The organism is Streptomyces sp. NPDC027189, from assembly GCF_055566975.1.
Map to the genome: position 1 here is coordinate 228,551 of NZ_JBVHRI010000012.1, position 56,654 is coordinate 285,204.

The window sequence follows — 56,654 nt, forward strand, 5'->3', positions numbered from 1 at the left end:
GCGGTGGCCGTTGGAGATGAAGGAGTCCACCGGCCGCAACTCATCGGAGGACACGGCGAGTCGGAGGTCGGGGAACCGGTCGAAGAGCGCCGGGAGCGCGATACGGGCCTCCAGGCGGCCCAGCGGGGCACCCAGGCAGTGGTGTACGCCGTAGCCGAACGCGAGGTGCTCCTTGTCGGCACGGGTGACATCGAAGCGGTCGGCGTCCTTGCCGTGCCGCTCGACGTCGCGACCGGCGGCGGCGTACGCGGCGAGGATCGCCTCGCCCTTGCCGATCACGGTGTCGCCCGGGGCGCCGAGTCCGGCGAGAGGCAGGTCCTCCACGGCGTACCGCAGGGGCAGGCTCGCGACCGGCGCGTCCACCCGCAGGGTCTCCTCGATCACGTCGTCCCAGGTGGCGCGGCCCGCACGGACGTGCGCGAGCTGCTCCGGGTGGGTGAGCAGGGCGTGCACGGCGTTGTCGATGAGGTTGACCGTGGTCTCGTGCCCGGCGCTGATCATCAGCACCAGGGTGTCGAGGAGCTCCTGCTCGCTGAGCTGTGAGCTGCCCTGCTCGTCGCGGGCCGCGATCAGTCCGGTGGTCAGGTCGTCGCCGGGTGACTCCCGCTTGGCGGCGACGAGTTCGGCCAGCACGACGTACAACCGCTCGTAGGCGGCGGTCATCTCGCCCGGGTCGGCGGAGGTGTCGAAGATGCGGTCCACCAACTGCCGCAGCTCGGGCCCCCGCTCCTCGGGCAGGCCGAACAGCTCACTGATCACCTGGATCGGCAGCGGGTAGCAGAGTTCCTCGCGCAGATCGACGACCCGGGACCCGCGCCCGGCCTCCGCGATCCGGTCGAGGAGCCGCTCGGTGATCTCCTCTATACGGGGCTGGAGCGCGGCCGTCCGGCGTGCGGTGAACGCCTTGGAGACCAGGATGCGCAGGCGTTTGTGGTCGCCTCCGTACGCGGTGAACATGTTCTGCACGGCGACCCAGGTGAACAGCGGCCAGTCCGGTGTGATCTCCCCGTTCGCGAGCCGGGGCCAGTGCTGCCGGGCGTCCTTGGACACCCGGGGATCGGTCAGCAGCCGTTTGAGCAGCTCCGGACTGCTGACCGCCCAGGCCTCCACGCCACCGGGGAGCGTCACCAGGGTCGCCGGCCCCCTGGCGCGGATGCGGGCGGCTTCTCCGTGAATGTCGCGGCCGGTCGCGTCTATCACTAAGGGGCTTGGGTTTCCCATCGGGAGCCTCCCGGGCGCTCGAACGGCAATATGGCACGTCACGCTACGCGGCAGTACGGTTCCCCGGCGAGACCGCCTGACGCCAAGTTCGTACACGGGCAACTTCCCTGCGCATAGCCGCAAGTGGCCCTAGGCCTCGGTCGCCGACCGCTGCCGCTCGTGGCCGCGGCGCAGCAGTCGCCGGCGTGGTTCCTGGTCCGGGAGCCAGCCGAAGGTGAGGCAGCTGCCGGTTGCTCCGAGGAGCAGGCCGATGAGGAAGCCACCCAGGTTGGAGGTGAGCCAGGTGCCGATGGAGAGGAGGATGCCGAGCAGGGAGTAGAAGAGGCGCTGGGTGGGGTTGAAGAGGATGAGCAGGCCGCAGAGCAGCATCAGGGTGGGGAGAAGATAGCCGGCCAGGCCCTGCATGCCGATGTGCATGACGACCTTCAGGGACGCCTTCTCGGTGAGGAGGATCTCCGCCCCGGCCAGGGTGAGCAGCAGACCGCCCCAGAAGGGGCGGTGTGCGCGCCACTGCCGGAAACCGGACCTCGGGTTCCGGGCGGAGGACATCAGCAACCCGTGTCGCTGAAGCGGAGTTTGAGACCGGGAAGCTTGAACACCGCTGCCGTGGTCGCGTAGTTGGTCTGCCGCAGGTTCGCGATGCGTACGGTGTCGGCCTGCTGGCTGAACACGCCCTTGGGGCCTTGGACTCCGGCCTTGTCGAGCGTGCTGGCGTCGTTGCCGATCTCGATGTTGTCGAAGGACGCGTCGCCTGACAGCTCGGTCGAGTCGGTGGTCAGATGGCTCGCCTGCACCTTGTCCGAGCCACTGCCCGCGGTGATGAGCAGGTTCGTGCCGCCCAGGTCGACGCTCTGGCACAGCTTGGTGAGCGTCGCGTTCTTGATCGCGGAGGTGACGACCAGGACCTGGCCGCCGGTGTCGCCGGCGTTCGGGCTGCCCTCCGCCATGTTGTCGAGGCCGCCGAACTGCTCGAAGCCCGTGCCGTTGAGCTCCGTCGCCGTGACCGTGAACGGCATGCCGGAGATGGCGAACTGGACGCCCAGGGCGCCCTGGGCGGTGAGGATCATCAGCCCCGCGGCGATCGCGGTGGCGGGCAGCGCCATCACGGCGGCACGGCGCAGGCGGACCCGTCCGCGTCTGTCCGGCGTGTCGGCGGCGGAACCGCTTTCCGGGCTCTCGGGGGTCTCGGAGGTGGAACCGTTGAACGCCGTGGCGTCCGAGGACGAGGCCATGTCTGCTCCCTGGGCATGGTCGATGCGGGTAGGGGTCCACTGGCACGTTGTCCTGGCGCGGACAGCGGCTGCCGCGCACGCCTCCTCGCCGCTCCCGGAGGACGCAAGGGCTTTCTCATTACGCGGCAGTAGCCGCCGAGGAAGTTACCCGGGGTTACATTCACGGGTCAAGTGACATGTGGGAAAAGGGTGTTGGTTGTGCGGTGCCTGTGAATACGGCATGGCGAGATGGCCGCGTTGACCTTCAACTTCCTTGCTCCGCCTTGACGTTGACCATTCACCAGGTCTACAACTCTCCCTTGATTCCCACGGATCCGTGGCGCCGGATCCGTGGTAATGCGCGCAAGTCACCTCCCGGACCCCGACCTGTACGGGGCAGTCGTGACATGTCCGATCGCGCAGTGCGCCCACTTGTCCACCCCCCACCCCCGTGGCACCGGCGCGGTCGCCTTCCCCCCTGGGCCGTGTCCGGTCGCCCGGCTGTCGCTGCCGGTCCGTGGCGTACGGAGAAGGCGCCACGGCCCGGCGGCGGTTCACCCCCGCACGCCCCGCGCCCCCGCGCGGCCAGGCACCCCACACCCCTTCGGAGAAGAGGCACCCCCCATGCGTACTCGATCCCTCCTTGCCCTCGTCGGCGTCGCCGCGGCCCTCTCGGTGCCCGCGGCCGGCCCCGCCTCCGCGGCCGACACACCGGTGCTCACCACCGGCGCCGCGGGCGGAACCGCCGTCGCCACCGGTGACGTTCTCAGCGCCTCGCTGGCGAGCGGCACCGCGGCCACGCTCTACTCCAGCAGCACCGGCACGAGCGGTGTCTCCTGTTCCTCGTCGACCTTCACCGCCACCGTCGCCGACAACCCGGCGGCCCCCGGTGCGGCCACCGAGTCGCTCACCGGGCACACCTTCGACAGCAGCACGTGCACCAGCAATGTGACCGGCGTGCTCGGCGTCACCGGCATCACGGTCGACAACCTGCCGTACACCACCACCGTGGGCTCCGACGGCACCGTCACCGTCACTCCGGCTGCCGGCTCCACCATTCAGACCACGGTCAAGCTGCGCACTCTGCTGGGCAGCATCACCTGTGTCTACCAGGCGCCCAGTCTGTCCGGCACGACGAGCAACACGGACAACAGCATCGCCTTCGCCAACCAGCAGTTCACGAAGACCTCCGGCTCGTCCCTGTGCTTCAGCAACGGCTACTTCACCGCCAAGTACGCGCCTGTCACGGACACCAGCCAGTCCGGGAGCCCGGCGGTCTTCGTCAACTGACCGCTCAGCGGCGGCGCCGGATGGTGACAGCAACCCCCGCGGTGAGGAGGAGCGCCGCGGTCCCCCCGGCCACGAGGGGGAGCGCGCCGCTGCCGCCCGACGTGCTGTCGGCGGCGGGCGCCAGATGATCCGGCGCGGTCTCCTGAGCCGGTGACGTGGTCACCCGTGACGGAGACTCGGTCGTCGGCGCCGGAGACGCGGTCGTCCGCGCCGGCGTGGGCGTCGGCTTCGCCGGTGCCGTCGTCCTCCGGGTGTTCTGAGCAGCGGGTGTCGAGGCCTCGCGCCCGCCGGCCAGCACGACGTCCGAGCACGAGTAGTACGTATCCGTCGTGCTCGAGTTCTGCCAGATCGTGTACAGCATCTGGCGGCCGGTCCGGTCGGACGGCAGCTTGGCCTTGATGCGGTAGGCGCCGTTCAACAGGGCCGGGTCGGTGGCGGTGGCGAACGGCTGCGCCGGCAGGTCGGACCACTTCAGGGGCCGGGTCGGGTCGTAACCCGGCTTGGACAGATACAGCTTGAAGGTCCCCGTGTGCGGGATCGTCGAGCTGTACCTGAGGGTGAAGCTCCCGCCGGGAGTCAGCCGGGTCGAGGGCCAGTCCGCTCGGGCGAGGTCGAGGCCCTTGTAGGCGGGCAGGCCCCCGCTGCACAGCTGCCCGTCGGGGATCAGCTGGCGGTCCCTGCCATTGACGCCGGCCACCCTGAGGTTGTCCCAGGCCGTGAAGGGTGCGCCGTTCGCGGCGATCGCCGCCTTGCAGGCCGCGGTCCGGATCAGGCTTCCGCCCTCGGGCGAGCAGGCCGCGACCCGGCTGACCGGATCCGTCGGCGCGCCGTGCGCCTGGGCGGGCCCCGCGGCCCACGTCGCGAGGAGCAGCGGAGCCGCCACGGCGACAGCGGCCGCGGTGGCGGTGCGGTAGGCGGTCATCCGGTGGGTCTCCTCGGTACGTCGGCGAAGCGGATCGGGAATCCGGCGGCGTGGCTGAGAGCCGTCGCGGCGGATGCCACCGCGCGCGGCCTGGACGCGCTCCTCGCTCGGGGCACCGTGAAGTACGGGGCCGCGGGGCCGAACGTTCAGCGCCGCGATACGAGCGAAACGTCCTTTTCTTCGCCAACTGCCTGCGCGCGAGGGTCGGTTACCGGCCAGATCGAGGGTTTCCCCTGTATCCCTCTTACCTGCCCTTTGCCTATCGTTCGAGCTCAGGCGACCCACAGGAAACCCCTTGCCGGGTCGCACGCGCATGGCCGGCCACCGCGCCGCTTTCTGGTTTTGCACCCCCCGCCGCTTCGACGACGAAGCGAATCGACCGCTGCTCCGCAATGCACCGCGCTGCCCGGAGCCGGCCCCGAAAGGCAAGCCCTTGCGTCCCTCCCCCTCGCCCTCCCCGTCCCGCGGCGGCAGACGGAAGCTGCTGTCCGTCGCCGCGATATCCGCTGCGCTGCTGGCCGGAATGACCACCACGGTGGCCGCGCAGTCGTCCACCGCGACCGTGCCGGCCACCCCCGCCGCGCAGGCGGCCGCCGCCCCGGCCGACCGCCTGATCGTCGGCTACAAGTCCGGCGCTCCCGAGGCCAAGTCCAACAAGGCCGCCGACGCCGACGCCCGGGTCAAGGGCGAGAAGGCCGGGGAGGACCTCGACTTCCAGCGCCGCCTCGGCACCGGCGCTGCCCTGGTCGACCTCGGCACCGAGCTCAAGAAGGCGGATGTCGCCGACGTCATCGCGCAGTACCAGGCCGACCCGCAGGTCGCCTACGTCGTACCGGACCGCCTCAACAAGCCGCAGGCGGACCCGAACGACACCGAGTACACCAAGCAGTGGGACCTGTTCGAGTCCACGGCGGGCATGCGCGTCCCGGGAGCCTGGTCCACGTCCACCGGCAGCGGGGTGACCGTCGCCGTCATCGACACCGGTTACGTGGCGCACTCCGACGTCGCCGCGAACATCGTCGGCGGCTACGACTTCATCTCCGACACCGCGGTCTCGGTCGACGGCGACGGACGCGACAGCAACCCGGCCGACCCGGGCGACTGGTACGCGACCGACGAGTGCGGCACCGGCACCGGCTCCAGCAGTTCCTCCTGGCACGGCACCCACGTCGCGGGCACCATCGCCGCCGTCACGAACAACAACAAGGGTGTCGCGGGCATCGCGTACAACGCGAAGATCTCGCCGCTGCGCGTCCTCGGCAAGTGCGGCGGTTACGACTCCGACATCATCGACGCCATCACCTGGGCCTCGGGCGGCAGCGTCTCCGGCGTCCCGGCCAACACCAACGTCGCCAAGGTCATCAACATGAGCCTCGGCGGCTCGGGTGCCTGCACCTCCGCCACCCAGAGCGCCATCAACGCGGCCGTGAACCGCGGTACGACGGTCGTGGTGGCCGCGGGCAACGACAACGACAACGCCTCCAAGTACTCCCCGGCGAGCTGCAGCAACGTCATCACCGTCGCCGCCACCGGCCGTACCGGCTCCCGGGCCTCGTACTCCAACTACGGCTCGATCGTCGACATCTCGGCCCCCGGCGGCGAGATGAGTACCGGTACCGCCAACGGCATCCTGTCCACGCTCAACTCCGGTACGAAGACGCCATCTTCGGAGTCGTACGCGTACTACCAGGGCACCAGCATGGCCACCCCGCACATCGTCGGCCTCGTGGCACTGATGAAGTCGGCGAACCCGTCGCTGACCCCGGCGCAGATCGAGTCGGCCATCAAGACCAACGCCCGTGCCCTGCCGGGCACTTGCTCGGGCGGCTGCGGCGCGGGACTCGCGGACGCGACCAAGACCGTCCAGGCGGTGGCGTCGAGCGGCGGCACCACCTTCTCCAACACCACCGCCCTGTCGATCCCGGACGCCGGCTCCGCCGTCGAGTCGTCGATCGCCGTCAGCGGCCGCAGCGGCAATGCGCCCTCCGCCCTCCAGGTCGGCGTCGACATCACCCACACCTACCGCGGTGACCTCGTCATCGACCTGGTCGCGCCTGACGGTTCGACGTACCGCCTGAAGTCCTCCAGCACCTCGGACTCCGCGGACAACGTCAGCGCCACCTACACGGTCAACGCCTCCGGCGAGACCGCCAACGGCACCTGGAAACTGCGCGTCCAGGACGTGGCCGCGCAGGACACCGGCACGCTCAACAGCTGGAAGCTGACCTTCTAGCCGACCGGTTGAGCTTTACGGGGGGAGGGGCCGTCCGACGCGCACACGTGTCGGCCGGCCCCTTCTGCTCGGCCGGTACGGTGAGCGGCATGCCCGAGCACGCCGAATCCTCCGATTCCTCCAACTCCGCAGCTCCCGTCGACGCACCCGTGATCCTCAGCAACGCGGTGGGCTCGTTCCCCTGGAGCGTTTTCGCCGAGCGGCACCCGGCGCTCATCGGGAAGGTGCGGGACGCCTTCCCGTACGGCCCCGAACAGCACCGCGCGCTCGAGGCCCTGCTCAAGAGCAGTACCGAGGGCGTCATCGAGCCGCTCGGCGCGCAGGCGGCGGACCGGGAACAGTGGGATGCGTGGGGGCAGGAGTACTTCGGGCGATCCTGGTTCGACGTGCCCTTCCTGTGGGCCGAGAGCTACTGGTACCGCCAACTCCTCGAAGCCGTCGAGTACTTCGTGCCGGGCCCCTGGAAGGGCATCGACCCCTTCCGCCCCTTCAAGCTCGCCGAACTCGACACCCCGGAGGCCGACGAGGAGCTCGCCGCGCTGGACGAACTCGCGGAGCGGCCGGTCGAGGACCAGGAGCAGGCGCTGCTGCACGGCTCGCTGTGGGGCAACCGCGCGGACCTCGGCTTCCGCCTGGCCGCCAAGGAGGGCGAACCGGCGGTCGATTCCCAACTGGTCGCAGCCGACAGCGAGTCGCTGCGGGCGTTGTTCGCCGGCGGCACGCTCTGCCTGGTCGCGGACAACGCCGGCCGGGAACTCATCCCCGACCTGCTCCTCATCGACCATCTCCTCCTCCACCACCGCGTCGGACGGGCCGTCCTGCACATCAAGCCCTACCCGTACTACGTCTCCGACGCCACGACCGCCGACGTGCTCGACGCGCTGCGCCGCCTCACCGCCGCCAAGAGCGCCGCGGCCGACTCCGGCCGCCGCCTCTGGTCGGCCATGACCGAGGGCCGCCTCGTGGTGCGGGCCCACCCGTTCTCCTGTGCCCCGCTGCCGTACGCAGACATGCCCGACGACCTCCGCCAGGAGTTCGCCGCGGCCGACGTGACGATCATGAAGGGCGACCTGAACTACCGCCGCCTCATCGGCGACCGGCTATGGCCCGCCACCACACCCTTCGCCGTCCCCACCGCGTACTTCCCCGGCCCGGTGGCCGCCCTGCGCACCCTCAAGTCCGACGTGATCGTCGGCCTCGACGCTCGTACCGAGTCCGCACTCGTGGCCGCCGAGGATCAGCGCTGGCGCACGAGCGGCACGCACGCGCTGATCCAAGTGAGGGCATGACGCCTCAAGTCACCTGGAGGGGAAGAGACTTGAGGCCGTTGATGAAGTTCGACACGAGGCGTCGGGGAGGCCCGGCGGCTCGTAGCCCGGGCAGGACTCGCAGCGTCTCCTCGTAGAGCACGCGCAGCTGCAGCCGGGCGAAGTGGGCGCCGAGGCAGACGTGCGGGCCGTCGCCGAAGGAGACGTGCGGGTTCGGTGTCCGGGCGAGATCGAGCCGGTGCGGATCGGTGAACACGCGCTCGTCGTGGTTGGCCGAGGCGTGGAAGACGACGACCTTGTCGCCCGCTCGGATGCGCTGCCCGGCCAGTTCGGTGTCGACGGCAGCGGTGCGACGGAAGGTGAGCACGGGAGGATGCCGGCGCAGCAACTCCTCGACGGCGGTGTCGAGAGGGAAGCGCCCCGCTCGCAGTCCGTCGTACGCGTCCGGGTGTTCCGCCAGCGCCAGCAGGCCCCCGGGAGCCGCACTGCGTACGGTGTCGTTGCCCGCGACCGTGAGCAGGAAGAAGAACATCTCCAGCTCGGCGGGGGCGAGTTCGGGGTCGTGCGCGAGGGTGGTCATCACATCGTCGCCGGGATGGCTCCTCTTGTGGGCGGCCAATTGGCGCGCGTACCCGAACATGTCCCGCAGCATCGCCGGGGAGCGCGGATTGACGGGTCGGCCCCGCGCGTCGAGCACGGGCTCGCCGGCCTCGTCGGGGTCCTGGTAGCCGATGACCCGCTGCGTCCAGTGCAGCAGCAGCTCCCGGTCGCGCTCCGGCACGCCGAGCAGGTCCGCGAGGTTGAGCAGGGCGTAGTCGTCGGTGACCGCGGCGACGAGGTCGCAGGTCCCGTCGCCCGACCGGGCCTCTTCCACCGCCCGCCCGAGCAGCGTGCGGGCCCGTTCGCGCGTCACCGACTCGAAGCGGTCGACGCGGCGCGGAGTGAACGCACGGCTGACCAGGCGCCTCAACCGGCCGTGTGCCGACGGATCCTGATTGAGCATCATGCCGCGGATGAACGGCAGGTCGTCCGGGTCCGGATCGCGGATCTGGGTCGCTCCGAGGTAGGACGAATACACCGCCGAGTCCTTGAGGACCCGGACGACGTCCGCGTGCCGGGTCACCGCCCAGAACCCCGGTCCCGCCGGCCAGCCGAGCACCTCGGGCTCCTGCTGCCAGGCCACGGGGTGATGGTCGCGGAGGGTGCGGTACGCGGCATGCGGGACCCCATCGGCGTACCGCCGTGGATCGAAGACGTCCGGCACGGGCGGCGCGGTCTCTCGCGCGACGCTCACCCGTGGTCGCCCTCGCCCGCACGCCCGGCCGTGGGTGCGCCGGAGTCGTCCGAATGCCGGGTCGTGGGCGCGCCCGTGTCGTCGTCGCGTCGAGTCGTGGGCGCGCCCGTGTCGTCGTGGCGTCGAGCCATGTGCGCGCCCGTGTCGTCCGCGCGCAGGAAGTCCTCGACCACGCGGATCAGCTCCAGAGGGGTCTCGTCCATCGCGTAGTGGCCCGCTCCGAGCAGCTCACGCACCTCTCCGCAGGGGTACCAGCACAGCCAGGTCTGCCGCATCAGGGCCGCGGAGAGCGCGGGATCGAGCGCGCCCGTCACGGCCAGCGCGGGCACCCTCGACCCCTCGACCTCGGTGTGGAAGTCCTCCCCGGCCCAGGAGTCCAGCCAGGCTCGGAACGCCTTCGCCTCGCTGACGGCGAGCGAGCGGGTCACCATCCGGTCCAGCCAGATGGCCGGGCGGCGGCCGCCCGTCGTGAAGTCGATGATGGCGCGCCGGTTCTCCGGCTTGTGCGCGGCGTCGGCGAAGAGTTCCCACTGGTCCGCGGGCATCGGCAGCCCCGACGCGGGTACCGGAGAGACGCCGATCAGGCGGCGCAGCCGGTCCGGGGCGAGGGTCGGCAGACGCTGGGCGACGGCGCCGCCCATCGAGTGACCGATCACCGAGAACCGCTCCCAGCCGAGTCGGTCCGCCAACTCGACGAGATCGGCCGCTGCCTCGGCGGTCGTGTACGCGCCGACCGCGTCCTTCGCCTCCCCGTAGCCCCGCAGGTCGACCAGCGCGTACTGGAACGCTGTGCGGTCCAGGTCAGGCAGCACCGCCGCGTACGCGGACCGGTCGGCGAACCAGCCGTGCACGGCGAACACCTTGTGGGCGCCGTCGCCGTGCACTTCATGGGGGAGCACGAAGGAGGTCATGCGACCACGGTGACCCGGCGGATGCGGGTCGGCAAGGGCGCGTGAGGCACGTCCGTGAGGCCACGTCCGTGAGGCCACGTCCGTGAGGCCACGTCCGTGAGGCCACGTCCGTGAGGCCACGTCCGTGAGGACACATTCGTGAGGACACATCCGTGAGGCGCTTGCGGAATCGTCCGCGACAGGTTCTTGGCGTGTCCGCAGGATCGCGGAACCTTGCCCCCGACACTGGTGTCGGGCCCGACCGTCCGCGACATCCGCGAGCCGCTGGGCGGCGGATGCCTGGACGAGTCGTTGGGCCAACTCCCGCTGTGCGAGGGTGTGTTGCGGACTGCTGCCGACCGGCGCCGACGCGCATGCGTTGGGCGCGCGGACTCGGCCGACGGGGGAGAACCTGTGTCGGATGTGGGCGAGAGGAGCTGAGGGCATGCGGATCGGAGTGGGCCCGCACCGGCTGTGGCCCGGGCGGGAGAGCGAGCTGGACGGGGTCCTGGAGACCGCCCGGACCGCCGAGCGGCTGGGCTTCGACCACCTCATCGCGGGGAGCCACGTGCTCGCCGGTGACCTGGGGGTGACCCCGGACCCGCTGGTGCTGCTGTCGGCGATCGCGGGCGCCACGGAGCGGATCCGGGTGATGACCAGCGTCCTGATCCTGCCGCTCTACAACCCCGTCGTGGTCGCCCACCAGGCCGCCACGCTCGACCGCCTCTCGCGAGGCCGCTTCACCCTCGGTGTCGGCACCGGCTGGGACACGGCGGAGTTCGCCGCCGTGGGGGCGCCGTTCGACGGACGCGGCAAGCGGATGGACGAGCAGCTCGCCGCCATGCGGGAGTTGTGGGAGGACCGGGCCGACGGGATGCGGCTCGGGGTGCGGCCACGCACCGCCGGGGGGCCCGAGGTGTGGATCGGCGGTCAGAGCGACGCGGCGCTGCGCAGGGCGTTGCGGTACGGCGACGGATGGCACGGCTCGGCTGTCGACGCGGCCGGCCTCGCCGCCGTACGCGAACGGCTCGCCACGCTCGGCAAGGACTCCGGCCGGGATCCGGGCACCCTGGCGCTGACGTCGGGTGCGTTGCTGCTGCCGCCGGGTTTTCCGCCGGCGGTCGACCTGCCGTGGCGGCCGCTCGGCGGCGAACGGGCCACCGCCGACAGCGTCCTCCACGAGCTCGCGCTCCTGGAGGAGGCCGGTCTCTCCTCCTGCTCGCTCTGGCTTCCGGTGACCACCGAGGCGCTGCCGGATGCGCTGGCGTGGGTGGCGGAGGAGGTGCTGGCGAGGGCCTGAGGGCGTGGCGGAGGGTTTTTCGCCCCCTCCGCCCCTACCCGTCCCGTACCTGGGGGCTGCGCCCCCAGACCCCCGCCAAAAGACGCGCGCGTAGACGCGGGCGTCACAAGGGTGGGCGGGAACTCACAGGTGCGGCCGCACGACCGGCCAAAGGCCGGTGACCTGGCGGCCGTTGCCTGTACACCCGGCCTTCACGCATCGAAGACGGGTGGATTCACGCGATGGTGTGATCATGTCCCGGCAGGTGGATGTCGCCGAGGGGCCATGGGTAGTGCCCGGCCATGACGCAGCCGTTCGAACTCCCGCACTTCTACATGCCGTATCCCGCGCGGCTGAACCCGCATCTCGACGAGGCGCGGGCCCATTCCGTCGAGTGGGCCCGCGGAATGGGCATGCTGGAGGGCTCCGGCATCTGGGAGCAGTCCGACCTCGACGCGCACGACTACGGCCTGCTGTGCTCGTACACGCACCCCGACTGCGACGGGCCCGCACTCTCCCTGATCACCGACTGGTACGTGTGGGTGTTCTTCTTCGACGACCACTTCCTGGAGACCTTCAAGCGCAGCCAGGACCGCGACGGCGGCAAGGCCTACCTGGACCGGCTGCCCCTCTTCATGCCGCTGGACCTCTCGACGCCCGTACCGGAGCCGCAGAATCCGGTCGAGGCGGGCCTCGCCGACCTGTGGGCGCGCACGGTGCCCTCGATGTCGGTGGAATGGCGCAAGCGCTTCGCCGTGTCCACGGAGCATCTGCTCAACGAGTCGATGTGGGAGCTCTCCAACATCAACGAAGGACGGATCGCCAACCCCGTCGAGTACATCGAGATGCGCCGCAAGGTGGGCGGCGCCCCCTGGTCGGCCGGGCTCGTCGAGTACGCGACCGCCGAAGTGCCCGTCTCCGTCGCCGGATCCCGGCCCCTGCGCGTGCTGATGGAGACCTTCTCCGACGGAGTGCATCTGCGCAACGACCTCTTCTCGTACCAGCGGGAGGTCGAGGACGAGGGCGAGCTCAGCAACGGCATCCTCGTCCTGGAGACCTTCTTCGGCTGCACCACCCAGGAGGCCGCCGAGACCGTCAACGACATCCTCACCTCACGGCTCCACCAGTTCGAGCACACCGCCTTCACCGAAGTGCCCGCGCTGGCCGGAGAGAAGGGGCTCACCCCGGACGAGGTCGCGGCGGTCGGGGCGTACACGAAGGGCCTGCAGGACTGGCAGTCGGGCGGCCACGAGTGGCATCTGCGGTCGAGCCGTTACATGAACGAGGGGGCGCTGGAAGCGGAGCGGCCGTTCGGCGTCGGCGGGTTCGGCACATCCGCCGTGGACGTCGGCGCCCTGCTCTCCGCGGCCGGAGCCGAGCGGCTGCGCTCGTACACCCATGTCCCCTTCCAGAAGGTCGGACCGTCCCGACTTCCCGACTTCTACATGCCGTTCGAGGTGAAGCTGAGCCCGCATCTGCCGGGCGCCCGGGACCGCCTCACCGGGTGGATGCACGCCATGGGCATGCTCCAGGAGGGCGTCTGGGACGAGGACAAACTCGCCGCCTACGACCTCCCGCTGTGCGCGGCCGGCCTCCAGCCGGACGCGACGGCGGAGGCCCTCGACCTCGGCTCCCAGTGGCTGGCCTGGGGCACCTACGGCGACGACTACTACCCGCTCGTCTTCGGCAACCGCCGCGACCTGGCCGCCGCCAAGCTGACCACCGCACGCCTGTCGGCCTGCATGCCCGTCGACGGCGAGGCGACTCCCGTCCCGGTCAACGGCATGGAGCACGGACTCCTCGACCTCTGGCAGCGCACGACAGCCGACATGACCCCGGACGAGCGGCGCACACTACGGGCCGCGGTGGATGTGATGACGGAGAGCTGGCTGTGGGAGCTGTCCAACCAGATCCAGCACCGCATCCCCGACCCCATCGACTACCTGGAGATGCGCCGCGCCACCTTCGGCGCCGACCTCACCATGGGCCTGTGCCGCCTGGGCCACGGCCCGAAGGTTCCGCCCGAGGTCTACCGCAGCGGCCCCGTCCGGTCGCTGGAGAACGCGGCCGTCGACTACGGGATGCTCATGAACGACGTCTTCTCGTACCAGAAGGAGATCGAGTACGAGGGCGAGGTCCACAACGGCATCCTCGTCGTGCAGAACTTCTTCGGCTGCGACTACCCGACCGCGCTCGGCGTCATCCACGACCTGATGACCCAGCGCATGCGGCAGTTCGAGCACGTCGCCGCCCATGAACTGCCCCTTCTGTACGAGGACTTCAAGCTCTCGGATGAGGTGCGCGGGATCATGCAGGGCTATGTCGTGGAGCTGCAGAACTGGATGGCCGGGATCCTGAAGTGGCACCAGGACTGCCATCGCTACGGCGCGGCGGACCTGGCCCGACGCGCCCACGGCTTCGTACCGGGCCAGGTGCCCGCACTGCCGTTCACCTGGCCGGGGGCTCCGGTATCGGCTGCTGTGCGACCGGGCTCTCCAGCCGCTGTCTGACACTGGCCCGGGCCGCCTCGGAGAGTTCCGCGAGGAGCGCCGCGGCGGCCCCGGTGACCTCGTGGACCTCCGCCGCGAGAGAGGCGTCGGCCGTGGCGGCACGGGCCAGATCCTGGTGTTCCTCGACCGTGTGCGCGCCGAGCCGAGTGCCCCTCCAGTTCGGCAATGAGTCGTCCCAGGGCTTGGCCAGTGCGTCGCGCAGAAGCCTCAGCGCGACTGCGGCCGCCTCGAGTTCGCCTGCCTCCCGCTCCATCCGGGCGAGGGTCAGCAGCGCGGTGACCCGGCCCTCGCACGTGTCCCTCAAGGGCACGTACAGACGGTAGGCGCGCAGCGCCTGGAAGGTGTCGCCGAGCTCCGTGAACTCGTCTGCCAGCGAGAGGAGTTGGAACTCGTCCGACCTGGACGGCATCCTGCTGAACGCGCGCAGGTCGATGTCGTCCAGTCGGCGGATCAGAGCCGCGCGGGCCTGCTCGGCCATGTCCTGCTCCCGGGCGAGGCCGGTCCAGGTGGCCAGCGGCTCGTCCTCGGGGTCGGTGCCGAAGAGGGACTCGTCGAGGCCCTCCGCCCACTCCCGCAGCTCCTCCCCGCCAGCGCCGGGCTCGGGCATGCCACCGAGTCCGCACCAGGTGTCGTACGTCGTCTCGCGAACCTCGTGGAGCAGCGGCAGGTCCTCCGGCCGACCGCGCAGTCCCACCAGAACGGCGGCGAGGCGCAGTTCGTCGCTCATGGAGGACTCCGCCTCGTGCTTCAACAGGTGCCGCAGCAGGGCGAGGTCGGTGTCGCGGCGGTCGAACTGGGCGGCGCGCAGGGCGAGTACGCGCCGCACCGGGTCCTGGGCCACCTCGTCCCACGCCGTGCCGTCCCGCAGCAGCGCCAGATCGGCGCGGCCCCGGGCGAGGACCGTCTCCCACAACGGGGGACGGGCATGCCGGTCCAGGAGCTTGTAGGCGCCGCCCTCTTCGGCGTTGAGGAGGAGGAAGTCGGGCTCCGTGCGCAGCAGCGCCGCGTGCAGCAGGCCGATGAGCTCCACGGGTGAACGCTCGGGCAGGCCCAGTGCCGCCCGGAGTTCGGTGCGCTCGGTGTCGATCCCGTGGTACTCCCGGATCTCCTCCTCCGTCTCGGCGATCTCCGCGAGGATCTTCTCCTCGCCGTCGCTCGGCGCGAGGTGCAGACAGTCGTGCCAGCCGGGCAGTCCGACCAGGATCTCCAGCGCGGCGTCGACACTGTCCCCGATGATCCCGGCCGAACCCTCGGAATCGGCGTACAGCACGGAACCGTCCGCGCACACGAAATACGTACCGCCTGTGTCGTCCCCCGCTATCGGCCGCAGCGGGCCGTCCGAGGCCAGCCTGACGCTCTCGACATGGTCCGCGCGGGCCAGGTCGAAGTTGAAGGGAAACGCGGCCAGTTCGGCCAGTCGAGGGTTCTCCCGGAGCAGCCGGAGGGCGTGATCGGTCATGTCACAGAACGTAACAGCCGCCACTGACAACGCCCTCGATCACGTCACGGCCGCCGCGTGCGCCTGTGGTCAAACGGGCTGCCCTTCGCTCGCGACGGCCGCGTGGGCCACGGCGGCTCGCGCGAGCGCCCGCACGATCGGGTGCGGGCGCGAGCCGTCCCCGGACAGCTCCGGCTGGAAGAGGGTGGCCAGGTAGAAGGGATGGCCGGGGAGTTCGGCGATGCGGACGTGGCCGTCCTCGTCGTGTCCGCTGAAGCGCAACCCGTGCGCGCGCAGGGTGTCGAGGTGGCGGGAGGGCCCGTACGCGCAGAAGTAGCGCTCGACCGTCCGCTCGGAACCGATCACCGACTGGGCGAGCGAGCCGGGCTCGACCGTGACGGTGGCCTCGTGGCCCACGAGCGAGCAGGCGAGGGGCTCGATGAGGAAGTCGTCGGCGTCGGGGTCGTTCTCGGCGTGCGCGACCTGGGCGAGACCGCACACATTGCGGGCGTACTCGAGCAGGGCGTGCTGGAAACCGCCGCAGGTGCCGAGGAACGGGACGCCGTCCTCGCGGGCGGTGCGGATGGCCGTGAGCACTCCCGCCTCACTGCGGTAGGGGCTGCCGGGCAGCACCCACACGGCGTCGAAGCCGCGTACCGCCTCCTCGTCCTCGGCGTCCTCGGACGGGACCCAGTAGGCGTCCAGGACGATCCGGTCGCGGGCGGCGAGGGCGTCGAGGAGGAGCGGGACGCGGGTGTGCGAGACGACGTTCGGGGAGCGGTCGCCGACCAGGGCGATCCGGGCGGTCCGTGCGGTGTTCGTGGTCATGCCCTTCATCCTGGGCGGGCCCGTTGGTTCACGTCCAACGATGATTTCTGCACCCTCGATAAGCAATGCTGATGGCGTGCGCGATCCTGGAGCGCATGGACCCGCATCTCCTGCGTACGTACGTCACCGTGGCCCGGCTCGCGTCCTTCTCGGAGGCCGCGCGCGAGCTCGGCTACACCCAGTCCGCGGTGTCCCAGCACATCGCCGCGCTGGAGCAGGACCTCGGCGCACCCCTGCTCACCCGCCGTCCGGTCGCGCCCACCGCCGCGGGCGAGCGGCTGCTCGAACACGCCGGACCACTGCTGCTGCGCCTGGACGCGGCCCGCGCCGACGTCGCCCGGATGGCTGCCGCGCCCGAGCACGGACTGACCCTCGCCGCCGCGCCGACGGCACTGGGACCGCGTACCCTCGCGGCGCTCCCTGCCGTCGGCGTGACCCTGCGCGTGCTGGCCCGCGACGACATCCCCGGGGCGGTCGCCACCGGCACCGCGGACCTCGGCCTCGTCGACGGACTCGCCGCGCCCAGCGACCCCCTCCGGCTGCCCGACGTGGCGCCGCTGACCACGCACGGGGTGGGCGAGGAGCCGGTCTGCGTACTGCTTCCGACATCCCATCCGCTCGCCCGGCGCGCGGGCCTGCGCCTCGGCGACCTCGTCGAGGCGCGCTGGCTGGACGCCCCCGGCGCGGGACTGCCGCTGGACCACCTCCGTGCCGCGAACGGCAGCGGCGGCTTCCGTCCCGCCCTGCGCTACGAGGGCACCGACATCCGTACCCTCACCGCCCTGGCCGCCGCGGGACACGGCCTGACCCTGCTGCCGCGCACGGCGGCCACCGGCGTGCCCGGAGCGGTGGCCGTCCCGCTAGTGGCGCCCCGTCTGGTGCACCGCAGGGAACTGGTGCAGGGCGGATCGCTGCGGGGAGCCGCGGCGACCATGGCGGACAAACTTCTCGAACGCGCTTGACAGTCTCACTCGTTCGTGAATCGTCGCGCGCCGGGGCGCAGGGTAGAGCAAGAGCCGGAGGCGGTCCGTAGAGCATCTGCCGGAGGCGATCCATGGAACAGACCGCGTTGCGTCCCAAGCCGATGCCCGGTCAGAAGCCGGGCGGCGGCCGTGCGTCCGGCAGCCCCCGGCGCCCGCACGCCGCGCGGCGGCGTGGCAAGCGGTTGACGAGTCTGCTCTTCGGCCTGTTCGTCGGGACGGTGCTGGTCCTGTCGGGCGTCGGACTCGGCACCGTCGGCGCCACCGTGATCGGCATGAGCAAGCTGGCGGATCTTCAGAAGCAGGCCGGGGCGCAGGGGGCGGCGGGGCAACCGGGGCGGACCTCCGGGGCGCCGCAGGCCGGCGGCTCCAAGTCGGCGGCCGGCACGGGGAGTCCGTCCCTTTCGAAGGAACCCGAGAAGTGGCCCGTGAAGGCCACCCTCGGCGTCGAGGCCGTCGACGCCCCCAAGGACGCGGGCGCGCTCGTCGTCGGAGTCCACATCCCCGGCCCGGGCCACACGGCGGGCCTGGTCCGCGGCGACGTCCTGCTGACCGTCGGTGAGAGCCGGATCGAGTCGGCCGCCGACCTCGCGCGCGCGGTCGCGGCCGCGCACCCTGGGACCACCGTGACCCTCACCGTGCGCCACGCGAACGGTAGCCACCAGCAATTGTCCACGATGCCGGGTGTCGTGACATGACGTCAGGCGTCTCAGGCCGACGGGCGATGGCCGTCGCGACCGAACGCCATGTCCAACGCCCCCTCATGCGACCCTGAAGTGGCTCGTCAACCGCCCCTCGTCGTCCAGCACATGAAACGCGAACCCAGGAGGCGCGTCCCGGTCCGCGGCCCCCTCGCCCTCCCAGGGCAGCCGCAGCGTCCAGGTCACACCGGGGCCGACGACGAGCGGTCGCCCGGTGAAGACGGTGGCCGCGGGCGTGTGCGCGTGACCGGTGATGAGCCCCACGACCTCGGGCCTGCGCTCCAACAGTGCGGCCAGGGAGCGCGGTTGGCGCAGCTGGTACGCGTCCGGCAGCGGATGGTGCAGCCCGACCGGCGGGTGGTGGAAGGCGAGCAGCGCCGGAAGGTCGCCGTCCAGCTCGTCGAGCGTCGCCTCGACCCAGGCGTACGTCTCCTCGTCGAACTCGCCCTCGTCCCGGCCCGGAATGCTGGAGTCGCACATCAGCACGGCCGCGTCGTCGAAGAGGTGGACGCTGTTGACCGGGCCGTCGGCCGCGGGCAGTCCGAGCAGCGCCTTTCGGTAGGGCGCGCGGCTGTCGTGGTTGCCCGGGCAGGTCAGCACGGGGAAGGGGGCTTCGGCGTCGCGCAGTCCGAGCAGGCGGGCCGCCTCCTCGTACTCCGCCTCCGTGCCGTGGTCCGCGATGTCCCCGGTCACAAGGAGTGCGTCCACTGTTCCGGACAGCCCCCAAAGCCGGTCGCGCACCCGCTCGGCCCGCTCCGTGGCCCGCGCGGTCCCGTCCAGATGAAGGTCGCTGATGTGCGCCAGCACGAGCATGCTCATCCCCTCGTTGACCTAATGGAATAGGGGCATCTAAGCATTAATCCTAATGGCAGGGCAACGATTACCCGTTACAAGGGTGACCCGGATGGGACGCACCGCACGAAACCGGAAAAGGACTGGCCGCACGAGGGGCGGCAGGTCACGATGACCGCATGCTGAGCACTCTTCTCGCCTTCCTCGGCGCCTGCACTCTGATCGCCGCATCGCCCGGCCCGAGCACCGTGCTGATCATCAAGCGGTCGCTGCGCAGCAGGCGATCCGGCTTCCTGACCGTGCTCGGCAACGAGACCGGCGTCTTCATCTGGGGCGTCGTCGCCGCGTTCGGTCTCACCGCACTGCTCGCCGCCTCCGAGATGGCGTACGACGTCATGCGGATCGTCGGAGCCGTCGTGCTCGTCACCTTCGGTGTCCAGACCCTGTGGCAGGCGCGCCGCTCCAAGGGAGCCGTGGACGGCGGCTGGGAGGACGCGGAGAAGAGCGGCTGGGCCTCCTACCGGGGCGGGCTGCTGCTCAACCTCGCCAACCCGAAGGCGGCCATCTTCGCGATGTCCTTCCTGCCGCAGTTCGTGCCCGAGGGCGCCCCGCATCTGCCCACGATGGTCGGTCTCGCGGCGCTCTGGGCGGTCTACGAGGTCGGTTACTACGGCCTGTACGTGTGGTTCGTCGGCCGGATGAAGGCCGTACTGTCCCGGACCGGCGTACGCCGGCGTCTGGAGCAGGTCTCCGGAGGCGTGCTGCTGCTCCTGGGCGCCCGCCTCGCCCTGGAAAGCTGACACGCGGCAGCGGTAACCGGCTCGCGCGCGCCTCACCGGAAGGGCAGGATGCTGCCCGTAGCCCCCTGGGGAGAACTCCGGACAGACGGAGGCATGAATGACCGGCACGCCCGCGCCCTTCACCGCCGGCGACTACCAGGCCCGTATGCGGCGCGCGGCCGAGGCCGCCGCGGACGCAGGGCTCGACGGCGTCCTGGTGGCGCCGGGGCCCGATCTGGTGTGGCTGACGGGGTATCGGCCGGTGGAGACCGAGCGGCTCACCCTGCTGGTGCTGAGGGCCGGAGAGGACCCGGTCCTGGTCGTGCCCACTCTGGAGGCGCCCGACGCGGCCAAGGCGACCGGCGCGCCCGCGCTGACTCTCCGCGACTGGACCGACGGCAAGGACCCGTACGAGGCGACGGCGTCCCTCCTCGCCCCCAAGGGACGCTTCGGCGTCAGCGACAACGCCTGGGCCCTGCATCTGCTCGGCCTCCAGAAGCGGCTGCCGGAGACGCGCCACGTCGCCCTCACCGAGGCCCTGCCGATGCTGCGGGCCGTCAAGGACGCGGCGGAACTGGAGCGGTTGGCGGCCGCGGGAGCGGCCGCGGACGCAACGTTCGAGGAGATCCGGAAGGTTCCCTTCGCCGGCCGCAGGGAAGCCGACGTGGCCGCCGACGTCGCCGAGCTGCTGAGGCGGTTCGGCCACTCCCAGGTTGACTTCACCATCGTCGCCTCGGGGCCGAACGGCGCCAACCCGCACCACGAGGCCGAGGACCGGATCATCCAGCGCGGCGACATGGTCGTCCTGGACTTCGGCGGCCTCAAGGACGGCTACGGCTCCGACACCTCCCGCACGGTCCACGTCGGCGAACCGGACGACGAGGAGCGCAAGGTGCACGACATCGTGCGCGCGGCCCAGGAGGCGGGCTTCCGCGCGGTGCGGCCCGGAGCCGCCTGTCAGGACGTCGACCGGGCGGCCCGCGCGGTCATCACCGAGGCCGGGTACGGCGAGTACTTCATCCACCGCACCGGGCACGGCATCGGCGTCACCACCCACGAACCGCCGTACATGATCGAGGGCGAACAGCAGCCCCTCGTACCCGGAATGTGCTTCTCCGTGGAGCCCGGCATCTATCTGCCCGGCCGCTTCGGGGTGCGCATCGAGGACATCGTGACGGTGACCGAGGACGGCGGACGCCGCCTCAACACCACCTCCCGCGAGCTGGTGATCGTCGGCTGACCGACCGTCGGGAGCATTCCCCCAGGCCTCAACGTCCCAACGTCCCAACGTCCCAAGGCCCCAAGGCCCCTAGGCCCCAACGCCCCCTAGCGACAACGGCGCGACCATGACCCAGGCACCGACACCGACCGCGGACACCGTCCGCCGACTGGTCCGTTCGCTGCTCGCCGACAGCGTTGCGGCGGGCACGGGACCGGACGTCCGGCCTGTCGCCGAGGGCGGCGAGCACTCCACCTGGTGGGTCGGCACGCGCCATGTGCTGCGGCTCGCCCGGGACCGCGACGCCTCCGAACGCCAGCGTCGCGAACTGCGGCTGCGCGACCTGGTGCGCCCGCACATCGGAGTCCCGGTCCCGGTGAGCGTCGCGCATGGCGAATGGGCGAGCGGTCTGAGCTGCACCCTGGACACCAGGCTGCCCGGCGCGTCCGGCGAGGAGCAGGCCGTCTCGGCCGTCGGTGAGGCAGACCTGGCGGGACTGCTCACGGGGCTGCGCGAAGTGCCCGTACGCCAGGCCGAGGCGCTCGGCGTCCCGCGCACCGCGCCGCGCTCCCTGGACGCGCTGCGGACGGCCGCTTCGCACGCGGCCGAGGAACTCGCCGCCGACGAGTTCGACCCCGCCCGCCTGGCCCAGCTCACCGCGCCCGCCGCCGTCCAACTCGCCGCGCAGCCCGCCGCCGCGATCCTCGTGCACCACGACCTCAAGGGCGAACACCTCGTGGTCAGCGCCGACGGCCGGGTGCGCGGCGTCCTCGACTGGACCGACGCGGTGATCGGCGACCCCGCCGAGGACATCGCCGGGCTCGCGATCGCCGTCGGCGCCCCTGCGGCCGTACGCGCCGCCACGCTCGCCGGCTACGGCGCCCGCCCCTGCCTGCGCGGCCTGTGGCTGTCCCGCTGCGACACCGTGATCCGTCTCGCCGACCGCCTCCAGCGCCGTGACGACAGTCCCGTCCCGCTGCTGGAGACACAACTGCGCCGCGCCTGGGAGGCGATCCTGCTGGAACGGGTCACTGATCTGCGGGACGGGCCGGACGAGACACCGTAGGCGAGGGGGCCGGGCCGGGGCATCGCGGGACGCGTCTTGCCGCGCCTCGCCTCGTCACGTCGCGTCTCGTCGCCTCGTCTTGCCTCGTCACCCCTTGTCTTGTCATGCCGTGTCTTGTTGGGGCGGGGTAAACGCTTGCGCAAGCGTTTACCCAAGCCGTTGCGCAAGCCTTTACGCAATCGTTTGCGCACACGCTTGCGTAATCGTTTGCGCAAACGATTGCGTCGCGCGACGGCACCGAGCGCCGCACCCCTGTGTCGACGCAGACAGCGAGTGCGTCACGCCGTGGCATCGCCAACGGCGAGCGCTGAGCACCGCACGCCATGGCACCGCCGACGACCAGCGCCTCACGCCTGTGTCAGCACCACGCACGACTCGCCCGGCACGCTCAACACCCCGTCCGCGTCCGGCGCCTCGACGGGCTCCCAGGCGGCCAGCACGCGCGCGTGGCGGATGCCGAGAGGGATCGCCGCGGTCCCCTTGGAGAGATTGATGGCCACCCGGACGTCACCGCGCCGCAGAGCCAGCCAGCGGGCCTGCGCGTCGTGGGCGACTCTGACCGCCGCGAGATCGGGGTCCGAGAGGTCGGCCTGGCGGCGGCGCAGGGCGATCAGGTCGCGGTACCAGGCCAGTACGCGCGCGTGGGGTGCCTTTTCGGGTTCCGACCAGTCGAGGCAGGAGCGGTTCCGGGTCGCCGGGTCCTGTGGGTCGGGGACGTCCTCCTCGGCCCAGCCGTGTGCCGCGAACTCCCGGCGCCTGCCCCGCCGTACGGCCTCGGCGAGCTCGGGATCGGTGTGGTCGGTGAAGAACTGCCAGGGCGTGCCCGCGGCCCACTCCTCGCCCATGAAGAGCATCGGCGTGAAGGGCGCGGTGAGCGTCAGCGCGGTGGCGCAGGCCAGCAGCCCGGGGGAGAGGGAGGCCGAGAGCCGGTCGCCCTGGGCGCGGTTGCCGATCTGGTCGTGGGTCTGGGCGTAGCCGAGCAGGCGGTGTGCCGAGACGCGGGTGCGGTCCAGCGGGCGGCCGTGTGAGCGCCCGCGGAAGCTGGAGTACGTGCCATCGTGGAAGTAGCCCGACGTAAGCGCTTTCGCGAGCGCCGCGAACGGGGCGCGCGCGAAGTCCGCGTAGTAGCCCTGCGCCTCGCCGGTCAGCGCGGTGTGCAGCGCGTGATGGAAGTCGTCGTTCCATTGGGCGTGCAGCCCGAGACCGCCCACCTCGCGTGGAGTGACGAGCCGAGGGTCGTTCAGGTCGGACTCGGCGATCAGGAAGAGCGGTCGGCCGAGGTCGTCGGCGAGCGCGTCCACGGCCGTCGACAGCTCCTCCAGGAAGTGCACCGCGCGCGTGTCGCGCAGCGCGTGCACCGCGTCGAGGCGCAGCCCGTCGAGCCGGTAGTCGCGCAGCCACGCCAGCGCGCTGCCGACGAGGTACGCGCGCACCTCGTCCGAACCGGGCGCGTCCAGGTTCACGGCGGAGCCCCAGGGTGTCTGGTGGGTGTCCGTGAAGTACGGCCCGAACGCGGGCAGGTGGTTGCCGGAGGGGCCGAAGTGGTTGTGCACGACGTCGAGGACGACGCCCAGGCCTAGTTCGTGGGCCTGGTCGACAAAGCGCTTCAGTGCCTCGGGACCGCCGTAAGGTTCATGCACGGCCCACAGTGAGACACCCTCGTACCCCCAGCCGTGCCGCCCCGGGAAGGGGCACAGCGGCATCAACTCGACGTGGGTGACGCCCAGTTCCGTAAGGTGGCCGAGTCGCTCGGCGGCCGCGTCCAGTGTGCCCTCGGGCGTGTACGTCCCCACGTGCAGCTCATACAGGACCGCACCCGGCAGTGGACGCCCTGCCCACTCGGTGCGCCAGTCGTACCGCCCCTGGTCGACCACCGCGCTCAGCCCGTCGGGGCCGTCCGGCTGCCGCCGTGAGCGGGGATCGGGCAGCACGGGACCGTCGTCCACCGCGAACCCGTACCGGGTCCCGTCCTGTGCGTCCGCGTCACCCGTCCACCACCCGGCACGCTCCTGATTGCGCTCCAACGCGTGCGTGGCGCCCGCGCAATGGAGCGTCACCCGGTCGGCCTGCGGTGCCCACACCTCGAACCGCACAGACGGTTCCCCCTTGTCAGCTCACCGTGACATAGCCTGTCCATGGTGCTTCACGTGAGATCAATTCGCTTTCGAATCCACCCTTTTGCCGCGTGTTTGCCGCCCTCTTTTCACGCGGAACGCTCCGTCCGGCCGCAGCGGCCGTTTCCGTGTTTTCTGGACACCCCGCTCTCGCTGCCCGACAATCACCAGCGTGACGTCGTCTTTCGAGTTCCACACGTACCCCGCGCGGCTGTCCGACGTGGAGCGCGACCGGGCGCTCAAGGCGCTCCGTGACGGCGTCGCCCTCGGTCGCCTCTCGCACGACACGTTCATCCGACGTATGGAGTTGGCGCTCGCCGCCCGCAGGTCCGACGAACTCGCCGTGCTCACCGCCGACCTGCCCACCGAGGGCCGCTGGTCGAAGTTGGTGTTCGGCACCGTGGAGGCGGTCTCCGGTTTCACCGTACGACTGCGCAGGGCTTGGCAGGCCGAGCGGCTCCCGAAGCTGCTGCTGCCTCACCCGGACAGCCTGTACCCGCTGCGCATCGGCCGCGACCCGGCGAGCGGACTGCGGCTCAACCACGAGACGGTGTCCCGGGTGCATGCCGAGCTGAGCCGGCAGGGCGGGCTGTGGGTGCTGCGCGACTTGGGCTCGACGAACGGCACGACCGTCAACGGACGGCGCGTCATCGGCGCCGCCGTAGTCAAGGACGGCGACCAGATCGGCTTCGGGCGGATGATGTTCCGCCTCGCGTCGGAGTGAACCGTGGGGCGCGGCTGAACCGTGGCGTTGAGATTGAACCGAAGCGTCGCGGCTGAACCGTGGCGTCGCGGGCTCGCGTCGGAGCGGTCCGACGTTCCGCCCTGCGGGGGAGCGAGTCTGACGTTCCGCCTTGCGTCGGGCGGTCCCGGTCCCGCCGACCTCTGGCCTGGGATTCACCCACTGATTTCCTCAACATCCCTTACGTTCCGTGGTGTTGACGTACCCCCGGAGCCGTGACTGACTGTGCGTACACCATGCACATCAGGTGAACCGACGGCACCACATAAGTGGAGGTGTGCCCTGCCGCCACTGCTCCGCTACCCGACTGTGGACGAGCTGGGCGCCCGTGCGGCCGCGCTCGTCGCCCGTCGGCCGAAGGACGCCCGGCTGCGCCGCGTGGGCACCTCACGGGCGGGGACGCCGATGTGGCTGTTGTCCGTCGGACACGGCACTCGCCAGGCCCTCGTCGTCGCGGGACCGCACGCCAACGAACCCGTCGGCGGTGCCACGGTCCTGCGCCTCGCCGAGCGGGCGCTCGCCGACCCCCGGTTGACCGAGGGGGCGGACGCCACCTGGAACCTGCTGCTGTGCCTCGATCCTGACGGCGCCCGCCGCAACGAGGACTGGCTGTCGGGCCCGTACAGCCTCGGCCACTACTTCCGGCACTTCTTCCGGCCCGGCTTCCTGGAACAGCCCGAATGGCTGCCCGAGGGCGCGGACGGGGCCACCCTCCCCGAGACCCGCGCCCTCCTCGACCTCCAGGACGAACTGCGGCCCTTTCTGCAGTGCTCCCTGCACGGCGTCGACGTCGGCGGCGCCTTCGTCGAGCTGACCCGCGAACTGCCCGGCCTCGCCCAGCGCGTCGCGCACACCGCCGCTCGCCTCGGTATCCCGCGCGAACTCGGCCCGTACGACACCCTGTACTGGCCGGCGCTGGGGCCCGCCGTCTACCGCATCCCGCCACCGCACAGGGGCGGCCTGGCCGCCGCCATCACGGAGGCGGCGGTCGAGTCCACCTGGTTCCACCCGCACCCGTACGGCACGGTGACGGCGGTCGTCGAGGCCCCCATGTGGGGCGTCGCGGCCGTGGAGGACCCCACGCCGCCGGCCGACGCCGACGCGATGCTGCGCACCGTCAGCCGCACACTGCGCCGCGACACAGGACTCCTGGAGGGCATCCTCGCGCGCGTGCGGCCCAGCCTCGGCGCCTCCCCGGACGTGGCCTGCCTTCTCGCGCCCGTCGACGACTATTTACTGGTCGGCCCCGGACTCGCCGACTCGTGGGACCCCGACGTGTACGACGCGGGGACGCGCCCCCTGCCGCCGCTCGACACCGCTCATCTGACGGCGTTGCGCCTCGCGGGACGCCGGGTCGCGCTGCGCACGGCCGGGCTGCTTCACCAGCTCGTGTCCGCCTCCGGGCACGACCCGTGCGGGGTGCTGCCGGAGCTCGACCGGCTCGTCGACGAGTGGTGCGCCGACTATCGCGAGGGCTGCGGGGCGCGCTGGATCCCGGTCGCCCGCCAGGTCGAGTACCAGTCGCGCGTGGTGCTCGCCTCGTTCGAACTCGCCGGGCGGCACGCGCCCGTGCGCTCCCGTTCGAGTGAGTCCGGGTGGGGTTCGGAGCCCGCGGTGCCGATGCACCTGGAATGACGAAATCCACTCCGGCGAAGACGGTTCAAGCGAAAGCCCTTCAGGCGCGAACCGTTCAAGCGGTACGTGTCGGTCTGCTCGCTGCGGCCGTCCTCCTCACGGCGGGCGCCGCCCCGGTCCAGGCGGCACCACAGGAGTCCCCCCCGGCAACTGGCTCTACCTCACCGTCACGCCCGGCGACGCCCGCTCCAGCGACACGCCTGGCACCCTGTTGTTCTGCGACCCGCCCCTGGGACACCCGCACGCGGCACAGGCCTGCGAGGAACTCCGCGCCGCCGGGGGCGACATCTCCCGGATCCCGCCCCGGGCCGACGTTCTGTGCCCCTTGATCTACGCCCCGGTGACCGCGTCGGCGCAGGGCGTATGGGACGGCCGCCGGGTCGCCTACACGCATACCTTCGCGAACTCCTGCGTGATGGTGGCCGAGACGGGAGCGGTGTTCGAGCCGGTGGACTGATCGGACCGGGTCGGCGGCGGACCGGCACGCGCGCGTACGCCTCGAAAACGCTCACGCCGCGTTCTCGCGCGCGTGGCGGGCCGCCGCCACCACCGTACGGGCCTGGTGTTCGACCTGGTGCTCCAGCGGCACCCAGCGGGCGCGGAACCGTTCGGCGAACGCGTCGCTCCACGCGGCGACGAGGGCTTCGAGGCGCTGCGCCTCGCGGTCGTCGGCCTCCTGGAGGACGCGCAGCAGCATCGCGGCGGCCCGCAGCGGGAGCCGGCGGCCGAACGCGTCGACACTGCCGACGTACGCCATCGTCGTGTCCGGAGGTGGCGTCTGGATCCAGTCGCCGGCGAGGCCCGGCACCAGCTCCAGCGCCCACTTCGCGGCCCGCAGAAGCGGCCCGTCGGGTCCTGGCAGCCGCGGCAGGGCCTCCGTGAGCACCGCCTCCACCTGGAGCGCGTCGTGCACCAGCCGGCGCGCCAGTCGCCGCATCGCCGCCGCGGGGGCGGGGTGCGGCGCCGGATCGTCCACCAGGTCGCTGGCCCACATCGGCACCTCGACGACGGCGGTCAGCCCGCCGTACCGGTGGGCGTGGTACCAGGTGCTGTGCCGGGCGTCGTCGGGCATGCTCGGGTACGCCGCGTCCGAGCCGGGCGCCGGCATCACATGCACCCCGGGCCCCGAGGCGGGCCAGCCGGCGGCGTCCGAGGCGGCCGTCTCCACCGGGATGTGCAGCTCCGCCGCGGACTTGGCGAACGGCTCGGCCAGCCCCGGGATGTCCTTGGTCAACTGCACCCAGCTGCCGCCCAGATCGGTCCCGTGCAGCGTCACCTGGAGGTAGGGCCGCAGCTCGTCGATGACCCGGGTGAGGGCGCGGGTCTCGGGCGGCAGCCGGTCGGGCGGCAGCACGGAGGGTGACCACTCCGGCTGCTCGGGGCCGGCCGGACGGAAGAAACCCAGGTGGTAGTCGAGCAGCGTGCGCGGCGCGGGCGTCACATGGAGGCTCGCGCCGTCCGGGTCCGCGCAGAGCAGGAAGTGCCAGGAGGTCTCGGCCCGCAACCCCCGCTCGTGCATTGCGCGTTCGGCCAGGGCCAGCAGGGTCGAACCGCCCGTCGGTTCGTTCGCGTGGGCGCCCGCCACGACGAGGACCGCGCGCTGCGCGTGGCCGACGGACAGCAGGTGAAGAGGTCTGCCCGCGCGCGAGACACCCACTTGTCTGAGGACGCACAGGCCGGGTCGGTGAGCCGCCAACGCCCGGGCGGACGAGACGATTTCGGTCACACTGGGGTAGCGCAACTCCGGCAGGAGACTCACCCCCGACTTGTCCGCCCTGCGTCGCTTTCCGCAGTAGTCCACGGACTGAGTGAACTGTCAAGGAGTTGACGGGGCGGCTCCCGGGGGCGCCAGGTGGCATTTACCGCTGGCAGGGGGGTGTGCACCGCCAGAGGAAGGACTCACCGTCGGCGAGGGCTGCCTGGCGCGCTCCGTCGGACCTGCCCGAAGGCGCGCCCCGACCGTCTCCTCGCGGCGCCACCGACGGGTGGTGAAGGGCCTGCGCGGATGCGGCCGGATCACCCGTTCGGGCGTACGAGGGCTGCGGTCCGATCGCATCGGTGGTCGGCTGAGTACTGCCGCGCGTAGGTCCGGCGCGCACATCCGAGGTGGGAGGCCGCCGGTGCTGTGTCCTCACGGCCTTCCCGGCGAAGACGCGCCCGCGGCCACGCCGACGGGAGCACTGCCCGCGCGGCTGCTGCCGGCGCTTCCGGGGACCGGGGTGATGAACCCGTTCGCGCCGTCGGGCCCGTCCGCGCCGCAGACGCCGTTGGCGCCACCGAGCCGGCCCGAGCCCGTGCGCCCGTGCCCGGAGAGCGGCTCGGCGCCGCCGAGCCTGCTCGCCCCCGGCACCGAGCGCGACCCGTACCCGCTGTACCGGACCCTCCGTGAGCGGCACCCCCTCGTGTACGACGAACCGTTCGGCGCCTGGCTGGTCAGCCGGTACGCCGATGTCCGCGCCGCGCTCGCGGATCCACGGCTCGTCGCTCCGCCGCCCGGGCGCACCCTCGCCCATCTGGAGGGCGGCATGCACAGCGCGCACCGGGCCCTCGTCTCACCGGCGTTCCGAGGGGCCGCGCTGGCCGCCCTGACCGCCGGTGTCGAACGCACGGCGTACGTCCTCGCCCGCCGTCTCGCCGCGCGCCAGGAGGCCGATCTCGTCGCCGAGTTCTGCCACTGGCTGCCCACCGCGGCGGCCGTCGCCGCGCTCGGGCTGCCGTACGAGGACACCGCGCGCGTCCATGCTTGGTGCCGTACGGGCCTCGACCACCTGGGCGGTCACCACCCCGAACTGGACGCTTTCCTGCGCCCGTACATCGCCCGCCGCCGTGCCCACCCGGGCGCCGATCTGCTGTCCGCGCTGTGCACGGCCCGGGCCGCCGACGGTCGCCTGCTGCCGGACGAGGCCGTGTCGGGGCTGGCCGGGACGCTCCTCGGCGCGGGCGGCGAGGCGACCGCCCACGCGCTCGCGTCGTTCCTCGCCAATCTCCTCGACCACCCGGGCCAGTTGGGGATGATCCGCGCCCGTCCCGCGCTCACGGCCGGTGCCTGGGCAGAGTCGCTGCGCCGTGATCCGCCGCTGCACGTCGTCTCGCGCCGGGCCGTCGAGCCCGTCGGCGCGATCCCGGCGGGCGCCACCGTGGCGTGTCTGCTGGGTGCCGCGGGACGCGACCCGGCACGGTTCGCCGACCCGGACCGCTACGACGCCTTCCGCGCCGACCCGGGTGAGCTCGCGTACGGCTCCGGACGGCACTTCTGCCCGGGCGCGCTGCTCGCCCGGCTCACGGCGGAACACGGCCTGCACGCCCTGCTGACCGCCCTGCCGGACCTGCGCTGGTTCCCGGGCTTCCGGCCGGCTCCGGTGGGCCTGATCAGCCGCTCTCCCCGGACCCTGCTGGTGCGCCCGCGCTGACCCGCTCCAGCAGCACCACGGGCAGCCGCTCGAAAAGCTCCTCCACGCGCGCGTGCCCCGTGAACTCCCTTCCCGGGGAGATCACATCGGCCCAGCGCCCCTCGGGGAGCGCGAGCCGGGTGTCGCGCCAGCCGCCGGCCTCGGCCAGCCGCAGCGACATCCGCGTGACGGCCGTGATCACCTCTCCGGAGCGTACGAACGCCACGCAGTGCCCGGCGCCCGGGCCCTCCGCCACCAGCGGCGCGTACGTCGCCGAGTCGCCGAAGACGGCCGGGCGCCGCCCGCGCAGCCGCAGCGCGGCCGTCGTCAGCGCGGCCTTCTCCGAGGGCCGCTCCTGCGGCGCGAACGGCTGCCGGTTGTCCGGGTCGACCAGCGCCAGGTACTCGCCCTCGGTGCCCTGGTAGACGTCCGGGACCCCGGGCATCGTCAGATGGACCAGAGCGGCCCCGAGGACGTTCGCCCGCACATGCGGCGCCAGGGCGGCCCGGAAGTCGGCCACGAGCCGCCCAGGCACCCCGCAGGGCCCCTCCGACACGAACGCCGCGACCGTGTCCTCGTACGCGGGATCCTGCTCCGTCCAGGAGGTGTGCAGTCCGGCCTCCCGGACGTGCTTCAACAGGGCTCCCTGGACACGTTCTTCGGAGGCCGGGCCCAGTCCGAACATCGTCTGCCATGCGGCCCAGGCCAGCTGCGGGTCGGGCACACCCGTGCCGTCCCGGGTCACCTCCGCCAGGACGTCGGCCCACCGTTCGGGGCACTGGGTGAGCACCGAGAGCGCCGCGCGGACGTCGGCGCTGCGTTTCGTGTCGTGTGTCGACAAGGCGGTGCCGGTGGCCGGCCAGTCACGCTGCACGCGCGCGCAGTAGGCGTGGAAGTCCTCCGGGGACACGGCCGGAGCGCCCGGGGCGCCGCCCACCTCGTTCGCGGACAGAAGGGGCACAAAGCGGTAGAACGCCGTGTCCTCCACGGACTTGGCCCGCAGCGCGGACGAGGTCTGCGCGAACCGGGCCCGCAGCTCCGCGTGCCCGGGCCCGTCACCGGCCCGCCCGGTCACCAGATCCCGTACGACGTCCACGGCATGCGCCTCCTCGGGCACCGTGAAGACCGCCCGGGCCTCCTCGGCGGCCTCCTCGGTCACCACCAGGGAGGCGTCCGTGGAGGGGTAGGGCCGGTACACCTCGAGGCGTACGAGGAGTTCCCGCAGTGCGGTGCCCAGGGCCCAGGGGGCGTGATCGCGCAATGCCGGGTCCGGGGACGCGGCGCACACGCCGCTCACCACGCGCGTGAGGCGGTCGACCTCCGTGACCAGCTCGTGCGTGAGCACCTTGTACGCCGCCCTGCGCACCGTCGACTCCCAGTGGCCGCCCCGGTCGGCCTGAGGGGCCGCGAACCGCCGGTACTGGCCGAGGAGTTCGCCCGCGCCCGCCGGGTCCGTGAAGAGGCCGTCCACGTGCCGCAGCGCGTCGTATCCGGTGGTGCCGGCGACGGGCCACGCGGCCGGGAGCGGCTCGCCGTCCGCGAGGATCTTCTCGACCACCGTCCAGCGGCCCCCGGTCGCCTCGTGCAGGCGGCGCAGATACGCGTCCGGGTCCGCGAGTCCGTCCGGGTGGTCGACGCGCAGCCCCTCGACCACGCCGTCGTCGAGCAGCTCCAGGATCTTCGCGTGGGTCGCCGTGAACACCTCCGGGTCCTCGACGCGCACGCCGATGAGCTCCGAGATGCTGAAGAAGCGGCGGTAGTTGAGCTCCGTACGGGCCAGCCGCCACCACACGGGGCGGTACCACTGGGCGTCGAGGAGTCGCGGCAGCGGCAGCCTCTCGGTGCCTTCGCGCAGCGGGAACACATGGTCGTAGTAGCGCAGTACGTCGCCGTCGACCTTCAGGCGGTCGAACTCCGTGCCGAGCCGGCCCCCGAGCACCGGCAGCAGGAGCCGACCGTCCTGGGCGTCCCAGTCGATGTCGAACCAGCGCGCGTACGGCGACTCGGGGCCCTCGCGCAGCACCTCCCACAGCGGGCGGTTGTGGCGCGGGGCCATGGCCATGTGGTTCGGCACGATGTCCACGACGAGGCCCAGGCCGTGCTCGCGCGCGGTGCGCGCCAGGGAGCGCAGCCCATCCTCGCCGCCCAGTTCGGACCGCACGCGCGCGTGGTCCACCACGTCGTAGCCGTGCGTCGAGCCCGGGACGGCCTCCAGGACGGGCGAGAGGTGCAGATGCGAGACGCCGAGCGAGGCCAGATACGGCACGGCCGCCTCGGCTGCCCCGAAGGGGAACTCCGGCTGCAGTTGCAGCCGGTACGTGGCGGTCGGCACGGCGGGAACCACCGGGCCGGGGACCACCGAGTCCGGAATCACCGGGTCGGGACGCTCAGGTGTCATGCGAACCTACGTACCCGCCCCACCGCCTTTCGTGTCATCGACGCATGCATACGGGCACGGGCGCGTGGCTAGCGTCGAACGATGCGGAACAGGAGCCAGGGGCGGCACGTCACGCCGGACACGTCCGGCACCGTGGCGACCTACCGCCGCGTGGTCGCGCTGACCGGGGCTGCCCTCCCGGTCGTGTCCTTCCTCGGTCGGCTGCCCACCGCCACCATCCAGTTCGGCAGTCTGCTGCTCGTCGCGCGGACGAGTGGCTCGCTGGGGACGGCGGGGCTGGTCGGTGGCGCGCTCGCCGTCGGACAGGTGGCCTGCGGGCCGCTCGTGGGCCGTCTCGCGGACCGGCACGGTCAGCGCACCGTCGTCCTCGTCTTCTCCCTCGCCAACGCCCTCGCGATCGCCGCCCTGGTGACGGGCGCGCTCGCTCACCTGGCTCCGGGGCCCCTCGCCCTGCTCGGCGCCCTGGCCGGAGCGAGCGTGCCGCTCATCGGCCCGCTGGGCCGTGCCCGCGTGGTCGCCCTGGCCCGCGGCAGCGGCGCGGACGACCGTACGGTGAGTGCCGCGCTGTCCTTCGAGAGCACGCTGGACGAGATCTCCTTCGTGCTGGGCCCCGCCCTGGTGGGCGTCGCGGCGGTGCTGGCACACCCGGCGTACGCGCTGGGCGCGGCGGGGCTCCTGGTGGCCGTCTGCGGAACGGGTTTCGCCCTGCACCCGACGGCCACCGCGATGCACCCGACGGCCACCGCGGTACACCCGACGGCCACCGCGATGCACCCGACGGCCACCGCGGTACACCCGACGGCCACCGCGATGCGCCCGGCGCGGAACCCGGCGCGTGCGGTGGCCGCGCGCTTCCGCATCCCCCGCTCCGTCCATGCTCTGCGCGCGGCCCTCGCCCTCCAGGGCGCCATGTTCGGCGCCTGCCAGGCCGGCATCACCGCGCTGACCGAACGCCTCGGGCAGGAGGACCAGGCCGGGCTCGTGTACGCCGCCATGGGGGTCATGAGCGCCGTCGCGGGGCTGTCGATGGCCGCGGCGCCGGCCCGTCTCGGGCTCAGGGCCCGCTGGAGGGCGGCCACCGCGGCCGCCCTTCTGCTGTCCCTGCCGCTGCTGTGGACGGAGAGCCTGTGGGGTCTGTACGCCGTCGTCACCGTCCTCGGTGTCGCGTACGCGCCCCACCTGATCACCGTGTTCGGCCTCACCGAGCGTGCCGTGCCGCCGGCGCGGCTGGCCGAGGCGATGGCCGTCGCGACGAGTGCGATCGTCGGTGGCCAGGCCCTCGCCGTGGCCGTCACCGGACGCCTGGCGGAGTCCTACGGCCCCACCGCCGCGTTCGCGGTCGGAAGCGCGGTCGCCGCGCTCGCCTGCGCCATCGCGCTGACGGCACGCCCGACGACGTACACCGAAACCGAAAACGGCCCCCACGCGCGCGTGCAACCGGAAGACGAGCCCCACGCGCGCGTGCCCGAGGAGAACACGCCCGCCTAGGCAGGCCGCTGCAACACCGTCAGGCTCCGGTCGACCAGCGTCAGCCGGTCCCCGGCCTCGACCTTGGCGCCCGTCCCCGGCGACACTCCTTCCGGGCGGGAGGTGTCGACCACGACCTGCCACTGCCGTCCGTGGTTGACCGGCACCACGAACTCCAGCGCCTTCGGTGAGGCGTTGAACAGCAGCAGGAAGGAGTCGTCGGCGATGCGCTCCCCGCGCGGGCCCGGCTCGGAGATCGCGTTGCCGTTGAGGAAGACGGACAGCGCCCGCGCTTGCGCGGAGCCCCAGTCGCGTTGGGTCATGTCCTCGCCCTCCGGGGTGAACCACGCGATGTCGGACAGCTCGTCGTGCGTGCCCTGCACGGGCCGCCCGTGGAAGAAGCGGCGCCGCCGGAAGACGGGATGGTCGCGCCGCAGCCACACCATCGCGCGCGTGAAGTCGAGCAGCTCGCTGCCGTCCTCCGGCCACGACACCCAGGCCAGCTCGCTGTCCTGGCAGTACGCGTTGTTGTTGCCGCCCTGGGTGCGCGCGAACTCGTCGCCGTGGCTGAGCATCGGCACGCCCTGGGAGAGCATCAGCGTCGCGATGAAGTTGCGCATCTGGCGGGCCCGCAGGGCGAGGACGGCATCGTCGTCGGTGTCGCCCTCGGCACCGCAGTTCCAGGACCGGTTGTGGCTCTCTCCGTCGCGGTTGTCTTCGCCATTGCCCTCGTTGTGCTTGTTGTTGTACGAGACGAGGTCGTGCAGCGTGAAGCCGTCGTGGCAGGTCACGAAGTTGATGGAGGCGAGCGGGCGGCGGCCGTCGTCCTGGTAGAGGTCCGACGAGCCGGTCAGCCGGGACGCGAACTCCGCCAGCGTGCGCGGCTCGCCGCGCCACAGGTCCCGTACGGTGTCGCGGTATTTGCCGTTCCACTCGGTCCACAACGGCGGGAAGTTGCCCACCTGGTAGCCGCCCTCGCCGACGTCCCACGGCTCGGCGATCAGCTTCACCTGGGAGACCACCGGGTCCTGCTGGACCAGGTCGAAGAAGGACGACAGCCGGTCCACCTCGTGGAACTGCCTGGCCAGCGTGGCGGCGAGGTCGAAGCGGAACCCGTCGACGTGCATCTCGGTGACCCAGTAGCGCAGCGAGTCCATGATCAGCTGGAGCACGTGCGGGGAGCGCATCAGAAGGGAATTGCCGGTCCCCGTGGTGTCCATGTAGTAGCGGGGATCGTCCGCCAGACGGTAGTACGAGGCGTTGTCGAGGCCCCTGAAGGACAGCGTCGGGCCCAGGTGGTTGCCCTCGGCCGTGTGGTTGTAGACCACGTCCAGGATGACCTCGATGCCGGCCTCGTGCAGCGCACGGACCGCCGACTTGAACTCCAGGACCTGCTGGCCGCGATCGCCCCAGGAGGCGTACGCGTTGTGCGGGGCGAAGAAGCCGATCGTGTTGTAGCCCCAGTAGTTGCTGAGACCCATGTCCACCAGACGGTGGTCGTTCACGAACTGGTGAACGGGCATCAGTTCCAGTGCGGTGATGCCCAGTTCCGTCAGGTGTTCGATGATCGCCGGGTGTGCCAGCGCCGCGTACGTGCCGCGCAGCTCGTCGGGCAGCTCCGGGTGCTGCATCGTGAGGCCCTTCACATGGGCCTCGTAGAGCACCGTGTGGTGGTATTCGGTGCGCGGACGTCGGTCGTCGCCCCAGTCGAAGTACGGGTTCACCACGACCGACGACATGGTGTGCGGCGCCGAGTCCAGGTCGTTGCGCTTGTCGGGGGCCCCGAAGGGATAGCCGTACACCTCCTCGCCCCACTTCACCGACCCGCTGATGGCGCGCGCGTACGGGTCGAGGAGCAGCTTCGCGGAGTTGGCGCGCCGCCCGCGACCGGGCGCGTACGGTCCGTGCACCCGGAAGCCGTACCGCTGTCCGGGCATGACCCCCGGCAGATACGCGTGCCGGACGAACGCGTCGGTTTCGCGCAGCTCCACCGCCGTCTCCGAGCCGTCGTCGTGCAGCAGACACAGCTCGATGCGGTCGGCGGCCTCCGAGAAGACCGCGAAATTGGTACCGGCGCCGTCGTACGTGGCACCGAGTGGATATGCCTCTCCAGGCCAGACCTGCATGGATACGACTCTTCCAGTAGTGCCGCGCCCCTGAGGGCGACTCCGAGCCGAGTCTCCCCGAAAGTGATGGAACCTCCTATGACTTACGTCCCTCTTACCCGATGACCAGGCATACGTCGTATGCCGAACCAGTGGGGCTCAAGCGACTCCTGACGGCATAGGGGGAGTAGGGGGAAATGTGCGCAAGATAGTGCACCGCCATCTGGGCAAGGTGGTGGCAGGTGCTGCCATAGCGGTGGCCGGGACGGCCGTGATGGTCGGAATCACACTGCCGGGTACGGCGGGGGCCGACGACTCTGGCGGGGGCCAGGGCGCCAACGGCACCTCGCAGCAGACAGGTCAGCAGGGGCAGTCGGCGGTGCAGCCGGGTGTCGTCGAGGAGGCACCGGCCCAGGGCGACAAGGGCAAGGGCCGCGACCCGCTGACCGACGACGAGATGAAGCGCGTCGAGCGGATCGCGCTCAACCAGCAGTCGTTCAGCGCCAGTGAGAACGTGGAGGGCAAGCGCGGCCCGCAGCGCATCAGCGCCGACCTCGCCGAACCCGAGACGAACGAACTGGACGATCCGAACGCGCCCCGGCGCGCCGACGTGTCGTTCTACGACTACAAGAACGACACGCTCGTCACCAAGACCGTCAACCTCGACACCGGGAAGGTCGAGAAGACGGGCACCCAGCATGACGTCCAGCCGCCCATCAGCCGCGACGAGATGATCGAGGCCGCCAAGCTGCTGATCGCCGACCCGCTCGGCGCGGGTCTGAAGGCGGACTTCAAGGACGCCACCGGCAAGGAACTGACCTCGCCCGACCAGCTGGTGCTCAACAGCATGGTCTACCGTGCGACGTCCGGAGCTCAGCCCGCCGTCCTCGACGCCTGCGGCGAGCACCGGTGCGTACGGCTCTTCCCGAAGGTCAAGAACGGGCCCTGGATCGACAGCCGTGACCTGGTGGTCGACCTGAGCGCCCGCAAGGTCGGCAAGTTCGGCTGAGCGCGGCCTTCTTTCACCTCCCACCTTCACTGCTTTCCGCAAGGAGTCACTTCTTCATGCGCGTCAACAGAAACAGCCGTGCCCGCAGCCGGACGGCGGTGGGCCTTTCGGCGATCGCCCTGGCCGCCGGCGCGACGACGGCCGCGGGACCGGCCGTCGCCCAGCCGAAGACCGCCTCCGCGGCGGCCGCCGACTGCAGCGCGGCGTACAAGATCGAGCAGAAGCTCTCCACCGGCACCACCTGGCGGATGTGCTGGCATTACGAGAGCGAGGCCGGGCTCGTCCTGGAGAACATCTCCTACCAGCCTCCCGGCGAGGCCCACCCGATCAAGGTCCTCAGCAGCGCCAAGCTCGCCCAGATCGACGTCCCCTACGACGACGGCTCGGTCGAGTACAGCGACCTCACGGGCGCCGGCTTCGGACAGGGTCTGGTCGACATGGTGCCCGCCGAGTGCCCCGGCGGCACCATCAAGACGGTCAAGGTTCCCGAGGCCTGGGACCCGCAGCACGCCAACGTCAAGGGCCTGTGCACCACGACCCGTTCGCGCGGCCACGCCTACCGCATGCAGGCCGACACGGGGAACAAGGTGTTCCAGAAGCAGGGCAAGGACCTGCTGATCTACACCGTCAACAAGGTCGGCTGGTACGAGTACATCACCGAGTGGCGCTTCCAGGACGACGGCACCCTCAACATGAACGTCGGAGCCACCGGCAGCCTCTCGCCCGGTGACTACGACGCGGGCGACGGCCGGGGCTGGCCCCTGGGCAAGGGCGCCAAGGACTACGCCACCAGCCACAGCCACAACGTCTTCTGGCGCCTCAACTTCGGCCTCGACGGCTCCTCCAAGGCCAAGGTGGAACAGTACGACTCCGTGGTCAGCCCGCCCGCGCGGGGCGCCGAGGCGCCGAGCAACAAGACCACGGTCACGAAGGTCACCAAGGAACTCGCGGGCGACGCCAAGAACATGCGTTGGTGGCGCGTCGTCAGCAGCACCGGCAAGAACAAGGACAACCACGCGCGTTCGTACGAGATCGTCCCGGGCGCGACCACCAAGTACCTCGGCCGCCCCTTCACCAAGCACGACGTCTACTTCACCGAGTACAACAAGTGCGAGCAGTTCGCGAGCGACAACCTGCGCAACTGCGGTGCCGGACACGGCAAGTCCGTCGACAAGTGGATCGACGGGCAGACGCTCACCCACCCCGTGGTCTGGGTCAACGTCGGCTTCCACCACATAGCGCGCGACGAGGACCAGCAGCCCATGCCGGTCCACTGGCAGGGCTTCTCGATCGCCCCGCGCGACGTCACTGCTATGAATCCGCTCACTCCGCCGGAGCTCGCGGACCAGAACGGCCATGTGGAAGAAGGTCGTTGAGAAACGACCCTGTCCATCGGGCTGCACCGCTGACCGCTCCCGGAGTACCCTTCCTTGATCGTTGACTAGGGGAGAGCTCGGGGGAGCGGAAGGCGGTGCGCGGGTGGGCTCGGGAGGGCTGGAGTTGCCTCCTGGTGACGAGGGTCACGAGGGGAACTCCACAGATGTCCCACCCGGCGCGGTGTCCCTGGCACGGCCGATGGAAATGGGATCCATTGGACCGGAGTTGGACTGGGGTGCCGACGCCTGGCGCGAGGTGCGTACGCGCGCTCAGCGAGCCGGGCGTGCCTACATCTGGCTGAACCTGGTCGAACAGCGGCTGCGCGCGGTCGTGGCCGCTGTTCTCCGTCCCATCTACGAACCCGTCCACGGCGACGACTGGGTGGTCGCCGCCGCGGGCCCTGCCGGACAGGAATGGGTTCAGCGCGCCGTCGCCGTACGCGAAGTCAGCCGCCGCAAGGGGTACTTGCTCGATCCCGCCGACGACAACGTGCTCAGCTTCCTCACGTTGCCGCAGCTGCGCGAGCTGATGGTGCAGCACTGGCCCTGCTTCGAGCCGTACTTCGACGAGCGCCGGGACGTCGAACTCGCCCTGGACGAGCTGGAAGTGACCCGGAACGTGGTCTCCCGCAACCGGGCCCTGTCCGAGGCTGTCCTCAACCAGGCAGAGCGGGCCGCGGCGAAGCTCCTGGAGATCCTCGGCGCCGGCAGTGATGTGCCCTCCGCGCGCCGGCTGCCCGTGGACGCCGTCGAGGATCTGGTCGGCGACCGGTACGCGGACGTGGTCGGTGTGCACTCGGACCGCGTACGTCTGCTACGCCAGTTCCCCGCCGAGGACCTCTTCGGCGGTGCCCGCCGCCTCGACGCCATCGGCATCGGCCTGAACCTGCTCGTGCAGAACTTCTCCGGACGGCGGCTCGTACGTCTCGCCGAGTCCGGCTGCCGGGCGCGGCTGCTGTTCCTGAATCCCGCCTCGAGCGCGGTGAAGCGGCGCGAGCGCGAACTCGGCATCAAGCGGGGCGAGTTGAGCCGCGCCGTCGAGATGAACATCCTGCACATGCGCCGGGTGCGGTCCAAGCTGCGCGATCCGGGCGCCTTCGAGATCCAGGTCTTCGACGAGACGCCTCGCTTCACGGCCTACCTCGTGGACGGGGACGGCTCGGACGGCATCGCGGTCGTGCAGTCGTATCTGCGGCGTACGCGCGGCATGGAGGCGCCGGTACTCGTGCTGCGTGGCGGAGGCCGAGTGGTCAAACCGGATGACACCACCGAAGAGGGGTTGTTCCCGACATACCGCGAGGAGTTCGAGCTGGCTTGGGCGGATTCTCGGCCGGTGTCCTGAAATGCCGCCCCTCCCGGGAAGCGGAACGCGGTCCTCGGATTGTCAGTGGCTCATGGGATCGTGGAGACCACTGGGGGAAAGCACCATGAAGAAGGGGGGCCGCCCATGGGCTGGCACCGGGAGCTGCTGATCGGCTTCGACCTGGAGACGACCGGGACCGATCCGCGCGAGGCGCGCATCGTCACGGGGGCCGTGATCGAGGTCAGGGACGGAGAGCCGATAGGCCGCCGTGAGTGGCTGGCCGACCCGGGCGTGGAGATCCCGGCGGACGCGGTGGCGGTGCACGGGATCAGCAACGAACGGGCGGCGGCCGAGGGCCGCCCCGCCGACCAGGTCGCCGACGCCATCGCGGGCGTCCTCGTCGCGTACTGGAAGACGGGCGTCCCCGTCGTCGCGTACAACGCGGCCTTCGACCTGACCCTGCTCTCCGCCGAACTGCGGAGGTACGGACTGCCGTCGCTGCGCGAGCGCCTCGGCGGCATCGACCCCGCCCCGGTCATCGATCCGTACACGATCGACCGCTCCGTGGACCGCTACCGTCGCGGCAAGCGCAACCTCGAAGCGGTCTGCACGGAGTACGGGGTGGCGCTGGACTCGGCCCATGACGCCTCGGCCGACGCGCTCGCCGCGGCCCGGCTCGCCTGCGCGATAGCCGGCCGCCACCCCAAGGTCGCGGCCCTCGGCCCCGCGGAGCTGCACCGTCGCCAGATCGAGTGGTACGCGGAGTGGGCGGCCGACTTCCAGAGCTTCCTGCGCCGCAAGGGGGAGGCTGACGCGGTGGTGGACGGGACCTGGCCGCTGCGGGACCTGGCGGACGAGAAGGTCTGACCGGGCCGCCGGTTCAGAAGAACGGGGCCCGGCGCAGGGCCGGAAGAGGCCGGCGCACGGTCAGAAGGGGTACCAGCGCACCGTCTCGTCCCCGTCCCGCAGAGACGCCACGCGGCGCTCGAACTCGGCGAGGGCCTTGGGGTTCGTCGGCGCGTGCTGGGCGACCCAGGCGCAGCTGGCGGTCTCGCGTGCTCCTCGCAGGACGGAGCAGCCCTGCCACTCCCGGACGTCCCAGCCGTACGCCTTGGTGAACGAGTCGTACGCCTCGGCCGGGAGCCCATAGCGGTCGCGGGAGAGGGCCATGACCACGAGGTCGTGCTCGCGCAGGTCGGCGGAGAAGGTCTCCAGGTCGACCAGGACAGGGCCGTCGGGGCCGATGTGGACGTTGCGGGGCAGTGCGTCGCCGTGGATCGGGCCCGGCGGCAGATACGGGGTGAGCGTGGCCGCGGCATCCGCGAACCCGTCGCGTCGTGCCCGCAGATACGCCGCGTCCGCGGGGTCGATCGCGTCGCCGGCCAGTCGCAGCCAGCGCTCCACACCGCCCAGCAGCTCGCGGGGCGGCAAAGGGAAGGAGGGGGAGGGCAGTGCGTGCACCACCCGTAGCAGTTCGGCCAAATCTCGCGGCTCCGCGGGGCGAAGGGGATCGGGCAGCCGGCGCCACATCGTCACCGGGTGCCCCTCCACCAGCAGTGCCTCGGCATCGGCCGCCCGCACCGCGGGGACGCCCGCGTCGGCGAGCCAGACGGCGATGTCCAGTTCCCGCCGCGCACGGTCCAGGAGTTCGGCGTCGCGTCCCACCTTGACCACCAGGTCACCGGCGGCGAACACCGCGTTCTCGCCGAGGGCGAGGAGCGTGGCGTCCCGCACCGGTCCCGGCAGCACACCCGCCGCGGCCAGTACGTCCCGCGCCCGTGCCTCGTCCATCCTTCGCCTCCGTGTTCTCGCGCACTGCTCGTGCGGTGCCCGCGCAGTCCTCGCCGGCAGCGTCGTGTTCACGCCATCCCGCGGCCAGTGTCGCATTCCCACAGGTCGGACGGCATGCGCAGTGCCTTGACGCCGTAGACCACCTTCACGACCATGACGGGGGCCGCTCGGGCGGCCAGACCGCCATCAGCCGCCCAAAGGAGCCGATTCCATGACATTGGCGACCGCGACGAGGCGGTCGGTGAAGCAGGCGCCCGGCAGGGGCGGGGACCGGCGTCCCGTCGACCACGGGGCCTGGTTCCTGGTGCTGCCCGCGCTCATCCCGATCCTGGTGCTCAGCGTCGGGCCCCTGCTGTACGGGATCGCGCTGGCGTTCACCGACTCGCAGTCGGGGCGGACCACGCCGACGCAGTGGACCGGGGTCCTCAACTTCCAGGATCTGCTGCACGACACGCTGTTCTGGGACTCCTTCCGGATCGGTCTGCTGTGGGCGGTCGGGGTGAGCGTGCCGCAGTTCCTGCTCGCGCTCGGGCTTGCCCTGCTGCTCAACCAGGGGCTCCGGCTGCGCTGGCTGGCGCGGGCCCTCGCGATCATTCCCTGGGCCATGCCCGAGGTCGTCGTCGGCATCATGTGGCGGCTCGTCTACAACCCGGACGCGGGCATCCTCAACGAGACCCTGCGCGACCTCGGCCTCGGCGACGGCCGCGACTGGCTGAGCGGCCTCGGCACCGCCCTGCCCGCCGTGATCGTGGTCGGCGTCTGGGCGGGCATGCCGCAGACCACGGTCGCGCTGCTCGCCGGGCTGCAGAACACCCCGCGCGAACTCCACGAGGCGGCCGCGATGGACGGCGCGGGCGCGTGGCGCCGCTTCCTGACCGTCACCTGGCCGGCCCTGAGACCGGTCGCGCTCGCCATCACGGCGCTCAACTTCATCTGGAACTTCAACTCGTTCGCGTTGGTCTATGTGCTGACCAACGGAGGACCGGGCGGCCGTACCCGGCTCCCCATGCTCTTCGCGTACGAAGAGGCGTTCCGCTACGGGCAGTTCGGTTACGCGGCCGCGATGGGCTGTGTGATGGTCGCGGTGATCTCGGTGATCCTCGCGGTGTACCTCGTGGGCCGTCTGAGGGGAGATGAGAACGCGTGAAGACCGGCAAAGGAGCCCGCACGGGCCAGTACCTCGCCCTCCTCGCCTATATCGTCTTCCTTGCCTTCCCCTTCCTCTGGCTGATCTCCACCGCCTTCAAACCGGCACGTGAGCTCGCGAGCCTGCATCCCACCTGGATCCCCAGGGACCCCACGCTCGCCAACTTCCGCCAGGCCTTCGACGAGCAGCCGCTGCTGCGCGCCGCGCTCAACTCCCTGCTGGCGGCGCTCGGCGCGGCGCTCATCGCCGTACTGATCGCGACCCCGATGGCGTACGTCATGGCGCGCCACCGGACGCTACTGGCCCGGGCCGCCACCGGGTGGGTCGTGGTCAGCCAGGCGTTCCCCTTCGTGCTGGTGATCATTCCGCTGTTCCTGGTCCTCAAGAACCTCCGGCTGATCAACTCACTGCCCGGACTGACCATGGTGTACGTGGTGTGGGCGCTGCCGTTCGCACTGTGGATGCTGGTGGGCTATGTGCGGGCCGTGCCCACCGAGTTGGAGGAGGCCGCCGCGGTGGACGGTGCGGGACGGGTGCGGACACTGGTCTCGATCACCGCGCCGCTGCTCGCGCCGGGCATCGTGGCGACGGCGCTGTTCGCGTTCATCAGCGCGTGGAACGAGTTCTTCTTCGCGCTCGTGCTGCTCAAGACCCCGGAGAAACAGACGCTGCCGGTCGTCCTGACGCACTTCATCGGGGCGGAGGGCGTGGCGGACCTCGGGCCGCTGGCCGCGGCGGCGTTCCTGGCGGCCCTGCCGTCGCTGGTCATCTTCGCGATCATCCAGAAGCGGATCACGGGCGGCATGCTCGCCGGGGCGGTGAAGAGCTGATGCGGACGAGACTGCTGGCGGTCCTGGCCGTCATCGGCCTGTTGCTGACCGCGTGCACGGACAGCGGCAGCGGATCGGCAGGGGTGATCACCCTCCACTTCCAGTCCCTCGCCTGGCAGCAGGAGTCCGTGGCCGCCAACAAGGAGCTGGTGAAGGAGTGGAACGCGGCCCATCCGGACGTCAAGGTCGAGTATTTCCAGGGCAGTTGGGACAGCGTCCATGACCAGCTGCTCACCTCCTTCGAGGGCGGTGAGGCGCCCGACATCATCCATGACGCCTCGGACGACCTCGCGGACTTCGCGTACGGCGGCTATCTCGCAGACCTGCGCGAGCTGCTGCCCGAGCGGCTCAAGTCCGGTATTCCGCAGCACAGTTGGGAGACGGCGACCTTTGGGGGAGGCGTCTATGGCGTGCCGTTCCTCCAGGAGCCGCGGGTTCTGATCGCCAACGCCAAGTGGCTGAAGGAGTCGGGTGTCCGCGTTCCGACTGCCGAGAAGCCGTGGAGCTGGGACGAGTTCCGCACGATCGCGAAGCAGCTGAGCGGCAAGGGCAAGTACGGCGTCGCCTGGCCGCTCAAGGAGCCGGTCTCGGCGACGCTCAACCTCTCCCTCTCCACGGGCGGGCAGATGTTCCACCGGGATGCGGACGGCAAGGTGACCGTCCGGTTCGACGCGGCGGACGCGGTGGTTCCGCGGACCGTGCACGACGAGGTGAACGCGGACAGGAGCGCATCGAGCGCGACGCTCGGCATGGGAGGCTCCGACACGCTGCCCGGGTTCTTCGGCGGCAAGTACGCGATGGTTCCGCTCGGCTTCTCCTATCGCCAGCAGATCGCGCAGCAGGCGCCGAAGGGCTTCGACTGGCAGGTGCTGCCCGCCCCGTCCGGCGCGGACGGGCTGACCCAGGGTGTCAGTCCTCAGACCCTGTCCATAGCCGAGGACAGCCCGCACAAGAAGGAGGCCGCCGAGTTCATCGACTTCCTGCTTCAGCCGAAGAACATGGTCCGGCTGGCCCTTGGCGATTGGATGCTGCCGACCGGGACACAGGCCCTGAAGGACCCCGCCGTGCACACCACCAAGGACGACTGGGCGACCGGCACCGCCCTCGCCGCCCATCTCCGCTCGGCGCCCGCCCAGTCCGTACGCGGCTACCCGGAGTGGAAGGACAAGGTCGCGACGCCTGCGTTCCAGGAGTACTACAGCGGGGCGATCGGATTGAGCGAGCTCCGCAGACGGCTGGTGAAGGACGGCAATCTGGTGCTGGCCCGCTATCAGCGCTGAGGAACCCGGGCTACTGGCAGCAGTTGTTGCTGCACAGGATGATGACGGTGCCCGCCTCGCTGTTGGTCGTCGAGGACTTGGTGAACTGGGTGCCGGCGCCGGGGACCTTGCTCGTGTCCCAGGGCATCGGGAGCGCCATGGCCTGCGGGCCGATGGCACTGAACGCAGCGGTGGCCACGAATATCGCGGCGATCGCACGCTTGCGCAGATGCATCGAGATCTCCTTGATCGGCGGAGGGTTCACACGGTGCGGCGCACCTTGGGAGCGGGGCCGCCGTGCCCCTCCGTCTTTGATGTCACATGGGTGCGCCGGGAGGCCACAGCTTTCGACGGGGTTCGCAGTGTCTCTACGCCGTGGATACGTTATGATCGATCTTGAGCGAACCGCCGGAACTTTCCGCGGTGAGCCCGGCGTTGGTGGTCCAAGGAAAGACGTCCCGCTTCCTGCGGGGAGATGCAGGTGCAAGGCCTGCCCGGCGCTCCACACAGCCCCGCATCCGGTGATCCGGAGGCGGGGCTGGTTTGTTGTGGCCGTTTCTCTGCCAGCTTGTCATCCAGCGTTGCGCAACTCTCGCGCCTCCTGGAAGTCCGCGTACGCGTCGGCGTACCGGTGCCCTCCGACGAGGAGGTTCGCCCGGTCGAAGAGGGTGCGTGCCAGCCATGCCTCATCGCCGAGCCGGCGGGCGAGCGCGACGCTCTCGTCGAAGGCCGGCAGCGCGGGTTCCAGAAAGCGATGATGGCGGCGGAATTCGGCGTGCAGTGCGGAGCGGAACGCCAGCTTGCGGTGCAGTGGCACCCGCTCGGGGAGGTCCGCCGAGGCCGCGGCTTCGCGCAGGACTGGTATCTCCTCGAAGTAGCGCTCCCGGACGTCGTGGGTCCACTCCCGTGTGTACGAGCCGAAGGGCGGTGCCGGGCGTCCGGGCGCGGGCAGGTCCTGTGCCCGGCCGGAGATCCCGAACAGGATGGCCCAGTAAGTGAATTGGCTGCCGCTCCACTCCCTGGGCTCACCGTTGGCGGCGAGTTCGGCGAGCAGTTCCGCGGCCTCGTCCAGCGCGTCGGCGGCGGCGTCGTACTGCCCGTACGCGTCGCGGAGTTCGGCGAGCCGCAGAAGGGCGAGCGCCGGGCTCGTCAACGAGTTGTTACCGAGCGCGAGACCCTGCTGTTGCCTGTCCACGAGCTCGCTGGTCGCGGCCAGCGCCTTGTCCCGCAGCCCCGCGGCCTCCGCCTCGGCCGCCCACTCGAGCAGCCACCAGAAATAGGCACTGTGCAGCTCCTTTCGCGGCCGGGCGTGCGCCACGAGTTCTTCGAAGAGCTCTGCCGCTTGGCTGTGCAGCCCTTCCTCGGCGAGGGCGCGTGCCCAAAGCTCCACGCCCTTCCACAAGAAGCCGGTGCCCGGGTCGGACTCGAAGGCCCGTCGGCTGATGCCGGCCATCTCCTCACGCACCGCCAGCCCTTCCGGGCGCCGACCCACCTCGAACAGCGTGCGCTGGTACCACTCCAGCGCATCCAGCAGCAGCTCCGTGTACTGGGGATCGGACTCGTCCAGCTCACGCGCCGCTTCCACGGCCTGCGCGTGCAGCGTCAGCTGGGCCTCCGGCAGCTTGCGCACCGAATAGTCCCAGCTGAGCCGTATCAGAGCCTTCGACAACCGCGGCAGATACGTCGCCGGACTCACCTGTGCCAGCACCCGGCAGGCGTCGACCTCCTGCCGGGGACTAGGCCGCCCCGAACCCAGTAGCACAGTGCGCGCCCGCAGCACCGCGTCCTGATCCACGTCCCCGCCCATGGCCCCCGCCTCCCCCTGTAGCGCCGGCCCAGCCGAACTCGGCTCGAACGTTTATACGTCATTCGAGCCCGGGATGCGGCCCCGCCAGCACACTCGGCTGTGTGACGAACTCGGACTCCGGCCCGAAGGTGGACTCCAGGGCATCCGCGAGGCCGTTCAGCGCCCCGCGCAGTTCCCGTTGAACGAGGAGCCGTGCATCACGGCGAGCGTCGCGGGCCGCAGGTGTGCGAGCGAGCGCAGCGTGGTGGTCGTCGCGGTCAGGCACGAGGTCTGCCGGAACAACCCCTCGGCCTTCAGGGAGAGTTCGATCATTTGCCGGCGGTGACGGCGGGGTCGTTGCCGAGGTGGGTGACAGGTCGCCGCAGAAGGGGGTGCGGGTGTTCTCCTCGAAAAGCGGTCGGGACTCCCACTTGTGCGGCACGTGCGGGGTGTTGATGTTCCGCACGAGACCCGGCGTACGGCGTGGCCCCCGATGTCCAGCCTCTCGCCGTCGTCCATCGGGCGCGGCGGGCGCGACACGAGCGCGCATGCCGGTGTGGAAGAGCAGTGGCTCCTCCGCCGCGACCAGGAACTGGTTGAAGGTGCAGCCCGCGGGTGGGGCGATTTCGGGCACGTAGGTCGAGATCCGGTAGATGCCTTCGGCGATCTCGTCGAGCCGAGTCTCCACGGTGAACCGTCCCTCCCGTGACAGCGTCGGGCCCCATCTCGTCCTAACGGATCAGCCACGGCCCCGCCACCGCGCGCGACGGCGCCCCCATCGACGTACGGGGAGTGCCGGACGTGCTCCGACTCCGCGCCGCGCGACGGCGCCCCCATCGGCGTACGGGGAGTGCCGGACGTGCTCCGACTCCGCGCCGCGCGACGGCGTCCCACTGGCGTACGGCGGACAGAACCCCGCCGCCGTGCGGGTCGCGCTGTGCGCGTCATGCCGCGCGCGGGAAATCACATTGCACGAGACGTCTCGTCTCGTTTAATCTTGCCGCATGACCACCCGACGCGCCCATATCGCCATGTTCTCCATCGCCGCCCACGGCCATGTGAACCCGAGCATCGAAGTGATCCGTGAGCTCGTCGCACGCGGGCACCGCGTCACATACGCGATTCCGCCCGCCTTCGCCGAGAAGATCGCCGAGACCGGAGCCGAGCCGAAACCGTGGCACTCGACGCTGCCCACCGACGACGACCCGGACGCGTGGGGGACCGAGCTGATCGACAACATCGAGCCGTTCCTGACGGACGCGCTGCAGGCCGAGCCGCAGCTCGCGGCGGCGTACGCGGGCGACGAACCGGATTTGGTGCTGTACGACATCACGGCGTACCCCGCCCGGGTCCTCGCGCACCGCTGGGCCGTCCCGATCGTGCAGCTCTCGCCGAACATGGTGGCCTGGGAGGGGTACGAGGAGGAGGTCGGCAAGCCGATGTTCGAGCCGCTCAAGCGGACCCCGCGCGGCAAGGCGTTCTACGAGACCTTCGCGCGCTGGATCGCCGAGAACGGCATGGACCTGAGCGTCGAGGACTTCATGGGCCGCCCCGACCGCTGCCTCGTCCTCATCCCCAAGGTCCTCCAGCCGAACGCGGACCGCGTCGACGACAAGCGTCACACCTTTGTCGGTGCCTGTCAGGGCGACCGCGCCGCGCAGGGGGACTGGCAGCGGCCCGCCGACGCCGAGAAGGTGCTGCTCGTGTCGCTGGGCTCCAGCTTCACCAAGCAGCCCGGCTTCTACCGCGAGTGCGTCAGGGCCTTCGGTGATCTGCCGGGCTGGCATGTCGTGCTGCAGATCGGGAAGTTCGTCGATCCGTCGGAGCTGGGTGAGGTGCCCGGCAATGTGGAGGTGCACCCGTGGGTGCCCCAGCTGTCGGTGCTGCGGCAGGCCGACGCGTTCATCACGCACGCGGGCGCGGGCGGCAGCCAGGAGGGGCTGGCCACCGGCACGCCGATGGTCGCCGTACCGCAGGCCGTCGATCAGTTCGGCAACGCCGACATGCTGGAGGCGCTCGGTGTCGCCCGACACGTACCGATGGAGGCGGCCACCGCCGGCACCCTGCGCGAGGCCGTCCTCGCGATCGCCGACGATCCCGAGGTGGCGCGCCGCCTGCTCGAGATCCGGGAACAGATGGCACAGGAGGGCGGCACTCGACGGGCGGCCGACCTCATCGAGGCCGAGCTGCCGACCGGGCCGTAGGCCCTGCGACTTGGCCGAGCTGAGCTCGGAGGCATGAGTAAGGGGCCTTTTGTTCCCTCGGGGGCATGCATGAGCGGCCTCTTGCTCCCTCTGGGCATGAGGAAAGGGCCTGTTGGTTCCTCGGGGGAACCAACAGGCCCTCATGCGGCGGAAGTCACCGCCCAGCTGCATAAGCCCGGGCTACACCCCGGCCCGCTCACTCTCCCGGGCGGCCGGCGGCAACACGGCCTCCGGTGCCTCGTCGTGCGTGAGGTCAGGCAGCCGGTTCAGCCACTTCGGCAGATACCAGTTGCGCTCGCCGAGCAGGGCCATCACGGCGGGGAGCAGCACACCCCGGATGATCGTCGCGTCGATGAGCACCGCGGCGGCCAGGCCCACGCCCATCTGCTTCATGGACTGCATGGACAGCGTCCCGAAGATCGCGAAGACGGCGACCATGATGACCGCGGCGCTGGTGACGACACCGGCCGTGGTGACCACCCCGTGCCGGATCGCGTCCTTGGTGCTGCGGCCGCGCAGCCGCGCCTCACGAATCCGCGAGACCACGAACACGTGGTAGTCCATCGAGAGACCGAAGAGGATCACGAAGAGGAACAGCGGCAGCCAGGTGACGATGGCGCCCACGCCCTCCGCGCCCACCAGCGACGCACCCCAGCCGTGCTGGAAGACGGCGACGAGGATGCCGTAGGCGGCGCCCACCGACAGCAGGTTGAGGGCGATCGACGTGATCGCGACCGTCAGCGAGCGGAAGGAGAGGAGCATCAGCAGGAAGGCGAAGACCACGACGAACGCGAAGACCGGGACGACGGAGCCGATCAGCTGGTCGTTGAAGTCGTGCGACCCTGCGACATTTCCGGTGATCGGCGCCTGGACGCCGTCGACCTTGCCGAGCGTGTCGGGCCGCACCTTGTCGCGCAGCAGCTCCAGACTCTTCTCCGCCTTGTCCTGATCGGAGCCGCCGACCAGCGGCACGTACACGAAGGCGACGTTCTGTGCGTCGTGCACCTTGATGTCGACCGGACCGCGCGAGGCACCCGAACTGATCGCCCGCTCACGGAAGTCGGCGAGCGCCGACTTCACGTCGGCGGCGTTGATGTCGTTCGCCTTGACGACCACCTCGGCCGGCTCGGAGCCGCCGGGGAAGGCGTCGTTGACGCGGTTGTACGTGCCCACGATCGGCAGTGAGTTGCCGAACTCCTGGTCCAGCGTGAGGTTCTGCGTCTTCATGCCGACCGCGGGAGCCGCGATGGCGAGCAGCGCACCGGCCGCCACGACGACGGACACCACGGGCTTGGCCAGCACGCCCCGCAGCACGGCCGTCCAGAACCGGCTCTCTCCCTTGCCCTTGCGACGGCGGCGCCGGCTCAGGAACGGAATCCGCCCCTTCTCGACCCGCTCGCCCAGCAACGAGAGCAGCGCGGGCAGGACGGTGACCGAACCGACCATGGCGACCGCCACGACCATCAGCGAAGCCAGGCCCATCGCCTCGAACTCGGCGAGCCCGGTGAAGAGCATGCCCGCCATCGCCACGCAGACGGTGACACCCGAGACGATGATGGCGCGGCCACTGGTCGCGGCGGCGATCCGCAGCGCGGTTCCGGCGTCCCGTCCCGCTTCGCGCTCCTCGCGCTCACGGCGCAGGTAGAACAGGCAGTAGTCCACACCGACGGCCAGACCGACCAGGAGCATCACGGAGTTGGCGGTGTCGCTCATCGGCATCACATGGCTGACGACGCCCATCAGGCCCATCGTCGCCATGATCGCGGTGATCGCCAGCGCCACCGGCAGCAGCGCGGCCACCAGCGCGCCGAAGGCGATCAGCAGAATGCCGAGGGCCACCGGCACCGCGGAGAGCTCGGCCTTCTGGAAGTCGTCCCCGAACGCGTCGTCGAACGTCTTCATCATGCTGGCGCCGCCGATCTCCTCGATCCGCAGCCCCGAGTGGTCCTTCTGCACGTCCTTGACGGCGTTCAGTACGGGCTCGACCCGGTCGCCCGCGGTCTCCGAGTCGCCGCGCATGTCGAACTGCACGAGCGCGCTGCGGCCGTCCTTCGAGATCGTCTTCGTGTCGTACGGCGACGTCACGTCCGTGACCTTGCCGGTGCCCTCGACCGCCTTGACCACCGCGACGACGGCGCTCTTGAACTCGGCGTCCGTGGCCTTGGTGTTCGCGTCCTTCGCCTGGATCAGGACGGTCTCACTGGCGGGCTCCTTGATGTCGGCGTCCTCGATGATCTTGGCGGCGGTGTGCGTCTCGCCCTTGAGCTGGTCGCTCTCGTTGACGTCGACGCGGCCCGCCGCCGAGCCGAGCCCCATCGCCAGGACGACGAACAGCACCCAGATTCCGACGGCCGCCCATCGGTGCCGGGCGCTCCAGCCGCCTGCCCGGGCGGCGATCCCCCGCACCCGTGTATCTCCGTTCCCCATGACGGGCCAGCCCCCTTGTGCGCGGTGACAGCCCCCTGCCGCCACCTTTCGTTATGAAGGTATGGGCCGGATAAGAACGTCTCGTCGTGCTGCCTGGTGAACCCCCGAGGGCGCGACTCCTCCCCTCGGACCCCGTGGTCTCCCCACTGGGGAGGATGGAAGCCCCTTACACGTAACGAGACTTCTCGGGGATGTGGATCAGGGTGTCCGTTCTGTCGGGCGGAGTCCTCTTTATTATTTCGAAGGGTTGTTGATTAAGTCACAGCTGTATGTAGGTGTTGAACTGTGCGGGCCGATCGGACAGTGTTTCGTGCCAACCCGCAGGTAACTTTCGGTGCGGGCCGCGGCTGTCGCGCCCACCCCCACGGGGCGCGACAGCCGCTTTATGGTGTGCGGATGACGACGACGTACGCGGCGCTGTTGCGCGGGATCAATGTGGGCGGCGCCAAGAAGGTACCGATGGCCGAACTGCGCACTCTGATGGAGGGTCTCGGCCTCGCCGATGTACGCACGTATCTCCAAAGCGGCAACGCGGTGTTCGGCAGCGACCACGGCGACGAGGAGTCCCTCGCCGCGGAGCTCGCCCAAGCGATCGAGAATCACTTCGGCTTCACCGTCGGCGTGCTGGTGCGCGACCACGCCTACCTGAAGGCCGTACGGGAGGCGTGCCCGTTCCCGGCCGCCGAACTGGAGGCGAAGCAGCTGCACGCCACCTACTTCTCCGGGCCCGTCGACGCCGAGCGCTTCGCCTCGGTCGATCAATCGGCCTTCCTGCCGGAGGAGTTCCGCCTCGGCGACCGCGTCCTGTACCTCTACGCCCCCGACGGCCTGGGGCGCTCCAAGCTGGCGGAAGCGCTGTCGAAGCCGCGACTGCTCAAGGGCATCACCGCCACCTCCCGCAACTGGAACACCGTCGTCAAACTGGAGGAGATGACCGGTGCTTGAGCCCGACGCCGCGGTCGAGGCCGCCATCGAGGGCGAACTGCGTCTGCTCGACCCGGAGATCCGCCGCTCGCCCGAACTCGTCGGCGCGCTCCTGCCCCCCCGACTTCCACGAGTTCGGCGCGTCGGGTCGGATCTGGGACCGCGCCTCGATCATCGCCTCGCTGGCCGGCGAGAACGAACCCGGGGCCCGGCCCAGCAGCACCTCCCGCATGAAGGGCGTCCAGCTCGCGCCCGACCTGGTCCACCTCACCTTCGACACGGACAACAACGGCCGCCGGGCGCACCGGAGTTCACTGTGGCGGCTCACCGAGGAGGGATGGCTGCTGTACTTCCACCAGGGGACGCTGCACGACTCCGACGCAGCGTGACCTTTCGTACGCCGCCGTAGGTCGTGTACGAGGTGATCTCGTCCGGGACGGTGAGGCGCGGATCCTCGTACAGCCGTCGCAGCTCGTCCTCGGATCCGGCCGCCGCCACGGTGTCGGTCAGGGCGATGTCGTCCTCGGTGAGGGCCGCGTCGTCGAGGATCTCGGGGCCCCAGCCGTCCCAGGGGAGCACCTCGACGCCGTTGAGGGCGGCCAGGTCGTGCAGGACATTGCCCCGCACGAACCACAGGCCCTTGAGGCCGAGCCAGCTGACGCCGAAGGTGCCGGGGTCGGCGCGCCCGGCCCGGCACTCCCGCCAGGCCTGCCCCGCCACGACGAAGCGGTCCCTCGGGACGTCCAGTGGGTCGAAGTCCACGTGGTAGGGGCCGTACGCGATCTGCGCGTCCGCGAGCCGCCAACGGCCGTCCGGCAGGCGGTACTCGGTGACCCAGTGGTCCTCGTGGAAGCCCTCGGTGAAGTACGTGGCGAAACCGCAGCGCAGCCGGGCCGGTGTGCCCGTCGCCCGCAGCAGCGAGCACAGCAGCAGGGAGAAGTCGCGGCAGGTGCCGACAAACCGTTCGTCCGGCTCCCGCCGCCGGGTCAGGGGCCGCTCGGCGCGCTCCCGCAGGATCCGCAGCACCTCCGTCACGTACCGTGACTCGGCGTCCTCGGCCAGCCGTGGCTCGGGGATGGCGTACGCGAAGAGTTCGCCCTCGCCCCGGTGGATGATCACATCCCTTACGACATGGGCGAGCCCGCCGAGATCCCTGGGAAGCCCGCTCACATCGAGGTCACCGGGATCGCTGTACGCGCTCTGGGTCAGATAGATGTCCATGCCCAGGACCCTCGGGTCTGCCCCAGGGGCAAGGTCAAGCCAGGGCGACCGAGCGGGCCACGTCCTCGTCCGTGCGGCGCACGGCGCCCGCGTCGGCAGGTCGCCGCCGATGCGCCTCGGGCGTTATCCGCACGGCACGGACGAGACGGCCCGCCGTATCGCCGCCGACCTGGAGAAGTCCCGCTTCGAGGCGCCGATGGTGCCCGACGTGGCCCGCTGGCAGTACGCCAGACTCCTCGGCAATCTCGCCAACTCGATCGAGGCGGTCACGGGGGTGCTCACCAGCGAGGAAGCTGGCGTTCTTCCAGCGTGTACGCGCGGAGGGCGAGGCCGCGCTCGACGCCGCCGGCATCGCGTACGTCGGTGGGGAGGAGCAGAGGAGGACCCGCGGCGACAAGATCCTCCCCCAGCTACCGCTGGGGGTGCCCCCAGAGCCCTTCGACGGCTCCGAGCGTGGCGGCGGTTCCTCCTGGCAGTCCCTCGATCGCGGCACCGGCACCATCGAGGCCGACTACAGCAACGGTGAGATCGCGCTCCTGGGCCGGCTGCACGGCGTACCGACCCCGTTGAACGACCTGCTCCAGCGGCTGGCGAACACCTTCGCACGCGAGCGCAGGGAGGCCGGGTCGCTGTCGGTGCCGGAGCCGGTGCGGCTCGCCGACGAGGCGGTGGCGTCGTACGAAGCGGCCGTGCCGACTGCTGAATGAGCCCCCTCCGCGAGGTGTCGCATTTCTTCAAGAGTCCTGGGCGCGCCGTTCCTACCGTGAGGCGCATGAAGAACGACGACATGCACTCGTACATGAGCGAATGCGCCGCCGAGGCAGCGCGTGTCGCCCGCGGCGTCACGGCGGAGCAGCTGAACGGGCCCACCCACTGCCCCGGCTGGGACGTCCGCACCCTCGTCAATCACTGGGTGCTCTACACCTCGCACGGCCTGGAGCACCGGGCGCTGCGCAAGCAGCTCTCCGAGGAGCTGACCGGGCGTGACTTCACGGCCGACGCCGACTGGGCCGAGGCGTACGCGGCTCAGCTCGACCGCGCCGTCGCCGCCTGGGGCGACCCAGACGTGTGGGAGGGCGAGGTCGACCTCGGGATGGCGAAGATGCCTGCCGCCGAACTCGCCTCGATGATCATCAAGGAGATGGCTGTCCACGGTTGGGACGTCGCGACCGCCACCGGTCAGGAGTTCCGTGTCTCGGACTCCGCCGCCCGGCTCGTCCTGGACGTGGTCGACACGCACGGCGAGCTCTACCGCCAGTACGACGGCTTCGCCGACCCGGTTCCGGTGCCCGACGACGCGTCTGTCTTCGAGCGTGCCCTCGCCCACAGCGGCCGGGATCCGCGTCTGGCCCAGGTTCAATTGGACCACTGATACAGGGGCTAATTGGACCGTGTTTCTGTGCCATTGAGTGGCTAGCCTCGACGGCATGACGAACACTTCGCCCACCCGCGTCGACTTCTACTTCGACCCCGCCTGCCCCTTCGCCTGGATCACCTCCCGCTGGATGCTGGAGGTCGAGCGGAAGCGGCCGCTCGACCTCCGCTTTCACGCGATGAGCCTGTACCTGCACAACGTCGGCAACGAACTCCCCGACTGGTACCGGGAGCTGGTCGACAAGTCCATCGGCCCCGTGCGGGTCGCGGTGGCCGCCGCCGAGCGACACGGCGAGAAGGTGCTGCGCGACCTCTACACCGCGTTCGGCACCCGTATCCACGAGCGCAAGGTCGAGGACTTCGACGCCGTCGTCACCGACTCCCTCGCCGAACTCGGCCTCCCGGCCGAACTGGCCGAAGCGGCACACGACTTCTCGTACGACGAGGCGGTGCGCCGGAGTCATGACGCGGGCAAGGAGCGCGACTCCGACGCCTATGTGGGGACACCGACCATCCATGTGGACGGAACGGTGTGGTTCGGCCCGGTGCTGCGGGCCATTCCGCGCGGGGAGAAGGCGACGGAACTCTTCGACAGCTTCCGCGTCCTCGCCGCGCACCCGGACTTCTTCGAACTCAAGCGGACCCGGACCGGCGGGCTGTCGTTCGACTGAACGATGGTCCGGAATCTGAACGCTGCTCGGATGAATCGCTGCCTCATAGAAGGGAGTTGCGTCGTTCTTTGCATCATTCATTGACGGTGACGCGCCATAGATCCTACCTTTCTCGGCGTTGGGTACAGCCTGATCCCACGGGAGGGGAACATGCCCATGCGCCGAAGAGCCGTCCTGGTCACCCTGATCTCCACGCTCCTGGCCCTCGGAGTTCCGGGCGCCGCCTCCTCCGCCACAGAGCCCTTGTCCTCCGACCTCTACGTGTCCCCGGCCGGGGACGACCACGCCGACGGCACCGCCCGCCATCCCGTCCGCACCCTGGACCGCGCCCGCGACCTGGCTCGCGCTCGCGTCGCGGACATGAAGGGTGACCTGACGGTCCACCTCGCGTCGGGCACGTACCGCCGCACCGAGCCGCTCGTGCTGGACGCCCGCGACTCGGGAACCGGCGGCCACAAGGTGATCTGGCAGGGGACCGGCCGGACGGTCGTCAGCGGTGGCCGCCAGGTCTCCGGGTGGCGCATGGTCGCCGGCAGGCCCGGCCTCTGGTCCGCCCCCGCGCCCCAAGGCCTCACCGACACACGGCAGTTGTACGTCGACGGGGTGCGCGCCCAGCGGGCCCGCGGTGCCGTTCCCGTCGACCTCACCCAGACCGCCACCGGCTACACGGCGACCTCCGACACGCTCGCCCGCTGGAGGCACCCGTCCGACGCCGAGTTCGTCTACACCAGCGGCGAGGCCCTCTGGAACATCGAGCGCAACGGGCTCGGCCAGTGGACCGAGCCGCGCTGTCGTATCGCCGCCGCCGAGGGCACCACGATCACGATGGTCCAGCCGTGCTGGGACAACTCCAACAAGCGGGTCGAGTTCCCCGACATCCCCGGCCGGACCGTCAGCATGGTCGGCCCCGGCCATCTCACCAACAGCGGCAGGGCGACGTACATCGAGAACGCGTACGAACTCCTGGACCAGCCCGGCGAGTGGTACCTCGACCGCGCCGCGCACCGCGTCTACTACCTGCCGCGCAAGGGCGAGAACCTGGCCCGAGCGGATGTCGAGGCGGCACAGGCCGAGAAGCTGATCGACGGACAGGGGACCGCCTCCGCTCCCGTCCACGACGTCGCCTTCCGCGGGCTGCGGTTCAGCTATGCCACGTGGCTCACGCCGTCCCGGCCCGAGGGCTTCTCCGAGATCCAGGCGGGTTACACCATCACCGGGGAGAAGGGCTGGGCGACGCAGGGGCTGTGCCAGTACGTGGAGGGCGGCACCTGCCCGTTCGCGTCCTGGACCAAGATGCCGGGCAATGTCTCCGTCGTCCATGGGCAGCGCATCGAGTTCAGTGACGACGTCTTCGCCCATCTCGGGGCGTCCGGGCTCGACTTGGGCACGGGATCCAAGGATTCGACGGTCAACGGCACCATCTTCACCGACATCTCCGGCAACGGACTGGAGATCGGGGGAGTGGACGGACAAACCCCCGCCTCCGGCGTGCAGGTGACGAACAATCATCTCTACGGCCTGCCCCGTGAGTTCCACGGCGGTGTCCCGATCCTCAACGGCT

The 56,654-nt window shown here is 70.8% G+C and carries 46 protein-coding genes, 1 tRNA gene and 2 pseudogenes (2 of these 49 running past the window's edge); 30 read left to right on the plus strand and 19 right to left on the minus strand.

What is annotated here, in order from left to right; genetic code table 11:
- From ACZ4RZ_RS27715 to ACZ4RZ_RS27725, 3 genes are all read right to left on the minus strand, one after another.
- Positions 1-1,221: the 5' portion of a cytochrome P450 family protein gene (locus ACZ4RZ_RS27715; protein WP_467748540.1), read on the minus strand. The gene continues 24 nt to the left of window position 1, outside the view; the window shows 1,221 of its 1,245 coding nt (coding positions 1-1,221); its start codon is at positions 1,219-1,221; the stop codon falls past the left edge of the window.
- Between the two features lie 129 nt (positions 1,222-1,350).
- Positions 1,351-1,770 (minus strand): DUF6114 domain-containing protein, encoded by a 420-nt coding sequence (locus tag ACZ4RZ_RS27720; protein WP_467748542.1) that lies wholly within the window; start codon positions 1,768-1,770, stop codon positions 1,351-1,353.
- Positions 1,770-2,453: a DUF6230 family protein gene (locus ACZ4RZ_RS27725; protein ID WP_467748544.1), complete on the minus strand. Its 684-nt coding sequence runs from the start codon at positions 2,451-2,453 to the stop codon at positions 1,770-1,772. Before ACZ4RZ_RS27725 ends, ACZ4RZ_RS27720 begins: the two co-directional genes overlap by 1 nt.
- Positions 2,454-3,056: 603 nt before the next feature.
- Between ACZ4RZ_RS27725 and ACZ4RZ_RS27730 the strand changes: the two genes are divergently transcribed.
- Positions 3,057-3,722, plus strand: coding sequence for a Tat pathway signal sequence domain protein (locus tag ACZ4RZ_RS27730; RefSeq protein WP_467748546.1), 666 nt, complete (start codon positions 3,057-3,059; stop codon positions 3,720-3,722).
- 4 nt (positions 3,723-3,726) lie between these two features.
- On the opposite strand, the gene ACZ4RZ_RS27735 is transcribed toward ACZ4RZ_RS27730, so the two are convergent.
- Positions 3,727-4,644 (minus strand): lytic polysaccharide monooxygenase auxiliary activity family 9 protein, encoded by a 918-nt coding sequence (locus tag ACZ4RZ_RS27735; protein ID WP_467748548.1) that lies wholly within the window; start codon positions 4,642-4,644, stop codon positions 3,727-3,729.
- A 523-nt stretch (positions 4,645-5,167) separates the two neighbouring features.
- Here ACZ4RZ_RS27735 and ACZ4RZ_RS27740 point away from each other — a divergent pair.
- Positions 5,168-6,877 (plus strand): S8 family peptidase, encoded by a 1,710-nt coding sequence (locus ACZ4RZ_RS27740; RefSeq protein WP_467748638.1) that lies wholly within the window; start codon positions 5,168-5,170, stop codon positions 6,875-6,877.
- Positions 6,878-6,966: 89 nt separating this feature from the next.
- Positions 6,967-8,166 (plus strand): damage-control phosphatase ARMT1 family protein, encoded by a 1,200-nt coding sequence (locus ACZ4RZ_RS27745; protein ID WP_467748550.1) that lies wholly within the window; start codon positions 6,967-6,969, stop codon positions 8,164-8,166.
- Positions 8,167-8,170: 4 nt separating this feature from the next.
- Here the strand turns inward: ACZ4RZ_RS27745 and ACZ4RZ_RS27750 are convergent, their stop codons facing one another.
- Together ACZ4RZ_RS27750 and ACZ4RZ_RS27755 are read right to left on the minus strand one after the other, a co-directional pair.
- Positions 8,171-9,439, minus strand: coding sequence for a cytochrome P450 (locus ACZ4RZ_RS27750; RefSeq protein WP_467748552.1), 1,269 nt, complete (start codon positions 9,437-9,439; stop codon positions 8,171-8,173).
- Entirely contained in the window at positions 9,436-10,350 is a 915-nt protein-coding gene (locus tag ACZ4RZ_RS27755) for an alpha/beta fold hydrolase (RefSeq protein WP_467748554.1), read from the minus strand. The genes ACZ4RZ_RS27750 and ACZ4RZ_RS27755 overlap by 4 nt, the downstream gene beginning before the upstream one ends.
- 424 nt (positions 10,351-10,774) lie before the next feature.
- Here ACZ4RZ_RS27755 and ACZ4RZ_RS27760 point away from each other — a divergent pair, with 424 nt between their 5' ends.
- A complete protein-coding gene (locus ACZ4RZ_RS27760; RefSeq protein ID WP_467748556.1) occupies positions 10,775-11,629 on the plus strand; it encodes a TIGR03619 family F420-dependent LLM class oxidoreductase in 855 nt (284 codons plus the stop codon).
- 281 nt (positions 11,630-11,910) lie between these two features.
- Positions 11,911-14,118, plus strand: coding sequence for a germacradienol/geosmin synthase Cyc2 (cyc2, locus tag ACZ4RZ_RS27765; protein WP_467748558.1), 2,208 nt, complete (start codon positions 11,911-11,913; stop codon positions 14,116-14,118).
- Here the strand turns inward: cyc2 and ACZ4RZ_RS27770 are convergent.
- Together ACZ4RZ_RS27770 and ACZ4RZ_RS27775 are read right to left on the minus strand one after the other, a co-directional pair.
- Entirely contained in the window at positions 14,057-15,577 is a 1,521-nt protein-coding gene (locus ACZ4RZ_RS27770) for a hypothetical protein (protein ID WP_467748560.1), read from the minus strand. The genes cyc2 and ACZ4RZ_RS27770 overlap by 62 nt on opposite strands.
- A gap of 69 nt (positions 15,578-15,646) precedes the next feature.
- Positions 15,647-16,384 (minus strand): CTP synthase C-terminal region-related (seleno)protein, encoded by a 738-nt coding sequence (locus tag ACZ4RZ_RS27775; RefSeq protein WP_467748562.1) that lies wholly within the window; start codon positions 16,382-16,384, stop codon positions 15,647-15,649.
- A 95-nt stretch (positions 16,385-16,479) separates the two neighbouring features.
- Here ACZ4RZ_RS27775 and ACZ4RZ_RS27780 point away from each other — a divergent pair, with 95 nt between their 5' ends.
- Positions 16,480-17,346: a LysR family transcriptional regulator gene (locus ACZ4RZ_RS27780; protein ID WP_467748640.1), complete on the plus strand. Its 867-nt coding sequence runs from the start codon at positions 16,480-16,482 to the stop codon at positions 17,344-17,346.
- A 92-nt stretch (positions 17,347-17,438) separates the two neighbouring features.
- A complete protein-coding gene (locus ACZ4RZ_RS27785) occupies positions 17,439-18,062 on the plus strand; it encodes a PDZ domain-containing protein (RefSeq protein WP_467748564.1) in 624 nt (207 codons plus the stop codon).
- Between the two features lie 63 nt (positions 18,063-18,125).
- Here the strand turns inward: ACZ4RZ_RS27785 and ACZ4RZ_RS27790 are convergent, their stop codons facing one another.
- Positions 18,126-18,878: a phosphodiesterase gene (locus tag ACZ4RZ_RS27790; RefSeq protein ID WP_467748641.1), complete on the minus strand. Its 753-nt coding sequence runs from the start codon at positions 18,876-18,878 to the stop codon at positions 18,126-18,128.
- 158 nt (positions 18,879-19,036) lie between these two features.
- Between ACZ4RZ_RS27790 and ACZ4RZ_RS27795 the strand changes: the two genes are divergently transcribed.
- From ACZ4RZ_RS27795 to ACZ4RZ_RS27805, 3 genes are all read left to right on the plus strand, one after another.
- Positions 19,037-19,657 carry a LysE family translocator gene (locus ACZ4RZ_RS27795; RefSeq protein WP_467748566.1) on the plus strand — a complete coding sequence of 207 codons (621 nt, stop codon included), beginning with the start codon at positions 19,037-19,039 and terminating at the stop codon, positions 19,655-19,657.
- 97 nt (positions 19,658-19,754) lie between these two features.
- Entirely contained in the window at positions 19,755-20,876 is a 1,122-nt protein-coding gene (locus ACZ4RZ_RS27800; RefSeq protein ID WP_467748568.1) for an aminopeptidase P family protein, read from the plus strand.
- A 106-nt stretch (positions 20,877-20,982) separates the two neighbouring features.
- Positions 20,983-21,921, plus strand: a complete 939-nt coding sequence (locus ACZ4RZ_RS27805; protein WP_467748570.1) for an aminoglycoside phosphotransferase family protein — start codon at positions 20,983-20,985, stop codon at positions 21,919-21,921.
- A 347-nt stretch (positions 21,922-22,268) separates the two neighbouring features.
- Here ACZ4RZ_RS27805 and treZ read toward each other — a convergent pair whose 3' ends face one another.
- Positions 22,269-24,014: a malto-oligosyltrehalose trehalohydrolase gene (gene treZ / locus ACZ4RZ_RS27810; protein WP_467748571.1), complete on the minus strand. Its 1,746-nt coding sequence runs from the start codon at positions 24,012-24,014 to the stop codon at positions 22,269-22,271.
- Positions 24,015-24,207: 193 nt separating this feature from the next.
- Between treZ and ACZ4RZ_RS27815 the strand changes: the two genes are divergently transcribed.
- The 3 genes from ACZ4RZ_RS27815 (at position 24,208) to ACZ4RZ_RS27825 (ending at position 26,869) form a co-directional block, all read left to right on the plus strand.
- Entirely contained in the window at positions 24,208-24,759 is a 552-nt protein-coding gene (locus ACZ4RZ_RS27815; protein ID WP_467748573.1) for an FHA domain-containing protein, read from the plus strand.
- A 327-nt stretch (positions 24,760-25,086) separates the two neighbouring features.
- The gene (locus ACZ4RZ_RS27820) at positions 25,087-26,412 is read left to right on the plus strand and encodes a M14 family zinc carboxypeptidase (RefSeq protein ID WP_467748574.1); all 1,326 of its coding nucleotides are present in this window, start codon (positions 25,087-25,089) and stop codon (positions 26,410-26,412) included.
- Positions 26,413-26,623: 211 nt separating this feature from the next.
- Complete coding sequence (locus ACZ4RZ_RS27825; RefSeq protein WP_467748576.1) at positions 26,624-26,869, plus strand: SSI family serine proteinase inhibitor; 246 nt, start codon at positions 26,624-26,626, stop codon at positions 26,867-26,869.
- Between the two features lie 51 nt (positions 26,870-26,920).
- Here ACZ4RZ_RS27825 and ACZ4RZ_RS27830 read toward each other — a convergent pair whose 3' ends face one another.
- Positions 26,921-28,171, minus strand: a complete 1,251-nt coding sequence (locus tag ACZ4RZ_RS27830; protein ID WP_467748643.1) for a M14 family zinc carboxypeptidase — start codon at positions 28,169-28,171, stop codon at positions 26,921-26,923.
- Positions 28,172-28,532: 361 nt separating this feature from the next.
- On the opposite strand from ACZ4RZ_RS27830, the gene ACZ4RZ_RS27835 reads away from it, so the two are divergent.
- Complete coding sequence (locus tag ACZ4RZ_RS27835) at positions 28,533-29,822, plus strand: cytochrome P450 (protein WP_467748578.1); 1,290 nt, start codon at positions 28,533-28,535, stop codon at positions 29,820-29,822.
- On the opposite strand, the gene treY is transcribed toward ACZ4RZ_RS27835, so the two are convergent.
- A complete protein-coding gene (gene treY, locus ACZ4RZ_RS27840) occupies positions 29,782-32,199 on the minus strand; it encodes a malto-oligosyltrehalose synthase (RefSeq protein ID WP_467748580.1) in 2,418 nt (805 codons plus the stop codon). The genes ACZ4RZ_RS27835 and treY overlap by 41 nt on opposite strands.
- 81 nt (positions 32,200-32,280) lie before the next feature.
- Between treY and ACZ4RZ_RS27845 the strand changes: the two genes are divergently transcribed.
- A complete protein-coding gene (locus ACZ4RZ_RS27845; RefSeq protein WP_467748582.1) occupies positions 32,281-33,687 on the plus strand; it encodes an MFS transporter in 1,407 nt (468 codons plus the stop codon).
- Here the strand turns inward: ACZ4RZ_RS27845 and glgX are convergent.
- A complete protein-coding gene (glgX, locus tag ACZ4RZ_RS27850) occupies positions 33,684-35,792 on the minus strand; it encodes a glycogen debranching protein GlgX (protein WP_467748584.1) in 2,109 nt (702 codons plus the stop codon). The two genes, ACZ4RZ_RS27845 and glgX, sit on opposite strands and share 4 nt — an antisense overlap.
- Before the next feature lie 178 nt (positions 35,793-35,970).
- On the opposite strand from glgX, the gene ACZ4RZ_RS27855 reads away from it, so the two are divergent.
- From ACZ4RZ_RS27855 to ACZ4RZ_RS27870, 4 genes are all read left to right on the plus strand, one after another.
- Positions 35,971-36,780 carry a Tat pathway signal sequence domain protein gene (locus ACZ4RZ_RS27855; RefSeq protein ID WP_467748586.1) on the plus strand — a complete coding sequence of 270 codons (810 nt, stop codon included), beginning with the start codon at positions 35,971-35,973 and terminating at the stop codon, positions 36,778-36,780.
- A 56-nt stretch (positions 36,781-36,836) separates the two neighbouring features.
- Positions 36,837-38,156 carry a copper amine oxidase gene (locus ACZ4RZ_RS27860; protein ID WP_467748588.1) on the plus strand — a complete coding sequence of 440 codons (1,320 nt, stop codon included), beginning with the start codon at positions 36,837-36,839 and terminating at the stop codon, positions 38,154-38,156.
- A gap of 103 nt (positions 38,157-38,259) precedes the next feature.
- Positions 38,260-39,498 carry an SAV2148 family HEPN domain-containing protein gene (locus ACZ4RZ_RS27865; protein WP_467748590.1) on the plus strand — a complete coding sequence of 413 codons (1,239 nt, stop codon included), beginning with the start codon at positions 38,260-38,262 and terminating at the stop codon, positions 39,496-39,498.
- A 105-nt stretch (positions 39,499-39,603) separates the two neighbouring features.
- Positions 39,604-40,326: an exonuclease domain-containing protein gene (locus ACZ4RZ_RS27870; protein ID WP_467748592.1), complete on the plus strand. Its 723-nt coding sequence runs from the start codon at positions 39,604-39,606 to the stop codon at positions 40,324-40,326.
- A gap of 60 nt (positions 40,327-40,386) precedes the next feature.
- Here the strand turns inward: ACZ4RZ_RS27870 and ACZ4RZ_RS27875 are convergent, their stop codons facing one another.
- The gene (locus ACZ4RZ_RS27875; protein ID WP_467748593.1) at positions 40,387-41,250 is read right to left on the minus strand and encodes a phosphotransferase enzyme family protein; all 864 of its coding nucleotides are present in this window, start codon (positions 41,248-41,250) and stop codon (positions 40,387-40,389) included.
- 211 nt (positions 41,251-41,461) lie between these two features.
- Between ACZ4RZ_RS27875 and ACZ4RZ_RS27880 the strand changes: the two genes are divergently transcribed.
- The 3 genes from ACZ4RZ_RS27880 to ACZ4RZ_RS27890 are packed head-to-tail and all read left to right on the plus strand — an operon-like array spanning position 41,462 to position 44,507.
- The gene (locus tag ACZ4RZ_RS27880; protein ID WP_467748595.1) at positions 41,462-42,397 is read left to right on the plus strand and encodes a carbohydrate ABC transporter permease; all 936 of its coding nucleotides are present in this window, start codon (positions 41,462-41,464) and stop codon (positions 42,395-42,397) included.
- Positions 42,394-43,227, plus strand: coding sequence for a carbohydrate ABC transporter permease (locus ACZ4RZ_RS27885; RefSeq protein WP_467748596.1), 834 nt, complete (start codon positions 42,394-42,396; stop codon positions 43,225-43,227). The genes ACZ4RZ_RS27880 and ACZ4RZ_RS27885 overlap by 4 nt, the downstream gene beginning before the upstream one ends.
- Positions 43,227-44,507: an ABC transporter substrate-binding protein gene (locus tag ACZ4RZ_RS27890; RefSeq protein ID WP_467748598.1), complete on the plus strand. Its 1,281-nt coding sequence runs from the start codon at positions 43,227-43,229 to the stop codon at positions 44,505-44,507. The genes ACZ4RZ_RS27885 and ACZ4RZ_RS27890 overlap by 1 nt, the downstream gene beginning before the upstream one ends.
- Before the next feature lie 10 nt (positions 44,508-44,517).
- Here ACZ4RZ_RS27890 and ACZ4RZ_RS27895 read toward each other — a convergent pair whose 3' ends face one another.
- Entirely contained in the window at positions 44,518-44,751 is a 234-nt protein-coding gene (locus ACZ4RZ_RS27895) for a hypothetical protein (RefSeq protein WP_467748600.1), read from the minus strand.
- 167 nt (positions 44,752-44,918) lie between these two features.
- On the opposite strand from ACZ4RZ_RS27895, the gene ACZ4RZ_RS27900 reads away from it, so the two are divergent.
- Positions 44,919-44,991: transfer RNA gene (locus ACZ4RZ_RS27900), tRNA-Arg, on the plus strand.
- A gap of 66 nt (positions 44,992-45,057) precedes the next feature.
- On the opposite strand, the gene ACZ4RZ_RS27905 is transcribed toward ACZ4RZ_RS27900, so the two are convergent.
- Positions 45,058-46,293, minus strand: a complete 1,236-nt coding sequence (locus tag ACZ4RZ_RS27905) for a hypothetical protein (RefSeq protein WP_467748602.1) — start codon at positions 46,291-46,293, stop codon at positions 45,058-45,060.
- Positions 46,294-46,449: 156 nt separating this feature from the next.
- On the minus strand, positions 46,450-46,605 hold the full coding sequence (locus tag ACZ4RZ_RS27910) for a hypothetical protein (RefSeq protein ID WP_467748604.1): 156 nt from the start codon (positions 46,603-46,605) through the stop codon (positions 46,450-46,452).
- A 671-nt stretch (positions 46,606-47,276) separates the two neighbouring features.
- On the opposite strand from ACZ4RZ_RS27910, the gene mgt reads away from it, so the two are divergent.
- Positions 47,277-48,476, plus strand: coding sequence for a macrolide-inactivating glycosyltransferase (gene mgt, locus ACZ4RZ_RS27915; protein WP_467748606.1), 1,200 nt, complete (start codon positions 47,277-47,279; stop codon positions 48,474-48,476).
- 180 nt (positions 48,477-48,656) lie between these two features.
- On the opposite strand, the gene ACZ4RZ_RS27920 is transcribed toward mgt, so the two are convergent.
- Positions 48,657-50,903, minus strand: coding sequence for an MMPL family transporter (locus tag ACZ4RZ_RS27920; RefSeq protein WP_467748608.1), 2,247 nt, complete (start codon positions 50,901-50,903; stop codon positions 48,657-48,659).
- Positions 50,904-51,299: 396 nt separating this feature from the next.
- On the opposite strand from ACZ4RZ_RS27920, the gene ACZ4RZ_RS27925 reads away from it, so the two are divergent.
- Both ACZ4RZ_RS27925 and ACZ4RZ_RS27930 read left to right on the plus strand, forming a co-directional pair.
- Positions 51,300-51,848 (plus strand): DUF1697 domain-containing protein, encoded by a 549-nt coding sequence (locus ACZ4RZ_RS27925; protein WP_467748610.1) that lies wholly within the window; start codon positions 51,300-51,302, stop codon positions 51,846-51,848.
- A pseudogene (locus tag ACZ4RZ_RS27930) lies at positions 51,841-52,216 on the plus strand (nuclear transport factor 2 family protein). The gene ACZ4RZ_RS27925 and the pseudogene ACZ4RZ_RS27930 overlap by 8 nt, the downstream one beginning before the upstream one ends.
- On the opposite strand, the gene ACZ4RZ_RS27935 reads toward ACZ4RZ_RS27930, so the two are convergent.
- Complete coding sequence (locus tag ACZ4RZ_RS27935; RefSeq protein ID WP_467748611.1) at positions 52,152-53,048, minus strand: transglutaminase-like domain-containing protein; 897 nt, start codon at positions 53,046-53,048, stop codon at positions 52,152-52,154. The pseudogene ACZ4RZ_RS27930 and the gene ACZ4RZ_RS27935 sit on opposite strands and share 65 nt — an antisense overlap.
- Positions 53,049-53,157: 109 nt before the next feature.
- Here ACZ4RZ_RS27935 and ACZ4RZ_RS27940 point away from each other — a divergent pair.
- From ACZ4RZ_RS27940 to ACZ4RZ_RS27955, 4 genes and pseudogenes are all read left to right on the plus strand, one after another.
- Positions 53,158-53,755, plus strand: a pseudogene (locus tag ACZ4RZ_RS27940) (ketopantoate reductase family protein); the annotation flags it as partial.
- 65 nt (positions 53,756-53,820) lie between these two features.
- Positions 53,821-54,420, plus strand: a complete 600-nt coding sequence (locus tag ACZ4RZ_RS27945) for a TIGR03086 family metal-binding protein (protein ID WP_467748613.1) — start codon at positions 53,821-53,823, stop codon at positions 54,418-54,420.
- 55 nt (positions 54,421-54,475) lie between these two features.
- Entirely contained in the window at positions 54,476-55,093 is a 618-nt protein-coding gene (locus ACZ4RZ_RS27950; RefSeq protein WP_467748615.1) for a mycothiol-dependent nitroreductase Rv2466c family protein, read from the plus strand.
- Between the two features lie 156 nt (positions 55,094-55,249).
- Positions 55,250-56,654, plus strand: partial view of a fibronectin type III domain-containing protein gene (locus ACZ4RZ_RS27955; RefSeq protein WP_467748617.1) — the 5' portion only. The gene runs 1,199 nt beyond the window's last position; 1,405 of the gene's 2,604 nt are visible here — the first part of the coding sequence; it begins with the start codon at positions 55,250-55,252; its stop codon lies off the right edge, out of view.

Excerpts from the sequence above, each read along its gene's own strand:
- ACZ4RZ_RS27720 (WP_467748542.1), bottom strand. The coding sequence starts at position 1,770 with ATGTCCTCCGCCCGGAACCCGAGGTCCGGTTTCCGGCAGTGGCGCGCA.
- ACZ4RZ_RS27725 (WP_467748544.1), bottom strand. The coding sequence starts at position 2,453 with ATGGCCTCGTCCTCGGACGCCACGGCGTTCAACGGTTCCACCTCCGAG.
- ACZ4RZ_RS27730 (WP_467748546.1), top strand. The coding sequence starts at position 3,057 with ATGCGTACTCGATCCCTCCTTGCCCTCGTCGGCGTCGCCGCGGCCCTC.
- ACZ4RZ_RS27735 (WP_467748548.1), bottom strand. The coding sequence starts at position 4,644 with ATGACCGCCTACCGCACCGCCACCGCGGCCGCTGTCGCCGTGGCGGCT.
- ACZ4RZ_RS27740 (WP_467748638.1), top strand. The coding sequence starts at position 5,168 with ATGACCACCACGGTGGCCGCGCAGTCGTCCACCGCGACCGTGCCGGCC.
- ACZ4RZ_RS27745 (WP_467748550.1), top strand. The coding sequence starts at position 6,967 with ATGCCCGAGCACGCCGAATCCTCCGATTCCTCCAACTCCGCAGCTCCC.
- ACZ4RZ_RS27755 (WP_467748554.1), bottom strand. The coding sequence starts at position 10,350 with ATGACCTCCTTCGTGCTCCCCCATGAAGTGCACGGCGACGGCGCCCAC.
- ACZ4RZ_RS27760 (WP_467748556.1), top strand. The coding sequence starts at position 10,775 with ATGCGGATCGGAGTGGGCCCGCACCGGCTGTGGCCCGGGCGGGAGAGC.
- cyc2 (WP_467748558.1), top strand. The coding sequence starts at position 11,911 with ATGACGCAGCCGTTCGAACTCCCGCACTTCTACATGCCGTATCCCGCG.
- ACZ4RZ_RS27770 (WP_467748560.1), bottom strand. The coding sequence starts at position 15,577 with ATGACCGATCACGCCCTCCGGCTGCTCCGGGAGAACCCTCGACTGGCC.
- ACZ4RZ_RS27775 (WP_467748562.1), bottom strand. The coding sequence starts at position 16,384 with ATGACCACGAACACCGCACGGACCGCCCGGATCGCCCTGGTCGGCGAC.
- ACZ4RZ_RS27780 (WP_467748640.1), top strand. The coding sequence starts at position 16,480 with ATGGACCCGCATCTCCTGCGTACGTACGTCACCGTGGCCCGGCTCGCG.
- ACZ4RZ_RS27785 (WP_467748564.1), top strand. The coding sequence starts at position 17,439 with ATGGAACAGACCGCGTTGCGTCCCAAGCCGATGCCCGGTCAGAAGCCG.
- ACZ4RZ_RS27790 (WP_467748641.1), bottom strand. The coding sequence starts at position 18,878 with ATGCTCGTGCTGGCGCACATCAGCGACCTTCATCTGGACGGGACCGCG.
- ACZ4RZ_RS27795 (WP_467748566.1), top strand. The coding sequence starts at position 19,037 with ATGCTGAGCACTCTTCTCGCCTTCCTCGGCGCCTGCACTCTGATCGCC.
- ACZ4RZ_RS27800 (WP_467748568.1), top strand. The coding sequence starts at position 19,755 with ATGACCGGCACGCCCGCGCCCTTCACCGCCGGCGACTACCAGGCCCGT.
- ACZ4RZ_RS27805 (WP_467748570.1), top strand. The coding sequence starts at position 20,983 with ATGACCCAGGCACCGACACCGACCGCGGACACCGTCCGCCGACTGGTC.
- treY (WP_467748580.1), bottom strand. The coding sequence starts at position 32,199 with ATGACACCTGAGCGTCCCGACCCGGTGATTCCGGACTCGGTGGTCCCC.
- ACZ4RZ_RS27845 (WP_467748582.1), top strand. The coding sequence starts at position 32,281 with ATGCGGAACAGGAGCCAGGGGCGGCACGTCACGCCGGACACGTCCGGC.
- glgX (WP_467748584.1), bottom strand. The coding sequence starts at position 35,792 with ATGCAGGTCTGGCCTGGAGAGGCATATCCACTCGGTGCCACGTACGAC.
- ACZ4RZ_RS27860 (WP_467748588.1), top strand. The coding sequence starts at position 36,837 with ATGCGCGTCAACAGAAACAGCCGTGCCCGCAGCCGGACGGCGGTGGGC.
- ACZ4RZ_RS27870 (WP_467748592.1), top strand. The coding sequence starts at position 39,604 with ATGGGCTGGCACCGGGAGCTGCTGATCGGCTTCGACCTGGAGACGACC.
- ACZ4RZ_RS27875 (WP_467748593.1), bottom strand. The coding sequence starts at position 41,250 with ATGGACGAGGCACGGGCGCGGGACGTACTGGCCGCGGCGGGTGTGCTG.
- ACZ4RZ_RS27880 (WP_467748595.1), top strand. The coding sequence starts at position 41,462 with ATGACATTGGCGACCGCGACGAGGCGGTCGGTGAAGCAGGCGCCCGGC.
- ACZ4RZ_RS27890 (WP_467748598.1), top strand. The coding sequence starts at position 43,227 with ATGCGGACGAGACTGCTGGCGGTCCTGGCCGTCATCGGCCTGTTGCTG.
- ACZ4RZ_RS27905 (WP_467748602.1), bottom strand. The coding sequence starts at position 46,293 with ATGGGCGGGGACGTGGATCAGGACGCGGTGCTGCGGGCGCGCACTGTG.
- ACZ4RZ_RS27910 (WP_467748604.1), bottom strand. The coding sequence starts at position 46,605 with ATGATCGAACTCTCCCTGAAGGCCGAGGGGTTGTTCCGGCAGACCTCG.
- mgt (WP_467748606.1), top strand. The coding sequence starts at position 47,277 with ATGACCACCCGACGCGCCCATATCGCCATGTTCTCCATCGCCGCCCAC.
- ACZ4RZ_RS27920 (WP_467748608.1), bottom strand. The coding sequence starts at position 50,903 with ATGGGGAACGGAGATACACGGGTGCGGGGGATCGCCGCCCGGGCAGGC.
- ACZ4RZ_RS27925 (WP_467748610.1), top strand. The coding sequence starts at position 51,300 with ATGACGACGACGTACGCGGCGCTGTTGCGCGGGATCAATGTGGGCGGC.
- ACZ4RZ_RS27935 (WP_467748611.1), bottom strand. The coding sequence starts at position 53,048 with ATGGACATCTATCTGACCCAGAGCGCGTACAGCGATCCCGGTGACCTC.
- ACZ4RZ_RS27945 (WP_467748613.1), top strand. The coding sequence starts at position 53,821 with ATGAAGAACGACGACATGCACTCGTACATGAGCGAATGCGCCGCCGAG.
- ACZ4RZ_RS27950 (WP_467748615.1), top strand. The coding sequence starts at position 54,476 with ATGACGAACACTTCGCCCACCCGCGTCGACTTCTACTTCGACCCCGCC.